The following is a 41,186-nucleotide window of genomic DNA, read 5'->3' as shown; positions in this document are numbered from 1 at the left end:
GACGCTGCGCCCGGTGGCCTCGGCCTCGGCGGCGGCCGCCGGCACGGTGTAGAGGCCGCCGTGGCACGTCGCCGGCCGGTAGCCCTCGTCGAGCTCGTCCCAGCCGCAGGCCGCGGCGTTGAGGGCTGCCGTGCGATCGCGCGGCCCTCGACCACCCAGGACCGTGGTCGCCTCCCCGGGCGAGCTGGGCGACGTGAACGCCCGGCCCAGCTCGACCACCTCGGGGTGCGTCGCGCCGACCACCATCGCCGCGAGGTCGTCCATCACGACCAGGGCGGCCTTGCTGCGCAGCCGCTCGTCGGCCAGCAGGGTCGCCGGGTCGACGGCGTCGATGCGCTCGACCAGTCGTTCCCGCCAGGCGTCCCAGCCCGCCGGCACCGCCGTCACGCGGGATCCGCCGCGGCCGCAGCCGTGCCCGCGAGCCGGCCGAGACCCACCGCGGTCAGCAGGCCGTTGCCCGAGGAGTAGCCGCGTCCGCCCTGCTGGCCGCTGACACCGGCCGCCACGCCGCCGACCGCGAACAGCCCGGGGACGACACCGTCGTCGCGCAGCACCCGACCGTCGCCGTCGACGTCGAGTCCGCCCTGGGTGTGGAACAGCCCCGGCGACACGCGCGACGCGACGTAGGGCGGCTCGAGGGGAGCCATGCCGAAGTCGGTGCGGCCGTGCTCGTCGGCCGACTCGCCGCGGGCCGCCGCGGCATACGCCTCGAGGGTCGAGCGCAGGGCGTCGACGTCCACCCCGACGACCCGCGCGAGGTCGTCGACGGTCGCGCACTCCTTGGCACCACCCATCTCGACCAGGTCGGCGAACTCGTCCTCGCGCAGCGTGATGTCGCGGATGCGGGCGTCGTAGACGGCGCAGATCGGAGCCGTTCCGCCCAGCACCTCGGTGGCGAAGCCCGAGTAGCCGACGATCTCGTCGCCGAGCCGCACCCCGCGGGCGTCGACCAGCACGCCGCCCTTCTCGACCGTCGTCCACGACAGGATCGAGCCGTGCGGGTACGCGACCGCGGCGTACCCCTGGAACGCGGCCTGGTTGCGCAGCCGTCCGCCCAGGTCGACGCCCCACTCGATCGCCTCGCCCGTCGAGCCGTGAGCACCGAAGTACTCCAGGCCCGCCAGCTCGGGAGCCCACCGCTGGACCAGCTCGCGGTTGGCCGCGAAGCCGTTGGCGGCCAGCACGACCGACCGCGCGCGGATGACGTACCGCTCGGTGCGCTCGCCCTCGACGACGACGCCGCGCACGACCCCGTCCTCGACCAGCAGCTCGGTGACGGGGTTGCCCGTGACGACGTCGACGCCGGCGCGACGGCACGCCGCGACCAGGTCGTTCGACAGGTCGATGCCGCGGCGCGACACCGGGGCGTGCAGGCGCGTGACCGAGTGGCCGACGTGCTTGTAGTCGGTGATGAGCGCCAGGCCGACCCCGTGGTCGTCGACGAGCCACTCGACCAACGACGCCGACGTCTCGGCCAGCCGGCGCGTCAGGTGCTCGGCCTCGTGAGGGCCGCTCTGCCGGATCAGGTCGGCGGTCATGCGATCGGGGTCGTCGTCGACGCCCGCCTCGCGCTGGAACCGCGAGCCGGCCGCCGGGATCGAGCCCGTCGACAGCGCCGTGTTGCCGCCCGGCGCGTCGAGCTTCTCGAGCACGACGACCGATGCGCCGGCGTCGGACGCCGCCAGGGCAGCCGCGAGTCCGCCGCCGCCCGCTCCGACGACCACGACGTCGACGTCGAACTCGTCGGCGCCCGCCGTGCGGTCGGGTGCTGTCGTGGACTGGGTGGGTGTCGAGCTCATGATGCTTCCTTCCGGCCGGCCGCGAGGCCGGCTCACACGATGTCAGGCGCGACGGGTGTGCCCGCCGCGAGGTCGGCGATCAGGCCGTCGGGACCTTGGCCATCAGGCCTCCGTCGACCAGGATCGAGGTGCCGGTGACGAACGAGGCGTCGTCGGAGGCCAGGAACGCGATGGCCCCGGCGATGTCGGCGGGGCTGCCCATGCGGCCCAGGGGTGCCGCCGCCCCGGCACCTGCCGCGGCGGCCGCGGGGTCGTCCTGGGCGTCGAAGTAGCCCTGCAGGTTGGGTGTCAGGATGAAGCCCGGGCACACCGCGTTGACGCGGATGCCGTGCGGGCCGCCGTCGAGCGCCATGGCCTTGGTCATCGCCAGGATCGCGCCCTTCGACGCGACGTAGGCGGCGTCCTGCGGGAACCCGGCGAACGACGCCGTCGAGCCGAGCGTCACGATCGAGCCGCCCCGCGGCACCATGGCGGGCCACAGGTGGCGGTTGAGCAGGAACAGGCTCGTCAGGTTGACGTCCATCTGGTGGTGCCACTCCTGCGGCGTCAGGGCGTCGAGGGCTCCCACGACCGTGATGCCCGCGGCGTGGACGACGACGTCGGGCGCGCCGTGCTCGGCCAGCAGGCCCGGGACGTGGGCGTCGACCTCGTCCTGCGAGGCGACGTCGAAGGCCGCCGTGACGGCGCGGGGGCCGGCCGCAGCGGCCGCCTCGGCGAGGCGGTCCTGGTCGCGCCCCAGCAGCAGCACCGTGGCGCCGTCGGCCGCCAGCCGCTCGGCGGCACCGCGGCCGATGCCCGAGCTGGCGCCCGAGACCCAGGCGAGCCGGCCGTCGAGCCGGCCGGTCATGCGCCGCCCATCGGCAGCGCGGGCTGGCCCGCGGTCCATCCGCCGTCGACGGCCATCACGACGCCGGTGACGGCCGACGCCCAGGACGACGCCAGGTACGCGATGGTCTGACCGATCTCCTCGGGCTCGAACATGCGGCCCAGCGGGACGCGCGCCGACACCGCGGCGTCGAGCTCGGGCGTCATCTGCTGCTTGGCCATCGGGGTGAGGGTGAAGCCGGGGCAGACCGCGTTGACGCGGATGTTGTCGGGGGCCCAGTCGATCGCCAGCGAGCGGGTCAGGGCCGCGACGGCACCCTTCGACGCCGAGTACGCCGACTGGTCGGGCAGGCTCACGAGCGCCGCCTGCGAGGCGACGTTGACGATCGCGCCCGCGCCGGACGCCTTGAGCGTCGCGTGGAGCGCCTTGCTGGTGTTGAACGTGCCGACGACGTTGACGTCGTACGTGCGGCGGAAGTCGTCGGGGTCGACGTCCTGCGCCGGCAGGTTGGCGGTGATGATGCCGGCGCAGTTGACCAGGATGTCGACCTGCCCGTGCTCGGCCACCGCGGCGTCGGCGGCGCGCTGCACCGAGGCGGAGTCGGTGATGTCGGTCCCGACGACGCCGGGGGCCTCGTTGAGGTCCCACGCGACGACGGTCGCGCCCGCTCCGCGCAGCACCTCGACCGTCGCCGCCCCGATGCCGGACGCGCCTCCGGTGACGACGGCCACCTTGCCTGAGAGATCGACCATGACGTGCCTTCCTTTCGTCAGCGCGCGGACGCGCTGGGGTAGTCGGTGTAGCCGGCGTCCCCGCCGGTGTAGAACGTGTCCTCGTCCCAGGCCGAGCGCTCGAGGCCGAGGCGCCACCGCTCGACCAGATCGGGGTTGGAGATGAACAGCCGCCCGACGCTGACGAGGTCGGCGACACCGTCCTCGACGATCGGGGCGACCTCGTCGAGCTCGCTGGAGCCCATGTAGCCCGTGTTGACGACGTACGTGGACGGCCAGCGTCGACGCAGCTCCTCGTGCAGGGTCGAGGTGCGCCCGCGCAGCGTGTGCAGGTAGGCGAAGCCGTCTGCGGCGAGCTCGTCGACCAGGGTCAGGTAGGTGTCCTCGTTGTCGCGGTCGCGCATGTCGTTGAACTGACCGCCGGGCGAGATGCGCAGGCCCACGCGGTCGGCGCCGATGGCGTCGGCGCAGGCCCGGGCGACCTCGACCAGGAACCGCGCACGGCCCTCGGGCGTCCCGCCGTACTCGTCGGTGCGCTCGTTGGTGCCCGGCGACAGGAACTGGTGGGGCAGGTAGCCGTTCGCGGCGTGGATCTCGATGCCGTCGGCGCCCGCGGCGACGGCACGAGCGGCGGCCGCGGCGTAGTCGGCGACGATCGTGGCGATCTCGTCGGTCGTCATGGCCCGCGGCTCGGGGCACGGCACGGTCTCGCCGTCGGCCGTCGTGACCTCGAGGTCGGCGCGCACGGCGCTCGGCGCCAGCACCTCGCACCCCTCGGGCAGCAGGCTGGGGTGGCCGATGCGACCGGTGTGCATCAGCTGGACGAACAGGCGCCCTCCCGCCTCGTGCACCGCGTCGGCGACGCGCGCCCACTGGGCCTGCTGCTCGTCGGTGTGCAGACCCGGGGTGCCGGGGTATCCCTGCCCCGCGGCGCTCGGCTGGGTCGCCTCGCTGACGATCAGACCGGCACCCGCGCGCTGGCGGTAGTAGTCGACGGCGCTGTCGGGGAGCACCCCGGCCACGTCCGCCCGGTTGCGGGTCATGGGGGCCATGACGACGCGGTTGGCCAGCTCGACGCGGCCGAGCTTCCAGGGCGTGAAGATCGTGTCAGGCACGGTGGGCTCCTTCGGAGGGCGCCTGCTCCGCGGCCCTCAGCATCTGCAGGGTGTTCTGCAGGGACGCCTGCAGGTGGGACTTCATGGACGTGCGGGCTCCCTCGCCGTCGCGGGACGTCAGGGAGCGGATGAGGTCGCGGTGCTCGCCGACGGCCTCCTGGGCGCGGTGCCCCGTGGCACCCGACCGCGACCGGGCGAGGCGCAGCTCGCCGTTGACCTGCGCGACGGCCTGCGCGAGACGGACGTTCCCGGCGTGGCGCACGATCAGGTCGTGCACGTCGAGGGTGTCGAAGACGCTGGGCTGCTGCCCCTGGATGACCTCCGAAACGGTGGCCTGCTGCAGCCGGTCGAGCTCGCGCAGCCCGTCGTCGCCGATGCGCACGGCGGCCAGCTCGGCCGCCTCGCACTCCAGCGCGATGCGCACCTCGAACAGCTCGTGCACCTCGTCGAGGTCGAGGCGGCGCACGAAGGCGCCCCGGTGCGACTCGAGGGTGACCAGGCCCAGGTGCGCGAGACGCTGGAGCGCCTCGCGCACCGGGCCGCGGCTGACGCCGAGATCAGCGGCGATCTCGACCTCGTTCAGCCGCGAGCCGGTCGGACGTTCGCCCTGCACGATCTGCTGCCGCACCCGCGCCTCGACCTTGTCGGCCAGGGTCAGGTTGCTGCGGTCGATCGGCAGGACGCCGTCCAGCCGGAAGGTGTCAGCCATCGATGTTGACGCACACCGTCTTGACGTCGGTGTAGTCGTGCATGACGTCGTGACCCATCTCGCGACCCCAGCCCGACTCCTTCATCCCGCCGAACGGCATCGACGGGTCGAAGACGCCGTACGAGTTGACCCACACGGTGCCGGCCTGGATGCGGGCCGCCATCTGGTGCGCCGTCGCGACGTTCTGCGTCCACACGCCCGACGCGAGGCCGTAGCGGGTGTCGTTGGCCATCGCGACGACCTGGTCGGTGTCGCTGAACCGGCTGGCCACGACGACGGGACCGAAGATCTCCTCCTTGACGATGCGCGAGTCCTGCGTCGCGCCGGCGAAGATCGTCGGCTCGATGAAGTAGCCGCGGTCGCCGATGCGCGCGCCGCCCGTGACGACCTCGCCCTCGCCCCTGCCGACGTCGAGGTAGCCGCTGACGCGCTCGAAGTGCTCGCGGCTGGCGACGGGCCCGATCTCGCTGGTCGGGTCGAAGCCGTCGCCGACCTTGATCTGGCGGGCCTTCTCGGCCATGCCCGCGATGACCTCGTCGTAGACGTCGTCGTGGACGTACAGGCGCGACGCAGCCGCGCACGCCTGTCCGGCGTTGAAGAAGATGCCGGCCGACGAGCCGGCGATCGCGGCCTCGATGTCGGCGTCCGGGAAGATGATGTTGGCGCTCTTGCCGCCGAGCTCGAGCGTGACGCGCTTGAGGTTGCCCTTCGCGGCGTCGAGGATCCGGCGACCCGTCGCGGTCGATCCCGTGAACGAGACCTTGTCGACGTCGGGGTGCTCGGCCAGGCGCTGGCCCACCGTCGAGCCGTAGCCGTTGACGACGTTGAAGACGCCGGGCGGGAAGCCCGCCTCGAGGGCCAGTCGGCCCAGACGCAGCGCCGACAGCGGCGTCGCCTCGGCCGGCTTCAGCACGACGGTGTTGCCCGCCGCGAGCGCCGGGGCCAGCTTCCACGCGCTGATCGTCAGCGGGAAGTTCCACGGCACGATCAGGCCGACCACGCCGAGCGCCTCGCGACGCGTGTACGTGTGGAAGTTGCCGGGGGCCGAGATCGGGATGGTCGAGCCCTCGAGCTTGGTGGCGAAGCCCGACATGTAGTGGAACAGGCCTGCCGCGGAGGGCACGTCTCCACCGGTCGCGAACGAGTACGGCTTGCCCTGGTCGAGGGTCTCGATGCGGCCGATCTCGGCGGCGTCCTCGAGGAGCAGGTCACCGAGGCGCCACAGGCACGCGGCGCGCTCGTTGGGCTTCATGCGCGACCACGGGCCGCGCTCGAACGCCTCGCGGGCGGCGGCGACGGCACGGTCGACGTCGGCCGCGCTGCCCTCCGACACCTGCGTGATGACCTCGCCGGTGGACGGGTTGACGGTGTCGAACACCTTGCCGTCGAGCGCGTCGACGAACTCGCCGCCGATCAGCAGCTGGGTGTGCTCGATCGGCGCGTGGGCGTCGACGGGGGTCTCTGTGACAGTCATGGGTGATCTCCTTCTGGGAGGGTGGGCTCGGACTCAGTGCTCGTGGACGACGACGCCGCGGATGTTGCGACCCGCGTGCATGTCGGCGACGGCCTCGTTGATCTGGTCGAGCGAGTAGCGGCGCGTCACGAGTTCGTCGAGCTTGAGGGTGCCGTCCTTGTACATCTTCAGCAGCTTCGGGATGTCGGCCGTGGGGTTGCAGTTGCCGTACATGACGCCCTGGAAGTGCTTGGCGAAGTTGGTGAAGTCCTGCGGGCTGATCGAGATGCCCTCGGCGGCCTGGCCGACCGACACCAGGACGCAGGTGCCGGCCTTGCCGACCGCGCGGAACGCGTCGCCGATGATGTCGCCGTCGACGCGGCCGACCGTGATGATCGCGACGTCGACGCCCTGGCCGTTGGTCAGGTGGTCGATCCGCGACTGCGCGTCGGGGATCGACGCGTACGCCTCGGTGGCACCGAAGACCTTGGCCTGGTCGTGCTTGGCCTCGACCGGCTCGATCACGATGACGTGGTCGGCACCGGCGTGCTTGGCGCCCTGGACCGCATTGGCGCCGACACCGCCGAGGCCGAGCACGAGCACGACGTCGCCGGGCTTGACGCCGCCGTTGACGGCCGCACCGAAGCCCGTCGCGACACCGCACGAGGCCAGGCAGGCCAGCTCGAACGGGATGTCCTCGGGCAGCTTCACGGTCTGCATCTCGTGGCACACCAGGTAGTTGGAGAAGGTGCCGAGGCGGGTGACGCCGCCGACGGCCCGGCCCTCGGCGTCGTGGAAGTGCGGGTTGCCGTCCATGCCCATGCCGGTCTCCATGCCGGCGCCGTTGTTGCAGATGTACTGCATGCCGCGGGCGCAGTACTCGCACTGGCCGCAGGCGGGGATGAACAGGGTCGCGACGTGGTCGCCGACCTGGACCTTGGTGACCTTGGAGCCGACGGCCTCGACGATGCCGGCGCCCTCGTGCCCGCCGACCATCGGCAGGTCGACGGCCAGGTCGCCGGTGACGAAGTGGTCGTCGGAGTGGCACAGGCCGCTGGCCATGACCTTGATGCGGACCTCGTTGTCGCCGGGCTCATTGAGGTCGAGCTCCTGGACCTTCCACTCCTCGCCGACGGCGTGGATGACAGCTGCGTTCGTCTTCATGATGGTGACCTTTCGAAGGGGGTTCGGGGAGGGGGCGGGACAGTGCTCAGGCCGGGACGTCCGGCCGGACCTCGGCCTGACGACGACGCTCGCCGCGCGTCTTGACGAGCTTGGACATGATCACGGCGACGACCAGCGCGCCACCGTAGAAGAGCTGCTGGACGTACTGCTGCGCGCCCATGAGCTGCAGGCCGGTGATGCCGGTGACCAGGAAGTACACGGCGATCAGCGTGCCCCACGGGTTGAAGCGACCGATCTTGAGGACCGTCGAGCCGAGGAAGCAGGCCGCGAACGCGGGCAGCAGGAACGCGGCACCGGACGTCGGGTCGGCGCTGGCCGTGGTGCCGGCGTAGATGACGCCGGCCACACCCGCGACACCGGCCGAGATGATCATCGACACCCAGCGCAGGCCCGAGACGTTCACGCCGTTGAGGCGGGCCACGTCGCGGCTCTGACCGGCGAACAGCAGCCGCTGGCCGAAGGCGGTGTGGTCGAAGACGTACCAGACCAGGACGCACAGGGCGATCGCGTAGTAGAAGTCGACGGGGATCGCGAGGAACGGCTGGGTCAGCATCGTGTCGGACAGCTTGCGGTCGACGCCGGTGATCGTCACCGAGTTCGAGATCTGGTAGATCAGGCCCTGCACGACCGTGCCGACGCCGAGCGTCACGATGAACGGGTCGATGTCGAAGCGGGTGATGATGAACCCGTTGACGACGCCCACGACCATGCTCACGAGGATCGCGGCGATCACCGCCGCCCAGATGTTCCAGCCCTGGTTGACGTTGAGCACCGCCACGACGACGGCCGACAGGTTCAGCGTCGACGCGACCGAGAGGTCGTAGTCGCCGGCCCGCAGGGGCACGATGAGTCCGAGCGCCAGCACCAGCAGCACGGCCTGGGAGCCGAGCATGTTGGAGATGTTCGCCGTGGTCGGGAACGTCTCGGGGACGATGAGGCTGAACACGAGGAACAGCACGGCCCACACGCCGAGCAGCGCGAAGCGCTCCGGCTCGGCCGGCCGCTTCGTCGTCCTGCGCGACGCCTTCGGGGTGGCGGTGGTCTTCACCGGATCAGTGGTGGTCATGACGCTTCCTCTGCATAGACGGCGGACGCGAGTGCGTCCTTGGTGATGTCGTCCCCGTGGATCTCGGTGCGGATGCGGCCCTCGTCGAGGACGATGACCCGGTCGGCCATCTCGACGAGCTGCTCGTAGTCGGAGGTCGCGCACAGGACCGACATGCCCTCGGCCACGGCGGCGCGGATGAGCTTGAAGATCTCCCGTCGGGCTCCGATGTCGACGCCCTGCGTCGGCTCGCTGAGCAGCATGACGCGCGGCGCGGTGTCGAGCCACTTGCCGAGCAGCGCCTTCTGCTGGTTGCCGCCGCTGAGGTGGCCGAACTGCGCGGCGGGCCGGGGCGGGACGACGTTGAGCCGGTCGCACGCCTCCTGCGCCTGCACCTGGATGGCCTTCCAGTCGATGCGGAAGCCGCGGGCCCGGCGGGTGAGGAACGGCAGCGACATGTTCTCCATGACCGTCAGGCCCAGCACGCCCCCCTGGCCCTTGCGGTCGGCGGGGATCAGGATGACGCCGCGCGCCATCGACGCCGCGGGGCGCAGGTCGGTGATCGTCGCGCCGTCCTGCACCACGGCCCCGGCGCGGGGCGCCTTGACGCCGTAGAGCAGCCCGGGCAGCTCCTCGAAGCCCGATCCGGCCAGACCGGTGATGCCGACGACCTCGCCGGCGTGCAGGTCGAGGTCGAGGTCGACGATACGGTCTCCGGTCAGCCCGCGAGCGGACAGCAGCGGCGGACGGTCGTCGCGCACGACGGCCGCCCCCTTGGCGACGTGCTCGTCGCGCGCGCCGAGGATCAGCTGCACGAGGTCGTCGCGGGTCGAGCCCGCGGTGTCGCGGGTCCCGGCGGTCTCGCCGTTGCGGAACACCGTGATGCGGTCGGTGACCTGCAGGATCTCGTCGAGGTCGTGGCTCACGAGCAGCACGGCGTCGCCGGCTGCGCGAAGACGGTCGAGGAGGGCGAACAGCATGCCGACCTCGTGGCGGGGCAGGAAGACCGTGGGCTCGTCGAGCACCAGGATCTGGCCACGGCGCTCGCCCCCGGCGATGCGCTCCTGACCCCCGACGGCGCGGACGACCGCGACCATCGCGCGCTGGACCGGCGTGAGCATGTCGATCGTCGCGTCGACGTCGACCTCGACCTCGAAGCGGTCGAGCAGCTCCCGGACGCGGGTGCGCTCGGCGGACCAGTCGACCCGCCTGAAGCCACTCGCGTGGCCGACGTTGTCGAGGGCCATGTGCTCCAGCACGGTGCCGGCCGGCGCGAGGCCGAGGTCCTGGTGCACGAAGCCCATACCCTCCTCGCGGAGGCCACGCGGACCGAAGGGGCTGCTGAGGTCGCGGCCGTGGATGCTGACCGTGCCGCTGTCGGCGTCGTGGAAGCCCGCGAGGACCTTGATGAGGGTCGACTTGCCGCTGCCGTTGGCACCCAGCAGGCCGTGCACCTCACCGGGGCGGACGTCGAGGTCGACGCCGCGCAGCGCGGGCACGCCGTTGAAGGACTTGTGGAGACCGGTGACCCGGAGCAGCGGGGCGGGCGTCGCCGCCCCGCTGCTCGCCACGGTCGTCGTGGGAACCGTCATGGACTACGCCAGGCCCCAGAGCTTGAGGAACGCCGACGGGTACTCGTCGCCGAAGCCCTTGCCGCTCTCCGGCGGGTTGCCGGTCTCGTCGACGTTGGAGGCGTCGATCAGGCGCAGCGGTCCGGTCTCGCCCTTGATCGGCGGCACGCCGAGCATGGCGCGGAACGCGACGTCGAGGTTGACGTACGAGACCCAGTCGGGGTTCTCGGCGACGTTGACGGCCACGGAGCCGTCCTTGACCATCTTCAGGATCGCCGGCGTGCCGTTGAACGAGTAGATCTTGACGTCGCGGTTGGGCGCGGCCTGCTTGATGCCGGGTGCGGCGTACAGCGCGATCGAGTCGTAGATCGGCAGGACCGCGTTGATCTTCGGGTCCTTCAGGAGGGCCGACTGCACGAGGCCCTGGACCTGGGTCGACCACTGGGCGACCGGGGCGTTGACGACCGTCGCCTTGGAGCCGGACGGCGCCTCGTTCTCGAGGGTGTCCTCGATCGTCTTGACCATGCCCTCGGACGGGCCGGTCTCGGAGACCTGGATGACGAGCGCGTGGACGGGCTCACCCTTCAGGTTGGCGATCGCGTACTGCGTGAACAGGCGGGCGGCCTGGTTGAACGGGGCGAAGGCCTCGTACTCGAGCCCCGGGGTGCCGTCGCCCTCGCTGTCGCTGAGGTGCAGGGGGATGACCGGGATGCCGGCCTTCTTGGCGGCGTCGATCTGGGGTCCGAGGGTCTCCGCGAGCGGACCGTTCAGCATGATGGCGCCGGCCTTGGCGTTGATCGCCTGCTGGATGCCCTGCTGGAACGAGGTCTGCGTGCCGTCGGACGGGAAGGTCACGAAGTTGACGCCCGCCTCGGCGGCGACCTTCTTCATCGCCTTCTCGCCGACCGAGTAGAACTCGGCCTTGCTGTCGATCGGGATCGAGTAGATGGTCTTGCCCTTGAGCGACGCGACGTCGATCGGGTCACCGAGGTCGTCGGTGCTCGGGATGGCCTTGGCCTCGTCCACGGCCTTCTGCGCTGCCGCTACCTCGGCCTTGCTGTCGCCGGACGACCCGGATCCGCCGTCCGAGGAGCTGCTGCCGCAGGCTCCCAGCATGAGCAGGGCGGCCGCGGTGACCGCGACTGCCGAGAACTTCTTGGTGATCATCAGTACTCCAAAGGGGGTGGGGGTGGGGGTGAGGCGGTGACGCTGCGTGCTCGCTCGGGTCTCGGATGGTCTGCTATCGGTTCGCGAGGCTGGGGTCTTCCATCAGGTCGTCGTAGATGACGGTGATCGACCGCCGCTGGAACATCTCGACGAGCGAGTCGGGGTAGCCGACGTAGTCGTCCGTGTCGACGTGGATGTTGTCCTCGAAGCGGATCTCGTCGCACGCCTGGTCGCGGTCGTGACCGGCGGCGATCGCCGCGGCCACCTCGGCCACGACCTCTCGGCCGAGCTGGCGGTAGTGGTCGACCACCGCGCGGTCGGCCACCTCCCCGTGACCGGGGACGAGGAACTCGAAGTCGTACTCGGCGACCGCGTCGATGGCGTCGAACCAGTTCGACAGGCGCGAGTCCTGGAACGACGGCAGGCCGGCCTCGCACACGATGTCGCCGGTGAAGATCACGGCGTCCTGCGGGAACCAGGCGAGGAGGCTGTTGGCCGTGTGGCCGGGACGGAACGTCAGCTCGAGGCTCGCCCCGCCGACGTGGACGTCGAGGCGGTCGCTGAACACGACGTTCGGGACGCGCACCGTGTAGTCGTCCACGAGCGCGACGGCGTCGGGGTCGATGCGCGAGAACAGGTCGCGCAGGTACTCGTCGGTGGGGGCGTCGGTCAGCAGGCGCTCACGGGTGCCGCGGTGCGAGACGACCTCGCCGCCCATCCAGAAGTTGCCGATCGTGTGGTCGGGGTGGTGGTCGGTGTTGACGACGAAGCGGGTCTCGCCGAACGCCGAGACGGTCTCGTTCCACCGCATGGCGTCGGTGGGACGGTGCGGCGAGTCGACCAGGACGAGTCCGTCGTCGCCGACGACGATCGAGTTGTTGCTGCCCAGGTGGGCGGTCTCGACGTGGACGCGCGAGGTGATCTGCTGGAGGGTCATGCGGTGGTCTCCTGCTTCGGCATGGACGGTCCGCCGAGGAAGCCGACGAGGTTCTCGATGCGCAGGGGCGCGAACACCTCGACGAACACGGCCTCGCCCTCGATGCTGTGGCCGCCGTGCACGGAGCCACGCGGCACGATGCAGACGTCGCCGGCGGTCAGCTCCAGCTCGGTGCCGTCGATCGTGAACGCGATGCGGCCGCTGAGCATGACGATGGCCTGCTCCGCGTCCTCGTGGGTGTGCGGCGGGAGCTCGGTCGGGTGCACCCAGCGGATCTGGTTGACGCCCATCTCGCGCCCCGCGACGGCGGTGCGGAAGTTGTTGGGCAGACCCTCGACCTCGGGGAGCTGGTCCCATGCGCTGGCGTACATGCATCTGCTTCCGGTCGGCGGACTATGACGCGAGTCACGCTAGTCGCGTCAACTGCAAACTGTCAACAGTTCTCAGTAAACGTTGTGTAACGGTCTCTCGCACCGTCCGGGCACGACGAAACGGCCGCCCCTCGGGAGGGGCGGCCGGGCGTCCGGCGACGTCAGGAGTCGACGCCGGCCAGGTGGTAGACGTGCGACTCGGCCGCGTCGTGGCGCAGGCCGATCACGGCCTGGTAGTCGGGCGAGTGGTAGAACTCCGTGACCCGGTCGAGGCTCTCGAACTGCACGATCACGAGGCGCTCGAACGTGCGTCCGCCCTCCTTCACGATCAGCTCGCCGGCTGCCGGGAAGGCGTGCGCCAGCAGCCGGGCGCCGTACTTCTCCAGCACGGGGCCGCTCCGCTCGACGTACTGGTCGTACGTCTCGGCGTCGTGCACCGTGACCTCGGCGACGATGTAGCCCGGCCCGGACGTCACCGGTCGCCGATCTCTCGCAGCGAGGCCAGCAGGTCGGCGGTCGTCGACACGTCGGCGTACTTCTGCCCCATGTCGAACAGGTTGACCTCGTGCACGAGCGGGCTGCGGTCGTAGACCGCGTCGGACGGCACCGCGACCTTGTAGTTGTACGAGAACGCGTCGACCGCGCTGCCGCGGACGCAGCCCGACGTCGAGCAGCCCGTCACGACGAGCGAGTCGATGCCGGCCTGCACCAGGTAGCTCAGCAGCGGCGTGCCGAAGAACGCGCTGGGATGACGCTTGGGCAGCAGGATCTCGCCCTCGAGCGGCGCGATGTCGGGGTGGAACTCGTACCCCTTGTCGGGGATGTCCATGATCCCCGGCACCTTCGCGCCCAGCGCTCCGGCGTCGAACGCCTTCTTGGGGGCGACGTACGGGTAGAGGACCGGCCAGCCCTTCTCGCGGAACAGCGCGAGCAGCTGGGCGATGTTGCCCACCGCGTCCCACGCGACCTCGCCGCAGCTCGTCGTGAACTCGCCGATGGCCTCGTCGAACGGCGCGGGAGCCGTGCCGGTCGTGCGGTACTGCACGTCGATGATGAGCAGTCCAGGGCGCTTGCCGAGCCCGACGGGACGACCGAAGCCGGCCGCGTCGTAGCGCTCACGCGTCAGGGGGTCGATGATCTCGGTCATGCGTCGGCATCCTTCTCTGCGGCGGCGAGGGCGTCGGCACCGCTGCGCTCGCGGCGCAGGTACCGTCCGGTCGTCTGGTCGGCCAGCTGACCGTCACGCACGGCGAACACCCCGCGGACGATCGTGTGCACCACGCTGAGGGGCACCTCGGTGCCCTCCCACGGCGTGTAGTCGGCGCCGGAGTGCTGCGTGGCGGCATTGATCGTGTAGCTGCCGTCGAGGTCGACGATCGCGAGGTCGGCGTCCGAGCCCACGCGGATCGTCCCCTTCTGGGGGTATATCCCGAACAGCTTGGCCGAGCGCGTCGACGTCGCGTCGACCAGGCGCTCGAGCGGCACCCCGCGCCGCAGACCCTCGGTGAGCGTCAGCGGCAGGACGCCGCCGGTGCCGGGGAAACCGGCCGATGCCGTCCACACGTCCTTCTCCTTGAACGAGCGGTGGCGTGCGTTGTGGTCGGATCCGACCGTGTCGACGCGCCCCTCGGCCAGGCCCGTCCAGAGGGCCTCGAGGTCGGCGCGCTCGCGGATCGGCGGGTTGACCTTGCCGTAGGTGCCGCACTGCGCGTCCGTCGTCAGGGTCAGGTACTGCGTGCAGGTCTCGACGAAGAGGTTCTCGTACGAGCGACGCTGACGCTCCATCGCCTCGAGCGCGAGCTGGCTGCTGGTGTGCACGGCGTACACCGAGGCCCCCGTGATCTGGGCCATGTAGGCGACGCGCTGCACCGCCTCGGCCTCGACGAACGAGGGACGCGACTGGTTCCACGCGCTGAGCGGTCCGCGCGACTCGTCGATCGGGCGGTTCTTGAGCTTCCAGACCAGCTCGATGTTCTCGGGGTGCGGGTTGATCATGGCGCCGTTGTCGGCGGCCATGCCGAGCACGTCGTACATGTATCCGTCGTCGTTGCCCGGCAGCCCGAGGTACTTGCCCTCGTCGCCCTTGAAGTTCATGAAGAACTTGAAGCTCGAGATGCCGAACTCGCGGATGTAGGCCGGGATGTCGTGCACGTGGTCGTCGGTGCCGACGCAGATGTGGAAGCCGAAGTCGACGTAGGAGTCCTGCTCCATGACGGCCTGGGCGCCCGGCACGACGGTCTCGTACGGCTCGCCGCTCATCAGGTAGACCAGCATCGACGTGATGCCGCCGGCCGCGGCGGACGCGGTCTCGAGCCGGGCGTCGTCGGGGGCGCGCGGGACGCGGATGTCCTTGCCCAGGTGCACGTGGGGGTCGATCGCGCCGGGCAGCACCAGCTTGCCGTCGAGCTGGACGGTCTCACGCGCCTCGGCATCGGAGTCGCGCGAGACGATGCCGGCGACCAGGCCGTCGGTGACCAGCAGGTCGACGTCGGCGGTCCCGGTGCCGTGCAGGTAGACGCGGCCCCCCGAGAGGCGCAGGTCGTGGATCGTCATGCGGTCACCCCCTGCGCGGGCAGGTCGGCGGCGTAGCGGCGGTCGAGCTCGTCGAACTCGGGCTTGCGCACGAGCGCCTGCCGGTCGGACCAGCTGATCATCAGGTCGGCCGCGGCGAGGGTGTCGCCGTGCACGCGCAGATGGTCCATGACCTGCCGCATGCCCGAGACCGCTCCCCGCATGGCGGCGTTGGCGTACAGGGCGATCGAGAAGCCGAGCTCGCCGAGCTCGTCGCGGGACGTCAACGGGGTGAGCCCGCCCTCGACCATGTTGGCCATGTGGATGCCGGGCACGGTGCGCACGATGTGCGCCATCTGCTCGGTCGTCGTGGGTGCCTCGATGAACAGGATGTCGGCGCCGGCCTCGGAGTAGGCCGCGGCACGCTCACAGGCGGCGTCGAGGCCCTCGGTCGACAGCGCGTCGGTGCGCGCGATGATCAGCAGGTCGTCGTCGAGGCGCGCGTCGACCGCGGCCTTGACCTTGCCGACCATCTCCTGCATCGAGACGACGTCCTTGCCGGCGAAGTGCCCGCACTTCTTCGGGCTGACCTGGTCCTCGAGCTGGATCGCCGAGGCGCCCGCCCGCTCGAGCTGGCGCACCGTCCGCTGCACGTTGAGCGCGTTGCCGAAGCCCGTGTCGGCGTCGACCACCAGCGGGATCGAGACCGACTCCGCCATCGCGGCGACGTGGCCGACCAGCTCGGTGACCGACATCAGCCCCAGGTCGGGCATGCCCAGGTACGTGTTGGTGACCCCGGCCCCGGAGACGTAGACGGCTCCGAATCCTGCCTGCTCGATGACGCGGGCCGTGAGCGCGTTCGGCGCTCCCGGCAACAGGATCGGTGAGGTGGCCTGCTCGATGAGCGCGCGGAGGCCGGGGGTTTCGGTCATGGGGTCTCATTCCCCTTTCGAGGATCGTCGGTGAAGCCGAGGGCGGCAAGGGCGCCGCTCCGGGCGTGCTCGAGGTGTTGCTGGACCAGGCGCACCGCGACGTCGGGCTCGCGGCTGCGCAGCGCGTCGACGATCGCCTGGTGCTCGTCGAGCGCGGCCTTGGCGCGGCTGGGCGCCTGGGCCGACATCGACCGGGCCAGCGATATCTGGGCCTGGGTGTCGAGGGCGGCGCGCTCGAGGGTCGTGTTGCCGGCCAGCGCCAGCAGGCGACGGTGGAAGTCGCGGTCGGCGGGGTAGCGGCCGTTCGAGTCGTCCATCGCGAGCCCCGTGTCGGTGACGAAGGCGGCCAGGTCGCCGAGCTGCTCGTCGTCCGCGCGCCGGCAGATCAGGCGCACCGCGTACATCTCGAACGCGCACCGCATGTCGTACAGCTCGTCGAGCTCGCGGGCCTCGAACGTCCGGACGAAGGCGCCTCGGTGACTGATCACCGTCAGCAGACCCTCACCGGCCAGTCGCTGGATCGCCTCGCGCAGCGGGCCGCGGCTGATGCCGAGCGCGGACGCGAGCGCGACCTCGTTCAGCCGCTCGCCCGGGGGGATCGTGCCGTCCAGGATCATGTCGCGGATCACGATCTCGGTGCGTCGGGAGAACGTGCCATCGCGCGTCAGGGCCGCGCCGGCTTCATCACTCACAGTTGCTCCTCACGGACCGTCCGGGGACGGCCGATGGCTGGGGGACATGTCGTTCGATTCTGCCCTCAAGCCGTGGCCACCGCGGTCTGGACATTCCCGCGCTCGTCCTATTGTGACGCCGATCTTTGTCAACTGTCAACAGTTGGACGGAGACGGTCCTAGGACCCCCGCACGCGCTCGGACGCCAGCCACGCCAGGGCCATGACCGGGGCGGCGGAGTTGCCCGACACCTGGTGGGGCAGCACCGACGCGTCGACGACCCGCAGGCCGCGGACGCCCCGCACCCGCAGGTCGGCGTCGACGACGGCGTCGTCGTCCGGGCCCATCGCGCACGATCCGACCGCGTGGTAGATGCCGCCGCCGTGGGCGCGGGCGTGCTCGACGACCTGCGCCGGCGACGAGACGTCCGGGCCCGGGAAGACCTCGCGCTCCACGACGTCGGCCAGGGCGGACGCCGCCACCACGGCCCGGGCGTGGGCCAGGATCCCGCCCGTCGTCGCCTGCTCGGCCGGGTCGAGCAGGTAGCGGGGAGCGATGGCGGGGCCCGCCGATCCCGCCGGCGCCAGGTGGATCGAGCTGGGCGTCGTCGGGCGGATCGCCCAGCCCGTGAAGAGCAGGCCCGAGTAGGGCGCCAGCTGCATGCGGTCTGACGTCTCGTCGAGGGCCATCGGCACCCAGACGCCCTGGGCGTCCGGGCGCTCGCTCCCCGGGTCGGACCGGAAGGCACTGACGACGTCGTAGCCGCTGGACGCGATGGGTCCGCGCCGCGTCGCGAGGTACGAGAGCGCCTCGCGTGCCAACCGCGGCCGGGTGTTGAGCCGCTCGGTGAGCCCGCGACGATCGGCGAACCTGACCTGCATGCTGACGGCCCGCTGCTCGATGACGCCCTCGCCCACCCGGGGCCGCTCGACCCGCAGGCGCACGCCGGCGTCGGCGAGCACCGCCGGGTCGCCGATGCCCGACCGCTCGAGCAGCAGGGGGCTCTCGATCGTCCCGGCGGCCAGGACGACCTCGCGACGCGCCCTCACCTCCTCGCGATGCGTGCCGCGGACGATCGACACCCCCACCGCGCGGTCGCCCTCCAGGAGGACGCGCTCGACGCGGGCGCCGGTCACGATCGTCAGGTTGGGACGCCCCCGCGCCACCGACAGGAAGGCCGTGGCCGCGCTGACCCGGCGGCCGCGCAGGATCGTGGCCGGTGCCCGGCCGATGCGCTCGTCGTCCGAGTCGTTGAAGTCGTCGACCTCGCGGAGCCCGACCGCCCGGGCGCCCGCCAGCACGGCGTCCGTCACGGTGTCGGGCACCAGCGGGACCGACACGTGCACCGGCCCGCCCGCGCCCCGCGTCGCCGACGCACCGAGGGCGTGGTCCTCGATGGCGCGGTACGCGCGCAGGAAGGCGTCCGGCCCCCACCCGGGACCGCCCGCCCGCTCGAGCGTCTCGAAGTCGGCGGGGGCGCCGCGCACCCACATCAGGCCGTTGATCGACGTCGACCCGCCCAGCCCGCGGCCCCGGGTCCAGGCCTCGGCGGGCACTCCCGCCGACGGCCCCGTCGGATACGTGCGCGTGTGGCGCGCCGACCGCAGCGTCACGGGGAACGCGCGCGGCACCGCGAGCAGCGGGTCGCGCGCGCGCCCGCCGTCCTCGACCAGCAGCACCCGCACCGACGGATCGGCCGAGAGCCGCTCGGCCAGCACGCAACCGGCCGCGCCCGCGCCCACCACGACGACGTCGTGGCTCATGACGGCCCCGCGCGCCGCGGCGACACCCGCCGCGGGGTGATCCACTGCGGCAGCAGGCAGCGCACGGACCGGTCGCGCGCCGCACCGCTCCACACGCCCGTGCCGTACGCGACGTCGTCGAGACGCCGGGCGAGCGCGAACCGGCCCACGTCGAGCGTGGTGTCGGCCCGGGCACGGGCGACGACGGCGTCCGCCGCCCCCGCGACCGCGACGAACCGGCGGGCCCGACGCGAGACGACGCACGCCGCAGCCGCCACGGGCCACCAGTGGCGCAGGGCCAGGGCCGCACCCTGGGCGGACGTGGTGCGCACCGACCCCGCGACGATCGCGACGCGCTCCGTCGGCGTGACGCCCCCGGGCGTCGTCGCGAGCATGCGCGCGACGACGCCCGCCGCGATAGCGGACGCCCAGCGGCGCTGCACCAGCGCGGCGCCGATCAGGGCGGCCGCTCCCGGCGTCAGCACCGCAGGGGTGACGAGCTCGCCGTGCCGACGCGACAACGACGCCGCGCTCGTCCCGTAGAACCACTTGCGTCCCAGCCAGCTCGGCAGCGTCGTGCGTCCGTGGTGCCACACCACGACGTCGGCCGCGTGCCGGACCCGGCGCCCCTCCCCCAGCAGCCGCCACACCAGGTCGACGTCCTCGCCGCTGGTCATCGCCTCGTCGAAACCCGCCCCCAGCGCGTCGACGCGCGCCAGCAGGCATGCGGTGGGCACGTAGGAGACGGCCGACCACGGCCTGACCGTCGCCGGCACGGGACCGAGGTCGAGCGATCCGTGCGCGTCCTCGTACCGCTCGAACCACCGTTGCCCGCCGCGCGAGCGCACGCGCGCCGAGACCGCGGCCAGGGCGGGATCGGCCGTGTGGGCCACGAGCCCCGCGACGGCGTCGGCCGTCACCTCCACGTCGGAGTCGACGAAGGCCACGAGCGGGGTCGACACGATCCGCAGGCCGGCGTTGCGTGCCGCGGACGGTCCGCGGTTGACGTCGAGCCGCAACAGCTCGGCGCCGTGGCGCTCGGCGACGTCCGCCAGCGCCCGGGCGTCGATCGAGCCGTCGTCGACCACGACGCAGCGCAGCGCCGGCCGCAGCGACGACAGCAGGCGGTCGACGCCCGCCGGACGGTCGCGCACCGGCACCACCACGGTCACCTGCGCCAGCAACGCGGCGACGTCATCCCCTACCTCGTCGAGGACGGGGACCGCCAGGTCGAGGTCGAGGAGCCGTCCGGCCAGCGCGGCGCTGCCGGCATCGGTCACCGTGACCGTGCCGCCCGACATCATCGCGAGGGCCGCGGGCGACATCCGCAGCACCCGCGTGCCGCGGCGTAGCACCGCACCCGGGACGACGTCGTCGTGCAGCCGGACCACGAACCCCACCGGGAGCTCGACGCCGCGCGGCTCGGGGCTCACGACGTCCGCTCGGCGAGCCCGATCCTGCCCCGGGCGTCGACGACACCGTCCGACAGTGCCTCGACCGTCTGGCGCACCATCGTCGCGAGGACGTCTGCGCCGCGCTCGGCGTCGGCACCGGTCGGGTCGCCGAGGACGCCGTTCGCCGAGACCGCGGCCACCCCGCCCTGCATCAGGGTCGGCAGGATCTCGCGCAGGGGTCGGGTGTCGCCCGGCTCCGCACGGTCGAGCCGCACCGACGCGGGCCGCAGGCACAGCATCAGAGAGGTCTCGGTGAGGCCGGCGTGCAGGTCGACGTCCTCGGTGGCGCACGGCAGCCACGAGACGTCGTGCCCCTCGTCGCGCAGCTGCACGACGGCGGTGGTCAGCGCCATCAGGTTGCCCCCGTGCGCGTTCACGAAGACGACCGGCCCCGCCCAGGTCGACAGCGACCGCACGAGCTCGACGACCACGTGGTGCAGCGCCTCGGTGCCGATCGAGCAGGTGCCGGCGAAGGCCTGGTGCTCGCCGCTCGACCCGTACGACAGTGCCGGCGCGACGAGCACGTCACCGCCCGCGGCGTCCGCCGCACCGCGCGCGACCGCCTCGGCGATCACGGTGTCGGTGTCGAGCGGCAGGTGCGGACCGTGCTGCTCGATCGAGCCGACCGGCACCAGGACCAGCGGACGCGCCGGGACCTCGGTCCACGTGGTGTCGGCGAGCCTCGTCATCTCAGGCCGTTGCCGTCGCCGCGACGTCGTCGGGCACGGCCGAGGTGACGGCAGCGCCCAGGTGGCGCTCGAAGCCCTGGGGGACGACGAGCATGTCGCGGTCGAGCTGGTCGATCGAGGACAGGCCCATGCCGAGCAGCGACGAGTCGATGCCGCCGCGCAGGATGTCCAGGACGTTGCCGACGCCGGCCTCGCCGTTGGCCGCGAGGCCCCACAGGTAGGCCCGGCCGATCATGACGGCGCGGGCGCCCATCGCGACGGCCTTGACGACGTCGCTGCCGCGGCGGATGCCGCCGTCGAGCAGCACCTCGATCTGGTCACCGACCGCGTCGGCGACCGCCGGCAGGGTGCGGATGGGGGCCGGGGTGCCGTCGAGGTTGTTGCCGCCGTGGTTCGACACCGAGATCGCGTCGACGCCGAGGTCGACGGCACGGCGGGCGTCGTCGACCCGGCACACGCCCTTGAGCATGAACGGCATGCCGCTGAGCTGGTACCACTGCTCGCGCATCCACTGCACGTCGTCCCACGTGGGCGGCGGGGTGCTCATCCACTCGTAGTAGGCGCCGAAGAACGTCGGGCCCTTGGCCTGGCCGGGTGCGGCGAGGTTGGGTGCCGTCAGGTCGGGCAGGTCGCTGGCGAACGACGCGAGCCAGCGCGGCTTGCGGATGACCTGGGGGGCGAACTTCAGCGCAGTCCTGAAGTCGACCTTCTCGGGGATCTCGGGGCTGCCCCAGTCGCGGCCCATCGAGAACGACCAGTCGAGCGTCGCGATCAGGCCGACGGCTCCGGCGGCGTGGGCGCGCTGCATGCGCTGGATCATGACGTCCCGGTCACCCGTCCAGTACATCTGGAAGAACGTCTGCGGGTTGGCGGCGACGACCTCCTCGACCGAGCGCGAGGCGAAGTTGCTCAGGCCGATGACGGTCCCCCGCGACGCCGCGGCCTTGGCGACGGCGACCTCACCGTCGGGGTGAACGGCCTGCACGCCGGTCGGCGACATGATGACGGGCAGCGAGATCGGCTGACCCATGACCGACGTGGCCATCGACCGCTCGGGCTGGTGCCCGGCCACGTGCGGGGCGAAGCCCAGCTCCATGAACGCGGCCTCGTTGTCCGCGGTCGACTGACCGCGCTCCGAACCGGCCACGAGCGCGCCGTACACCGACGACGGCAGACGCTTCTTCGCACGACGCTGGGCGACGGCGACGGACTCGAACCAGGGATTCTGGGCCCAGGGGTTCTTCGACATCAGGTTCTCGTTTCTGGTGCTAGAGGGTGAAGCCGGCGAGCGGGTTCTCGGCGCAGGCCGACACGGGAGGGCCGCTGCGCTGGATCTCCAGGGCGTCGTCGCGGCGCGACAGCGTCAGCATCACGGGCTGGTTGCGGGTGGGGTTCTTCTTCGAGTGGTCCTTGCCCTGCTCGGGCAGCACGCGGTCGCCCGAGGCGAGGGCGTCCTCGCCGAAGCCGCGGACGCACTCGGGGTCGGGGCCGTCCAGCGGCAGGCCGGTGAAGAACTTGGCGGCCATGCAGCCGCCGCGGCACGCGTCGAAGAACGCGCACGACGTGCACGCCCCGGACGTCTGGGGCGAGCGCAGCTCGTTGAACAGCTCGGACCGCTGCCAGACGGTCTCGAAGCCGCCGTCGGTCAGCACGTTGCCGGCCAGGAAGTTGTCGTGGATCGCGAAGGGGCACGCGTACACGTCGCCGATCGGGTCGATCAGGCACACGACACGGCCCGCGCCGCACAGGTTGAGCCCCGGCAGGGCTCCCCCGCCGTCGGCCACGCCGAACGCCGACAGGTGGAAGAACGAGTCGCCCGTCAGCACGTTCTCGCCGTTGGCGACCAGCCAGTCGTACAGCTCGCGCTGCTGCTCGGGCAGCGGGTGCAGCTCGTCCCACACGTCGGCGCCGCGACCCGACGGACGCAGGCGCGTCAGGCGCAGCGTCGCGCCGTACTGGTCGGCGATGGCCTTGAACTCGTCGAGCTGGCCGATGTTCTGACGGGTGCAGACGACCGAGATCTTGGCGTCCTCGAACCCCGCGTCCTGCAGGTTCTTCAACGCGGTGATGGCGGTGTCGTACGAGCCGGGGCCGCGGACGTAGTCGTTGACCTCGGGCGTCGCGCCGTCCAGCGAGATCTGCACGTCGACGTAGTCGGTCGAGGCCAGGAAGCGCGCCCGCTCGGGGTTGAGCCGCACGCCGTTGGTCGAGAACTTGACGCCCACGTCGTGCGAGACGGCGTAGTCGAGCAGCTCCCAGAAGTCGGGACGGATCGTCGGCTCGCCGCCACCGATGTTGACGTAGAAGACCTGCATGCGCTGGAGCTCGTCGATGACGGCCTTGCACTGCTCGGTGCTGAGCTCGCGCGGGTCGCGACGGCCCGACGACGAGAGGCAGTGCGCGCACTCCAGGTTGCACGCGTAGGTCAGCTCCCACGTCAGGCAGATGGGGGCGTCGAGGCCGAGCTCGAACTGCTCGATCAGGCTGCCGCCCTCGGGGCGGGCGGTGACGGGACGGGATTCCAGGATCGTCATGCGACGGCACCTTCACTGGTGGCGCCGGCCGGAGCCGGGCGGGGGCGGATCATGTCGGTGGCCGCGAGGCCGTGCAGGGCGGCGACGTACCCGGGCCACTGGGACTCGGGCACGTCGGCCGCCTGCAGCGTCGACCGGACGTCGGGGCACCCGGCGAGACCACGCACGACGTCGACCAGCTGCATCCGCTTGAGGAACGTCAGCTTGCGGTTGCCGAAGTGGTAGGCCATCGCGCCGAACGGCTCGGGGCGCAGCGCCACGGCGGGCGACAGCGCCCAGGCCTCGTCGAGCATCTCGATCGTCTCGGTCATGTCGGTCGGCGACTCAGTAGACGCCGCACATGCCGTCGATCGAGACCTCTTCGATCAGCGACTCGGCGGTGACGGTGGTGTCGGTCTGGACGGTCTCGGCGACCTCGGTCGCGGGGGTCTCGATGCTCATGCTCGCTCCTCGGTAGTGGTGTGCGACACACAGTAATGACACTCAGGGCCAAAAGTCGAGAGTTTCTACCAAAGAATTGCCAACTGTTGACATCTGATGGCGTGGACGCCGGATTGGTAGGTTGCCCCGGTGGACCAGCGACCGCGACCGACCCGAGGACGTCCGGTCGCGACGACCCACGAGGAGATCGAGGAGGCCGCGTTCCGACTGTTCGACGAGCGCGGATTCGCCGAGACGACGGTCGAGGCGATCGCCGAGTCGGTCGGCATCGGCCGTCGCACGCTGTTCCGGTACTTCGACTCCAAGAACGACATCCCGTGGGGCCGCTTCGCCGACAGCCTCGACCACTTCCGCGAGATCCTCGCCGACTCGCCGCCCGGGCTGCCCCTGCACGAGAGCGTGCACCAGGCGATGCTGCGGTTCAACGACTTCGGCCCGCAGGCCGCCCCCCAGCACCGCCGCCGCATGGGCCTGATCCTCTCGACGCCGGCCCTGCAGGCGCACTCGGTGCTGCGCTACGCGCAGTGGCGGGGCGTCATCGCCGACCACGTCGCGCAGCGCACGGGCCTGTCGCCCGGCGACCTGCTGCCCGTCACGGTCGGCCACGTCAGCCTGGCCCTGGCGCTGTCGGCGTACGAGTTCTGGCTCGCCCACGAGGAGTCCGACCTGCTCGACCTCCTCGACTCGGCGATGGCCGGTCTGCGCGACCACCTGGCGTGACCGCGTCGCGAACCCGATCGCGTCGTCACGACGTCGGGCCGTACGTGCGGACGAGGTCCCTGAACGCGTCGGCCGCACGCGCGCGCACGTCGACCAGCGGGGCCGGGGCGACGTCCCCGAATATCGCCAGCCCCCGCGTCAGCGCGTCCGCTACGTACGCCTTCAGCTCGGCCGGTGCCGCGCCGACCCCCATCTCGCGCGTCCGCGACTTCACCTCGACCAGCTCGTCGACCAGGCGGACCACCGCCTCCGTCGCGCCACTTTGCTCCAGGAGAACCTGCAGCTGCATGGGCGGGGTCGCCGCGGCGGGGTGCGCCTCGAGCCACCGCACGCACGCGGCCGGGCGCAGCGCGTAGAAGAGCCGCTTCAACGGCATCTCGGTCTCGTCGCCGTACCGCTCCCACTGGCCCCGGCACACGTGGGTGTAGTGACGTCCGACGGCCGAGCGGTCGACGATCTCGTCGGCCAGGTCGAGCATCGCGTCGCGGAAGCCCTCGTCGCCGCGGTAGACGTGAGGCGACCGCAGCCACTCCACGGCGACCGCGTTGCCGCGCGCCAGCAGCTCGACGGCCTTGCGCACGTCCCACCCGTTGACGTCGAAGACCTCGTCGAGGGGCGTCTCGATGACGCCCCTCGGCACCCACGGCGTGAGGTACGCGTCCTCGTCACGGACGTAGAAGAACCGGCAGTCGTAGTCGCTGTCCGGCGACGGGAAGCCCCACGCGCGACTCCCGCTCTCGATCGCCCACGGGATCCGTACACCGTGATCGGACTCGACTCCCGCGAGGCGCGCCCCGATCTCCGTCACGACGGACGCGTCGAAGGTGTCGGGGATCGCGCGCACCGGGCCACGGTAGCCGCACCGTGCGTGCTGATGCGGCTCACCCCGACCTGACGCACGATGGACGCATGAAGGTCGGAGACAAGGTCAGCTGGGACACGCCGCAGGGACGCACCCACGGGAAGATCGTCGAGAAGAAGACCAAGGACTTCCAGCTCGCGAAGCAGAAGTTCACGGCGTCCGACGACGAGCCGAAGTTCGTCGTCGAGAGCGACAAGACCGGCGCCAAGGCGGCCCACGCCGCCTCGGCGCTCAACGCGCTGAAGGGCTGACCCCTCAGGCGTCCAGCACGCTGGTCAGCACGAGCCGGGCCGCCTCGCCCCGCTCCACGACGACGACCGCGTTCTGCTCGTGCGCGACGGCCAGAGCGACGGCCTGCTCCTCGGGCAGGTCGAGCACGAAGAAGCCGTGCTCGGCCCGCCACGCCGGGTCCTCCCCGAAACCGGCGTGCGGCAGCGCGACCAGACCGTCGCTCGCGAGCGCCATCGCCATGCGGGCGTGGGCGTCGGCGTTGACGTCGTCGTGGGTCGGTTCGCTGCGGGGGTTCCAGGCCGTGATGAAGACGCCCGACCGGGCCCCGTGCGCGTCCAGCACCGCGTCGACCGCGGGCACGTGCCGGCCGATCAGCGCCTCGGCCACCGTGCCGCCGTCGGCACCGAGCACGGCGTAGCGCGTCCCGCGGTACGCCGCGATGAGGTCGTCGATCATCCGACAAGGTCGGTGACGAGGTCGCGCAGGATGCCGAACCCGTTCTGGGTCAGGATCGACTCGGCGTGGAACTGCACGCCGCGGTAGTGCGGGCCGGCCACCAGGTGGATGTCGCCGGTCGCCGGATCGGTCTCGACCGTGACGCCGTCGGGCAGGCCCGCGGCGGGCACGCGTGCCACGAACGTGTTGTAGAAGCCGACGGTCTCGGGCCGCTCGAGCACCGTCAGGCGGCTCTGCGTGCCCTGGAAGACGATGTCCTTGAACACCAGGTCGAGCCCGATCTGATGGCTCAGCGTCTGGTGGCCGAGGCACACCGCGAGGAACGGCCGCTCCGCATCGAGGAGCCCGCGCACGACGCCGTGCAGCGTCGCCATCTTCGGGTCGGCGAGGTCGCGGGGGTCACCCGGCCCGGGCCCCACGACGACCAGGTCGTAGCCGTCGAGCGCCCGGTCGCCACCCTGCTGGAGGGACGGCGCGTCGTGACGCACGATGTCGGTCGTCATGCCCAGCACGCCGAACACGTGCGACAGCATGTTGACGAAGTCGTCCTCGCCGTCGACGATCACGACCCGCTTGCCGACCAGCGACGGCACCGGCGCGGCGCCCGACTGGTCGGTCAGCCAGAACTGGCTGAGCCGCTGGTTGCGCGACCCCAGCGCGATGATGACCTCGTCCTCGCGCGTGAACGCGTCGAAGCCGTCGACCGGCTCGGGAGCCGACTCGACCAGGCCGAAGGCGCTGAGGATGCCACCCGCCTTGGCCCACGTCTCGGTCGTCTCGTAGGCCGCGTCGGAGTCGCGCACGAGCGTCGCACCCGCCGTGACCTTGAGGTTGCCGTCGAGGTCGACGTCGGCCGTGCGGATCAGGATCGGCGCGTCGGCGCGCTGCTCGCCCTGCTCGTCGCGGCCGATCAGCGCCGCGACCGACGCGTAGTAGCCGCGGCCCTCCGGCTCGTACTGCTTGATCAGGCGGCAGGCGTTCTCGACCGGGCTGCCCGTCACGGTCGCGGCGAACATCGAGTCGCGCAGCACCTCGCGGACGTCGCGGTGCGTGCGGCCGGCCAGCAGGTACTCGGTGTGCACGAGGTGCGTCATCGGCTTGAGGTACGGGCCGAGCACGAGACCGCCCTCGTGGCAGATGTCGCACATCATCTTGAGCTCTTCGTCGACGACCATGAAGAGCTCGTAGATCTCCTTCTCGTCCTGCAGGAACGACAGCAGCTCGCGCTTGCGGTCGGCGTGCGTCTCGAGCCCGCGCATGCGGAACGTCCCGCTGATGGGGTTCATCCGCACCTGGCCCGCCTCGAGGCTGACGTGGCGCTCGGGGCTCGCCCCGATCAGGTAGCGGTCGCCCGTGAAGATCAGGAACGTCCAGAAGGCGCCGCGCTCGCGCTCGAGCAGCCGGCGGAACACCGTGAGGGCCGCGTCGTGCCCCCAGTCGGCGACCTGCGCCCGGTAGTGGCGCCCGATGACGAGGTTGGCGCCCTCGCCCTGGCCGATCTCGTCGTCGATGATGTGGCGGACGATGCCGGCGTACTCGTCGTCGGACGTCTCGAAGCCGCCACGGTCGGTGAACTCGACGGGCACGTCGGGCAGCAGCTCGAGCAGCTCGGTCAGCGGCACCTCGGCGCTGTGCCGGATCTCGATCGCCGACAGCGGCGTCCCGTCCTGGTGCGCCTCGAAGCCGCGCTCGCGGGCCTGCGCGTACGGCACCAGCACGAGGTGGTCCCACGCGCGCTCGGCGCCGGTCCCGACGGGGATGTCGGCCAGGACGTCGAGATCGGTGCGGGGCCCGCCGACCAGCGTGACGGTGTCGGACTCGCGCACCCGGATCAGCGCGAACGCGGGCTGGGCGAGGGTCTCGTCGAGGGCGGTCATGTCAGGTCCTTCGGTTCATGCCCCGGCCGGACGAGGAGCGTCGTGAGACAACGATGCCCAGAGCCGGCGCGAGGCGGTCTGGGCGTTGGGTCGACAGGCCACCGTTACAGGTGGCGCCACCACGTGAGGTGCTGGGTCGACATGACAGGAGCCTAGCGCAGCACCGCACCCCCACCGCTGACGAGACCCTTGTCGCCCCTCGACGAGAGGGTTGCGGCCCTTGCGCAGGGGCCGCAACCCTCTCCCCGCAGGGCGGTAACCCCCTCGTCGGCGGCGGTGCCAGACTGGCCGCATGGACATCGACGTCGACCTGATCAGGCGCGACCTGGCCCAGCTCGTCAACATCCCCAGCACCGGCGGCTCGGACGCCGAGGTGGCCGCCCAGCGGTGGTGCGCCGCGACCCTGACGGGCCTGGGCCTCGACGTCGACCAGTGGCGGCTCGACCTCGACGCCCTGCGCGCCGATCCCGACTACCCCGGCGAGGAGGTCGAGCGCGAGGAGGCGTGGGGCGTCGTCGGCACGTCCGGCCCCGGCACGCCGGCACTGATCCTCAACGGCCACGTCGACGTCGTCCCGCCGGGTGAGCCCGACTCGTGGACGAACTCCGACCCGTGGCACGTCCGCGAGGTCGACGACCGCTGGTTCGGCCGCGGCGTGTGCGACATGAAGGGCGGTGTCATCGCGATCATCGCGGCGGCCCGGGCCGTCAGCGGTCTCGAGCTGTCGAGGCCGTTCGCGGTGCACACGGTCGTCGGCGAGGAGGACGGCGGCATCGGCACGTTCGGCACCCTGCGCCGCGGCCACACCGGTGACGCCTGCATCATCGCGGAGCCGACCGCCGGCCAGGTCGTGGCGGCCAACGCCGGCTCCCTGACGTTCCGCCTGCAGGTGCAGGGCCGCTCGACCCACGGATCGATGCGCGCGACGGGTCACAGCGCGATCAGCGCCTTCGAGCTGGTGCACCGCGCGCTCGCCGAGCTCGAGGACGTCCGCAACACCGCCCCGCCCGAGCCGTTCGGCATGCTGCCGTGGCCCATCAGCGTCGGCATCGTGCGCGCGGGCGACTGGGCCAGCACGGTGCCCGACCAGCTCGTGGCCGAGGGACGCTACGGCGTCATGCCGGGCGAGACGTTCGCCGACGCCAAGACCGTGTTCGAGAAGGCCGTGCAGCGCGTCGCGCAGACCGATGCGTGGCTCGCCGAGAACCCGCCCGTCGTCACGTGGCCGGGCGGCCACTTCGCCGCCGGGCGCCTGCCCGCCGGCGACCCGTTCGGCGACCAGGTCGCGACGGCCGTCGTCGCGGCGGGGCAGCCCCTGCCCGAGCTCGTCGGCGCCCCGTACGGCTCCGACCTGCGCCAGTACGCGGCCGCGGGGGTCCCAACCGTCCAGTACGGTCCGGGCGACATCGCCGACGCCCACGCCGTCGACGAGGCCGTCAGCATCGCCGAGGTCGTCGCCTGCGCGACGGCCTACGCCGAGCTGATCATCGCCCGCTGCACCTGACCGCACCGACCCGTCAGGGGGTGGTGGGGAGCTGCTCGGGCTGGGCCGTCTCGTCGGCGCTGGGGTCCTCGACCGGATCGGGGGCGGCCTGCTCGGCACCCGCGGACGGCAGCGGGAGCGTCGTGTAGTCGCCGACGTCGATCGTCTTGGACGGGTTGAACGACACGACCTGCAGCCCCACGGGCACGCCGTCGGCGTCGAACGTCACGATCGACACCTGCGCCTGGCGCCGCAGGCTGCTGCCGAGCGCGATCGGCAGCACCGCACCGCCCGTCGAGCCCGTCGTCAGCCGGGTCGTGGTCGTCGCGCCCGGGCCGTCGATCGCCTTCGGGCCCACCTGGTAGTGCAGGTGGCCGGTCAGGACGAGGTCGACGCACCCGCTGGCCGCGACCTCGCTGCCCGACGACCACGAGTGGACGGCCAGCACGCCGACGCGCTCGCCCGCCTCGTCGGCCGCGCACGCCGCGTCGCGCAGGGCGGTGTCCTGCTCGGCCAGACCACCGTTGCGGGTCTTGGCGTCCTCGGTGTAGCCCGTGAGCTTCGTGCCCCGGGGATCGCTGGCGCCGAGGAAGCGCACACCGCCGACCTCGACGGGCTCGCCGTCGAGCACCGTGAAGCCCTTGTCGGCCATCTGCTCGGCGACGGAGTCGGTGTCGTGGTTGCCGGCGACCGCGACGGTGTCGAAGCCCTCGAACTCCCGGGCCAGCGAGTTGATGCTGAACGACTCCCACGACGCGCCCTGACCCGTGTCGTCGCCGAGGTCGATCAGCAGACGCGCCCGCGCCTGGTCGGCGATCGTCCGGACCACGGGGTCCATGCCGATGTTGTCGTGGCGGTCGGTGACGACGAGCGCGGTGGTCTGCCCCTCCTCGGGCGTGCGCACCACGGCCTGCTGCGCCCTCTCGTCGAGCGCCTCGTAGAAGCTGACGGAGTCGCGGTACAGGTAGAGGGCGCCCTCGACGAGCGCACGGCTCGAGCTCGTGGCCGACCCCTCCGCGAGCTGGATCGTCTTCAGCCCGGCGTTGTCGGCGGGCAGCTCGGGGAAGGCCTCGGTCAGCGACACCCACCGCCGCGTCGGCTGGCCGTCGTCGCCCGGCACGATGACGAGCACCAGCGACCCCACCACGACCAGCGCCGTCGCCGAGGCGATCAGCACCTGCGAGCGGGCCGGACGCGTCAGGCGCGACCCGAGCTCGTCGCGACGGCGGGATCCGACGGCGACCCAGGCCAGGACCGTCACGGTCCCCGCCAGCAGGCCGACGCCGAGCCCCCGCAGGGCCGCGGACGTCGCCATCGAGACCATCGCGGCGCGCACCGCGCGGATCTCGCCGTCGGGCTGGCTGGCGATCACGGCGTCGCGCGCGAGCATCTCCTCGAGCCCCGCGCCCTGGCTGTCGCCCAGGTCGATCGACACGCCGAGGTCGCCGGGGACGTCGACCGGCACCCTGACCTGGGGCAGGAGGGCGCCGAAGTCGAGTGTCGCGTGCCCGTCCGTGGCCGGACGGACGGTCGCCTCGTGCGCCCCCAGCACGAGGTACCGGTCGCTCTGCAGGAAGAGGGTCCACGCCGTGGGGGCGGCGACCACGAGCACGACGGCGAGGACGCCGGCGATCTTGACGAGCGTCCTCACGAGATGCGCTCCCTCCAGCGCTCCGTCGTGCCGACCGTCGTGAGCAGCTGCGTGGCGCGGGTCAGCACGACGTACAGCGTCCGCCAGCCCGCACTCGACTCGTCGGTGATGCCGTCGGGCTCGACGACGACGACGCCGTCGAACTCGAGGCCCTTGGTGTCGAGCCCGTCGAGCACCTTGAGCCGGTCGGGGTGCTCGGCGACGAGCGTCGCGAGATCGGCGCGCAGCCCCTCGAGCGAGCTGCGCGGTGCGACGACCGCGACGGTGCCCTCGACCCGGTCGAGGACGTCACGGGCGCTGCGCCTCACGGCCTCGACCAGCGCGGGGCCGTCGACCACGAGGTGCTGGGGCTCCTCGCCCGTGCGGCGCACCGCGTCGGCGAGGTCGGGGTCGGGGACGCCGATCGCGGCGACCTTGGCGGCGAGCTCGTAGATCTCGGCGGAGTTGCGGTAGTTGGTCGACAGCCGGAACGCGTGCTCGGGCTTGCCGTCGAGCGCCGCCTTGCGGGCCGCCGCCGACTCGCGCGGGTGCGGCCACGACGACTGGGCCTCGTCGCCCACGATCGTCCAGCTGGCGTGACGGCCTCGGCGTCCGAGCATGCGCCACTGCATCGGCGAGAGATCCTGCGCCTCGTCGACCAGCACGTGGGCGAACCCGTCGTCCTCGATGCTCTGCGTCGAGCGGAACCGGTCGACGCGCTCGTCGCGCTCGCGCCGCTCGAAGCTCATGAGCTGCTTGGGGGCGTCGTCATCGTCGTCCGAGACCTCGGGCAGCTCGCCGATGACGTAGCGCAGCTCGTCGACGAGGGGGACGTCCTGGATGCTCGGCTCGCCCGCGGCCCACGACGCCTTCAGCGCCGCGACCTCGACCCGGCTGAACGTGCCCTGCGACAGGCGGTCGATGACGTCGGGGAGGGTCCGCCAGATCTCGACGGGCTCGACCGGCGGCCACCACTGCTCGACGAAGTCGACGAAGCGGTCGTCGGTCGTGACGATCTCGACGAAGTCCTCGCGGCCCTTCTCGAGGGCGCGCTCGCCCCGCACCTGACGCCACAGCGCCTCGACCAGCACCGCGGGCGCCTGGGCGTAGGCCCGGTTGCGCTTGGCGTTGGACAGCAGCTGGCGACGCAGCTTGTCGAGCTGTGCCGCGTCGAGGCGCAGGACGTCGTCCTTGAAGAAGTAGCGGAACTCCGTCGGGGTGCCCGGCATCGGCGCCGCCGCGGCCTTGGCCAGGAACCCGACCATGCGCGACGAGCCCTTGGCCGCCGCCGCGACCGACTCGTCGTGCCGACCCGCGCGGATGCCGTCGACGACCTCGCCGAGCGACCGCAGGGTCACGCTGGTCTCGCCGAGGCTCGGCAGGACCCGCTCGATGTAGTTCATGAAGACGTTGGACGGCCCGACGACCAGCACGCCGCCTGACTCGAACCGCCGGCGGTCGGTGTAGAGCAGGTAGGCCGCGCGGTGCAGCGCGACGACGGTCTTGCCGGTGCCCGGACCGCCGCCGATCGTCGTGGCGCCGCGGCTGGGGGCGCGGATCGCCTCGTCCTGCTCCTTCTGGATCGTCGCGACGACCGAGTGCATCGTCGTGTCGCGCGCCCGGGTCAGGCTCGCCAGCAGCGCACCCTCACCGATGACGACCATGTCGTCGGGCGCGTTGTCGCCGTCGAGCAGGTCGTCCTCGACGCCGATCACGGTGTCGTTGGCGCACCGCAGCACACGGCGTCGGACGACTCCGGCGGGCTCCTGCGCCGTCGCCTGGTAGAACGTCGCGGCCGCGGGGGCGCGCCAGTCGATCAGGAGGATCTCGCGATCGGCGTCGCGCACGCCGATGCGTCCGATGTAGCGCGACTGGCCGTCGATCATCGAGAGGCGACCGAACACGAGCCCGTCGTGCGCCGCGTTCAGGGCCGACAGCCGGCGCTGCGCCTGGAACACCATGGCGTCGCGCTCGACGAGACCGCCCTCGTTGCCGACGTGGCCGCGGGCCATGCCCTCGACCACGAGGGACTGGGCGACCTTGGCGGATGCGTCGAGTCGTTCGTAGACCGTGTCGACATATGCCTGCTCGGCCTCGATCTCGCGCTGTTCCGCGTTGTGTGAGCTCACCCCACTCCTTCACTGATGGAGAACGCACCATTCTATGGCGTGGCGGAATCGCGGCGCAGGCGGATGCTCGCTCCGCGGACGTCGCCCCGATCACAGGTCGGCTGGCCGACCCGGCACGGGCGACGTACCGTCGAGACAGGACTTTCGACCTATGGGGGACACATGCGCAAGATCCTGATCGCCATCGCCACCGCGGCCCTGGTCGCCGCACCGATGACCGCCGCCGAGGCCGCGTCGTCGTACCGCGTCTCGGCCAGCAGCAGCGACAACAAGCTCGACCTGACCTCGCACGACGGCAGCAACCGCAGCACCGTCATCAAGGGCAAGGTGCGCGGCGGCAAGGTCAAGGGTCAGAAGGTCTACCTCTACGCGAGCAACACCAGCGCCCGCAACCAGAGCTACCGCTACATCGGCTCGGACCGCCTGTCGTCGTCCGGGCGCTTCGCCAAGAAGTGGAAGCCGAAGGACGGCGGCCTGTACCGCGTCAAGGTCGTCAAGCGGGCCGGCAAGGGCAAGCGCACCGGGCAGGACGTCACCAAGGTCTACGTGTACCGGTTCACCAATCTCGCCCGGTTCTTCGCCGGCGGTGCCGGTGTGACCCGCCCCGACAAGGCCGCCTCGGCCGGCGGTGGGTACTGGTCGACGGCCTACGAGATCCCCGCCGGGTCGTCGGCGACCTTCGCCACGCAGGGCTACGCGTGCTTCCGCATCAACTTCAAGATCGGCGTCTCGGACCGCACCGGCGGATCGGGCTCGTACCGCGTGAGCCAGGGCGGCCGCACCATCAAGGCCGGCAGCCTCAGCCGCGGCGACCGGTTCGTCGAGCCCACCAAGACCGAGACCAAGCGGATGCGCGCCAACGACCCGGTCGTCGTGACCGCCACCGGCACGACGATGGTGCTCGGCAACCCCAAGGCCGCGTGCACCTACCCGGCGAAGTCCGCCGCGGTGCGCTGACGGGCGATCTCTCCCGAAAGCGTGCCGCGCGCCGGCGAGCGCCGTAGTCTACGAGGACCTTAGTCCTGTCGTGGAGAGTGCCTGCCGTGCGAAAAGTCCTGGTCCTGCTCATCGCCGTCGTGGTGTCGAGCGCTCTGCTCAGTCCTGCCGAGGCCGCCCGCTCGCGGTCGTTCTCGATCGCGGCGTCGGTCGACAACCGCAAGATGGACCTCGACTCGTCCACGGGCGGCAACCGCACGACGCTGGTCAAGGGACGGGTGAAGGCCGGCTCGTCGCGGCTGACGGGCAGGAAGGTCCGCATCTACGTCACGAACGTCCACACCCGCGCCCAGGTCCGCCGGTCCCTCGGCACCGCCCGGCTCGACCGCAAGGGACGCTTCTCGAAGCGGTTCGCGCCGTCCGAGGGCGGCACGTACCGGGTCGAGATCGTCAAGTCCGCCGGCAACGGCCGCCGGACGACGACGCGCACGGTCACGGCGCACGCGTACGAGTGGCCCCTGCTGGACCGGTTCCACGACGCCGCGGCCAGCAACCCCGATCCGTCGGCCCCGCTCGTCGTCCGCTCCGACAAGGAGCAGACGGGCAACGGGCGCGACGCCACGGCCCGCTGGTCGCTGTCGTACGCGATCTCGAGCGGCGGCAGCGCCGTCTTCGGCATCGCGGGATACAACTGCTGGCGCTTCAACATGAAGCTCGCCGTGTCGCAGTCGTCGCGCGCCGCCAGCGGCACCGTCACGGTCTCGCAGGGCGCGCGGGTGCTGGCCCGCGAGACGCTGCAGCGTGGCGGGGGCTACTGGGAGCCGTCCCGCGGGCTGTCGGAGAGCCTCGACCCGAACCTGCCGGTCGTCGTGTCGGTTCCGCCCGCCGATGTCGCGTCGGGCGAGCCCGTCGCCCGCATCGTGCTCGGCAACCCCAAGGCGTCCTGCACCTACCCGGGCAGGAGCACGCCGTACCTCTGACGTCCGGGGATCAACCCGGGTCGAGGATGCGCTGCAGGAACTGCCGGGTGCGCTCCTGCGTCGGGTCGCCGATGACCTGCGCGCTGGAGCCGCGCTCGACGATGACGCCCTCGTCGAGGAACAGCACCTGGTCGGCGACCTGCTCGGCGAAGCGGATCTCGTGCGTCACGATGACCGTCGTCCACCCCTGCGTCGCGAGGTCCTTGATGACGGCCAGCACCTCGCCGACCAGCTCGGGGTCGAGCGCCGACGTCGGCTCGTCGAACAGGACGACCTTGGGCCGCAGGGCCAGGGCCCGCGCGATGCCCACGCGCTGCTGCTGACCACCGGACAGCTCGAAGGGGTGCTGGTCGGCCTTCTCGGCCAGGCCCACCTGCTCGAGCAGCTCGCGCGCGTCGGCGACGGCCTCGTCGTTCGGCCGGCCCTGCACCTGGACCGGACCCTCGATCACGTTCTCGAGAACGGTCTTGTGCGGGAACAGGTTGTGCGACTGGAAGACCATGCCGCTCTGCGCCCGCAGACGTGCCGTCCGCTCGCGGACGTCCCTCCGTCGCTGCGGCAGCGAGCCGAAGTCGACCTCGACGTCACCGATGCGGACGACGCCGGCGTCGGGCGTCTCGAGCACGTTGAGGGAGCGCAGCACCGTCGTCTTGCCCGAGCCCGACGGGCCGAGCAGCACCGTCGTGGTGCCGCGGTCGACCGCGAAGTCGACGCCTCGCAGCACGTGGTTGTCGCCGAAGGCCTTGGCGAGGCCACGGACGTCGACGAGGGGTGCGGTGGGATCGGTCATCGTGCCACGAACCTGTTCAGTCGGGTCTCGATCCTGCCCTGCCCGGCCGCGAGCGCGGCGCAGACGACCCAGTAGTAGAGGGCGGCCAGGAGGTACAGCGGGAAGAACACCTGAGCGGCCGACGCCGCGATCTGCGCCTGCCGGAACAGCTCCGTCACGAGGACGACCGACAGCAGCGACGTGTCCTTCAGCAGCGAGATCAGGGTGTTCGACAACGGCGGGACGGCCGTGCGGGCCGCCTGCGGGAAGACGATGCGCCGCAGGCTCTGCCAGTAGCCCATGCCGATCGTCGCGGCCGCCTCGAACTGTCCCTTCGGCACCGAGAGGATCGCCGACCGGACGATCTCGGCGGCGTACCCGCCGACGTTGAGACTCAGGGCGAGGATCGCCGACGGCCACGGCGGCAGGTCGATGCCGATCTCGGGCAGGCCGTAGAAGACGATGAACAGCTGCACCAGCAGCGGCGTGCCGCGGATGATCGAGATGTAGGTGCGGGCGATGCCGCGCAGCACCCGGCTGCCGGAGATGTTCGCGAGCGCCGCCGCGACCGCCAGCACCAGGCCGAGCGCGAAGCTGACGACCGTGATGGGGATCGTCGCGATCAACAGCTTCTGGAGCATCGGCCAGGCGGCGTCCTTGACGATGTCGGCGTCGCTGCGGACCGCGCGCCCGCCCGACAGGTCGGCCTCGCCGCTGTTCTCCGTGCTGACGTCGATCTTGAAGTACTTCTCGGAGATCTTCGCCAACGTGCCGTCGGCCTTGAGCGCCGCGAGCGCCTCGTTCGCCTGCTGCAGCAGGGCCGTGTCGTCCTTGCGGAACGCGAGCTTCTGCTGGCTGACCTCGTCGCCGGCGTCGCCGGAGATCTCGATCGCGTCCGACCCGGTGGTGTTGAGGTAGTCGAGCGCCGCGAGGTTGTCGTTGATCAGCGCGTCGACGCGGCCCTGCACGACCAGCGCGGCCGCCTGGGCGAACCCCTCGACGCCCTCGACCTTCGCACCGGCCTCGCGCGCCAGCTCGGCGTAGTTCGTGGTCAGCGACTGCGCCGTGGTCTTGCCCTCGAGGTCGGCGAGCGACGTGATGCCCGTCGTGCCCTTCTTGACCACGATGACGCCGCGCGAGTACGTGTACGTGTCCGACAGCCCGTAGCGGGCCTGCCGCTCGGGGTTGTCGGTGACCTGGTTGGCGACGACGTCGATGCGGTCGGCGTCGAGGGCCGCGAAGATCGCGTCGAACGTCGTCTCGACGAACTGCAGCCGCCAGCCGGCCTTCTCGGCGACGGCCTTGATGACCTCGACGTCGTAGCCCGTCAGGTCGTCGGTGTCGGAGTCGTGGAACGAGAACGGCGGGTAGGTGCCCTCGGTGCCGACCCGCACGACCGGCCGGTCGTCGGTCGCCGCGCCCGCCGAGCCGGCCCCGGCCAGCGGCGCGACGACCAGCGCCACCAGCAGCAGCGCGAGCACTCTCAGTACGTGCCGCATGTCGTCCCCTCGTCGGCGTGTGTGCTCCGACCGTACGGTGCCACCGCCCGACGTGCACGCGGCCATCACCCGGGCGCCCGTCCGCTACCCCCGGACGCGGACCGTCTTGGCGGTCGTGCCGAGGTTCTTCGAGCCGTCGAAGACGATCGTCAGCCGGTGCCGGCCCCGCTTCAGGCCCGTGACCTTGACCGAGGACGTGCCGGCCCTGACCGAGGCCCGCTTCAGCGTCCGCCCGTTCTCGAGCACGATGATCTTGCCCTTCGACCGCTTCGACGCCCTTGGCGACACCGCGACCTTGATCGTCACGGTGCGCTTGCGGACGCTGGTGCGCGCGGAGACCTTGCCCTTCCGCTTGGCGCGGTACGAGGGACCGGCCTGACCCACGACCGTGGTGTAGCCGGGACGGCTGTAGGTGACGGTGGCCGTGATCCGCTTCTTGTAGTCGGCCTTCGCGACGCGGTACGTGCGGGCGGTCCTGCCGGTGATCGCACGGCCGTCACGGAACCACTGGTAGCTCACGGCGGCGCCGGGCGTGAGCGCGCCGGGGGACGCCGACAGGGTGCGGCCGATGATCGGCAGACCGCTGACCGTCGGGGTGGCGCTGAACGAGAAGGCACCGGCCCGAACGGCACCGCCGTCGGGGAAGGCCGGGGTGTAGTACATCGCCGCCTCGGGCGAGTACACCCTGAGCTCGACGTAGACCGCCTTGCCGATGTCGGCGATGGTCGGGACGTAGGTGGGGCCCGTCGCGCCAGGTACGCGGGACACACCGACGAACCACTGGTAGGTAATCGACGAGACGGCCTGCGCGTAGACCCCAGACGTCGCGGTCAGCGGGACGTCGAGCTGCGGCGTCCCGATGATCCTCGGCAGCACCCGAGGGCACACCTGGGGCGACGGGTCCGGGTTTGGCTCTGATTCCGTGAACCGGGGGGTGATGCTCTGCTGGACGTCGGCGGCCACAATGACGTTCTGGACGAAGAAGTCCTTCAGCACGTTGCAGTCATCGTTCACCCCCACCGTGTAGGTGCCCGCCGGGACGGTCACCGCGAACGTGCCGTTGTCGTCGGTGGGCACGATTTGGCTGTTGATCGTGACGAACGTCCTCGCCACCGGCGCACCGTTCGTGTCGAGAACCGTGCCGGTCAGGACTCCCGTCGTGCCCGCGCTCGCCGACGTGCTCGTGGCGCCGAGGGTGCCGGCCGCCAGGGCGAGGGTCGCCACGAGCGCCCCGGCCCGACGGAGGGGAGTGATCTTCATGGCTCGAGCTCCTGGGTGAGGGTGACGTGGTCGTGCGCAGACGACCTGACGCTAACCCACGATCCGGCTCCGCGCCCAGCACCGCGGCGGCGCGGCCACCCGGCCACGGGCCGTCCTACTTCCTGGACGGCTTCTTGAACCTGACCCACACCGCGTCGCGGGCGCCGTAGACGCTCTCGTCACCGAAGAAGTAGGCGTCGTAGCGCACCTTGGTCTTCGGCAGCTTCGAGAACCGGAAGACGGCGCGGCCGTTGCGGACCGCGGCGGTCCTGACGATCTTGCCGCGCAGGCGCAGCTGCACCGTGCCGGTGTTCGGCACGGGTCCGTGCGAGGTGACCTTGACCGTGACGGTGGCCTTCTTGCGCCCGGGACGCGACGTCGCGTCGATCTTGGTGTGCCAGCGGATGGGCCCGACCGGGTCGCTCGTGACCGATGCGGAGTTCATCGACGGCGCGTACGCCGTGACCTGCACGGAGAGCGAGGCGCCGAGGTCGGCGGCCGTGACCCGGTAGCGGGCATCCGTGGCGCCGGGGATCGGCGTCCCGTTGCGCAGCCACTGGCGGGAGAAGACCGCCGGGTAGTACGACCACGTGCCGTCGACCGACGTCATGACGGTGTTGACGGCCGCGTACCCCTCGGCGCGCGGCTTCGAGAAGTTCTGGATCGTCCGGTAGGTCGGCGGCGTGACGGGCATGGGCGTGAGCACGGCGTCGATGCCGGTGACGCCCCGGGCGCCGACGACGACGTCCTTGGCGCCGGCGATCGACGGGGCGTCGTCCCAGTACTCCGCGCGGTAGTCGTCGTCCTCGTCGAAGAACCCGATCCGGTACGTCCCCGGCTCGACCGGCATCGAGTAGGTGCCGTCGGGCTCGACCTCGGCGACGTGCTCGCTGTCCCACCCGGTCGTGGCATCGCCCGTGATGGCCATGACGTAGGAGTACGGCACGGGAGCACCCGACGGCGTGCGGACGGACCCCTCGATCGTCGGCAGCAGCTCGAGCTCCACGGTGTCGAGCCGGACCGGCGCGTCGGACACCACGACCGACGTGGCGTACTTCAGCCGCGTGGCGTCGTTGTAGTACTCCGACACGTACCGCTCGTCGGCGAAGACGCCGAACCGGTACGTCCCCGGCTCGAGGTCGAGGGCGTAACGACCGCGAGCATCCGTCTCGGTACCGACGAAGTCGGGCACGAACGCGCCCTCGTCCTCGTCCTTGACCCACACCGCGATGCTGGCGTCGGCCACCGGCTGACCGGCGGTGTCGACGACGACACCCGTGACGGACAGGTCGGCGGCCTGTGCGGGCGTGGACGACAGGGGTCCGCAGACCAGCGCGACACCGGCGAGCACCGAGACGAGCGCCGAGCGGCGGGGGAAGCGTGGACGCACGAGATCTCCATGGGAAGAGAAGGGGGGAAGAGAGCCCCCGACCCTAACCGGGCACGCCGTCACCGCGTGGCCGAATGCGAGATCCCGTCTACCTCCTGCGCTGCAGGAACGCCGTCATGGCCGCGCGGGCCTCGTCGCTGCCGAACAGCTCGCCCGAGAGGGCCGCGAGGTCGTCGCCCAGCGCGTCGATGCGGGCCACGAGGTCGTGGTTGAGCAGCGTCTTGGTCTCGCGCAGGCCCTGCGGGTAGCCCTTCACGACGTCGGCGAGCGACCGCGCCACCTCGGCCTGCAGCTCGGCGTCGGGCACCGCCCGGGTGACCAGGCCGTGGTGGACGGCCTCGGTGGCGTCGAACGTCCGCGCCGTGAGGAACAGGTCGGAGGCGGCGCGCGACGTCAGGCGGGGCAGCAGGCTGAGCGAGATCACCGCGGGGGCCAGCGCGAGCCGCACCTCGGTGAGCGCGAACGTCACCGACTCGGCCGCGACGACGATGTCGGCGGCCCCCACGACGCCGAGACCGCCCGCGCGCACCGCGCCGGCCAGCTCGACCACGACGGGCTTGCCCAGCGTCGCGATCCGGCGCTGCAGGGTGATGAGCGCCCTCGCGCCCTCGACCATGCCGCCCTCGGCGGCCTCGGACAGGTCGGCACCCGAGCAGAACACCGTGCCGGACGACCGGACGAGGACGGCGCGGGCCGACTCGTCGGCGTCCGCCGCCGCGAGGTGCGCCATCAGCTCGGACACCAGCTGACGGCTCAGCGCGTTGCGGTTGCGCTCGCTGTCGAGCGTGATGGTCGCGACGTCGTCGGCGACGTCGAGGTGGACGAGCTCGGTCATGGTGGCTCCTAGTACGACTTGGGCAGGCCGAGGCTGAACTGGGCCACGAAGTTCAGCGCCATCTCGCGGCTCACCGGGGCGATGCGCGACAGGCGTGACCCCGCCAGCATCTGCACGAGACCGTACTCGGTGGCCAGGCCGTTGCCGCCGTGCGTCTGGATCGCCCGGTCGACCGCGTTGCACACCGCCTCGCCGGCGGCGTACTTGGCCATGTTGGCGGCCTCCGCCGCCCGCATCACGTCGCCC

At 71.7% G+C, this 41,186-nt stretch carries 41 protein-coding genes; 5 read left to right on the top strand and 36 right to left on the bottom strand.

Translation table 11 applies throughout. From position 1 onward, the window contains the following. From IFT73_RS19165 to mftA, 25 genes are all read right to left on the bottom strand, one after another. On the bottom strand, positions 1-387 hold a 387-nt coding region (locus tag IFT73_RS19165; RefSeq protein ID WP_192168874.1), incomplete at its 3' end, for an MmgE/PrpD family protein. Beyond that, complete coding sequence (locus tag IFT73_RS18340; RefSeq protein ID WP_192168873.1) at positions 384-1,799, bottom strand: FAD-dependent oxidoreductase; 1,416 nt, start codon at positions 1,797-1,799, stop codon at positions 384-386. The genes IFT73_RS18340 and IFT73_RS19165, both read right to left, overlap by 4 nt. A 79-nt stretch (positions 1,800-1,878) precedes the next feature. Beyond that, a complete protein-coding gene (locus IFT73_RS18335) occupies positions 1,879-2,646 on the bottom strand; it encodes an SDR family NAD(P)-dependent oxidoreductase (RefSeq protein ID WP_056603716.1) in 768 nt (255 codons plus the stop codon). Further along, a complete protein-coding gene (locus IFT73_RS18330; RefSeq protein ID WP_192168872.1) occupies positions 2,643-3,377 on the bottom strand; it encodes an SDR family NAD(P)-dependent oxidoreductase in 735 nt (244 codons plus the stop codon). The genes IFT73_RS18335 and IFT73_RS18330 overlap by 4 nt, the downstream gene beginning before the upstream one ends. Positions 3,378-3,394: 17 nt before the next feature. Continuing rightward, positions 3,395-4,471, bottom strand: a complete 1,077-nt coding sequence (locus IFT73_RS18325) for an alkene reductase (protein WP_192168871.1) — start codon at positions 4,469-4,471, stop codon at positions 3,395-3,397. Further along, positions 4,464-5,180: a GntR family transcriptional regulator gene (locus IFT73_RS18320; protein ID WP_192168870.1), complete on the bottom strand. Its 717-nt coding sequence runs from the start codon at positions 5,178-5,180 to the stop codon at positions 4,464-4,466. The genes IFT73_RS18325 and IFT73_RS18320 overlap by 8 nt, the downstream gene beginning before the upstream one ends. Continuing rightward, complete coding sequence (locus IFT73_RS18315; protein WP_056603727.1) at positions 5,173-6,654, bottom strand: aldehyde dehydrogenase family protein; 1,482 nt, start codon at positions 6,652-6,654, stop codon at positions 5,173-5,175. Before IFT73_RS18315 ends, IFT73_RS18320 begins: the two co-directional genes overlap by 8 nt. Before the next feature lie 33 nt (positions 6,655-6,687). Beyond that, positions 6,688-7,797 (bottom strand): Zn-dependent alcohol dehydrogenase, encoded by a 1,110-nt coding sequence (locus tag IFT73_RS18310; RefSeq protein ID WP_192168869.1) that lies wholly within the window; start codon positions 7,795-7,797, stop codon positions 6,688-6,690. A gap of 46 nt (positions 7,798-7,843) precedes the next feature. Beyond that, positions 7,844-8,884, bottom strand: a complete 1,041-nt coding sequence (locus IFT73_RS18305) for an ABC transporter permease (RefSeq protein ID WP_056603733.1) — start codon at positions 8,882-8,884, stop codon at positions 7,844-7,846. Next, positions 8,881-10,455, bottom strand: coding sequence for a sugar ABC transporter ATP-binding protein (locus IFT73_RS18300; protein WP_192168868.1), 1,575 nt, complete (start codon positions 10,453-10,455; stop codon positions 8,881-8,883). Before IFT73_RS18300 ends, IFT73_RS18305 begins: the two co-directional genes overlap by 4 nt. 3 nt (positions 10,456-10,458) lie before the next feature. Continuing rightward, the gene (locus IFT73_RS18295) at positions 10,459-11,601 is read right to left on the bottom strand and encodes a sugar ABC transporter substrate-binding protein (RefSeq protein ID WP_192168867.1); all 1,143 of its coding nucleotides are present in this window, start codon (positions 11,599-11,601) and stop codon (positions 10,459-10,461) included. A gap of 73 nt (positions 11,602-11,674) precedes the next feature. Next, positions 11,675-12,538 (bottom strand): MBL fold metallo-hydrolase, encoded by an 864-nt coding sequence (locus IFT73_RS18290; protein WP_192168866.1) that lies wholly within the window; start codon positions 12,536-12,538, stop codon positions 11,675-11,677. Next, positions 12,535-12,909, bottom strand: a complete 375-nt coding sequence (locus tag IFT73_RS18285; RefSeq protein WP_192168865.1) for a cupin domain-containing protein — start codon at positions 12,907-12,909, stop codon at positions 12,535-12,537. The genes IFT73_RS18290 and IFT73_RS18285 overlap by 4 nt, the downstream gene beginning before the upstream one ends. A gap of 161 nt (positions 12,910-13,070) precedes the next feature. Beyond that, positions 13,071-13,385, bottom strand: a complete 315-nt coding sequence (locus IFT73_RS18280) for a DUF1330 domain-containing protein (RefSeq protein ID WP_192168864.1) — start codon at positions 13,383-13,385, stop codon at positions 13,071-13,073. Next, positions 13,382-14,056, bottom strand: a complete 675-nt coding sequence (locus IFT73_RS18275) for an isochorismatase family protein (RefSeq protein ID WP_192168863.1) — start codon at positions 14,054-14,056, stop codon at positions 13,382-13,384. Before IFT73_RS18275 ends, IFT73_RS18280 begins: the two co-directional genes overlap by 4 nt. After that, a complete protein-coding gene (locus tag IFT73_RS18270; RefSeq protein ID WP_192168862.1) occupies positions 14,053-15,462 on the bottom strand; it encodes a dihydroorotase family protein in 1,410 nt (469 codons plus the stop codon). Before IFT73_RS18270 ends, IFT73_RS18275 begins: the two co-directional genes overlap by 4 nt. Then, complete coding sequence (locus tag IFT73_RS18265; protein WP_192168861.1) at positions 15,459-16,352, bottom strand: oxaloacetate decarboxylase; 894 nt, start codon at positions 16,350-16,352, stop codon at positions 15,459-15,461. Before IFT73_RS18265 ends, IFT73_RS18270 begins: the two co-directional genes overlap by 4 nt. Beyond that, positions 16,349-17,044, bottom strand: coding sequence for a GntR family transcriptional regulator (locus IFT73_RS18260; RefSeq protein WP_192168860.1), 696 nt, complete (start codon positions 17,042-17,044; stop codon positions 16,349-16,351). The genes IFT73_RS18265 and IFT73_RS18260 overlap by 4 nt, the downstream gene beginning before the upstream one ends. 158 nt (positions 17,045-17,202) lie before the next feature. Then, positions 17,203-18,831 (bottom strand): GMC family oxidoreductase N-terminal domain-containing protein, encoded by a 1,629-nt coding sequence (locus IFT73_RS18255; protein WP_197984370.1) that lies wholly within the window; start codon positions 18,829-18,831, stop codon positions 17,203-17,205. Next, positions 18,783-20,198: a mycofactocin biosynthesis glycosyltransferase MftF gene (gene mftF / locus IFT73_RS18250; RefSeq protein ID WP_371811325.1), complete on the bottom strand. Its 1,416-nt coding sequence runs from the start codon at positions 20,196-20,198 to the stop codon at positions 18,783-18,785. Before mftF ends, IFT73_RS18255 begins: the two co-directional genes overlap by 49 nt. Next, complete coding sequence (mftE, locus tag IFT73_RS18245; RefSeq protein ID WP_192168859.1) at positions 20,195-20,908, bottom strand: mycofactocin biosynthesis peptidyl-dipeptidase MftE; 714 nt, start codon at positions 20,906-20,908, stop codon at positions 20,195-20,197. The genes mftF and mftE overlap by 4 nt, the downstream gene beginning before the upstream one ends. Position 20,909: 1 nt before the next feature. Continuing rightward, positions 20,910-22,157, bottom strand: coding sequence for a pre-mycofactocin synthase MftD (gene mftD, locus IFT73_RS18240; RefSeq protein WP_192168858.1), 1,248 nt, complete (start codon positions 22,155-22,157; stop codon positions 20,910-20,912). A gap of 19 nt (positions 22,158-22,176) precedes the next feature. Continuing rightward, positions 22,177-23,442, bottom strand: a complete 1,266-nt coding sequence (gene mftC, locus IFT73_RS18235) for a mycofactocin radical SAM maturase (protein WP_192168857.1) — start codon at positions 23,440-23,442, stop codon at positions 22,177-22,179. Continuing rightward, on the bottom strand, positions 23,439-23,753 hold the full coding sequence (gene mftB / locus IFT73_RS18230) for a mycofactocin biosynthesis chaperone MftB (protein ID WP_192168856.1): 315 nt from the start codon (positions 23,751-23,753) through the stop codon (positions 23,439-23,441). The genes mftC and mftB overlap by 4 nt, the downstream gene beginning before the upstream one ends. A gap of 13 nt (positions 23,754-23,766) precedes the next feature. After that, positions 23,767-23,883, bottom strand: coding sequence for a mycofactocin precursor MftA (gene mftA / locus IFT73_RS18730; protein ID WP_192168855.1), 117 nt, complete (start codon positions 23,881-23,883; stop codon positions 23,767-23,769). Positions 23,884-24,012: 129 nt separating this feature from the next. Here mftA and mftR point away from each other — a divergent pair, with 129 nt between their 5' ends. Continuing rightward, positions 24,013-24,603 (top strand): mycofactocin system transcriptional regulator, encoded by a 591-nt coding sequence (gene mftR / locus IFT73_RS18220; protein ID WP_192168854.1) that lies wholly within the window; start codon positions 24,013-24,015, stop codon positions 24,601-24,603. 25 nt (positions 24,604-24,628) lie between these two features. On the opposite strand, the gene IFT73_RS18215 is transcribed toward mftR, so the two are convergent. After that, positions 24,629-25,447 carry a DNA polymerase beta superfamily protein gene (locus IFT73_RS18215; protein ID WP_192168853.1) on the bottom strand — a complete coding sequence of 273 codons (819 nt, stop codon included), beginning with the start codon at positions 25,445-25,447 and terminating at the stop codon, positions 24,629-24,631. Positions 25,448-25,512: 65 nt separating this feature from the next. Between IFT73_RS18215 and IFT73_RS18210 the strand changes: the two genes are divergently transcribed. Continuing rightward, positions 25,513-25,716, top strand: coding sequence for a DUF2945 domain-containing protein (locus IFT73_RS18210; protein WP_056603784.1), 204 nt, complete (start codon positions 25,513-25,515; stop codon positions 25,714-25,716). Positions 25,717-25,720: 4 nt separating this feature from the next. Here IFT73_RS18210 and IFT73_RS18205 read toward each other — a convergent pair whose 3' ends face one another. Continuing rightward, complete coding sequence (locus tag IFT73_RS18205) at positions 25,721-26,152, bottom strand: DUF3293 domain-containing protein (protein ID WP_056603787.1); 432 nt, start codon at positions 26,150-26,152, stop codon at positions 25,721-25,723. Further along, positions 26,149-28,029: an anthranilate synthase family protein gene (locus IFT73_RS18200; protein ID WP_192168852.1), complete on the bottom strand. Its 1,881-nt coding sequence runs from the start codon at positions 28,027-28,029 to the stop codon at positions 26,149-26,151. The genes IFT73_RS18205 and IFT73_RS18200 overlap by 4 nt, the downstream gene beginning before the upstream one ends. A 292-nt stretch (positions 28,030-28,321) precedes the next feature. Between IFT73_RS18200 and IFT73_RS18195 the strand changes: the two genes are divergently transcribed. Beyond that, positions 28,322-29,533, top strand: a complete 1,212-nt coding sequence (locus IFT73_RS18195) for an ArgE/DapE family deacylase (protein ID WP_192168851.1) — start codon at positions 28,322-28,324, stop codon at positions 29,531-29,533. A gap of 13 nt (positions 29,534-29,546) precedes the next feature. Here the strand turns inward: IFT73_RS18195 and IFT73_RS18190 are convergent, their stop codons facing one another. After that, the gene (locus tag IFT73_RS18190) at positions 29,547-31,163 is read right to left on the bottom strand and encodes a metallophosphoesterase (protein ID WP_192168850.1); all 1,617 of its coding nucleotides are present in this window, start codon (positions 31,161-31,163) and stop codon (positions 29,547-29,549) included. Further along, positions 31,160-33,271, bottom strand: coding sequence for a UvrD-helicase domain-containing protein (locus IFT73_RS18185; protein WP_192168849.1), 2,112 nt, complete (start codon positions 33,269-33,271; stop codon positions 31,160-31,162). The genes IFT73_RS18190 and IFT73_RS18185 overlap by 4 nt, the downstream gene beginning before the upstream one ends. Before the next feature lie 162 nt (positions 33,272-33,433). On the opposite strand from IFT73_RS18185, the gene IFT73_RS18180 reads away from it, so the two are divergent. Together IFT73_RS18180 and IFT73_RS18175 are read left to right on the top strand one after the other, a co-directional pair. Beyond that, positions 33,434-34,228 carry a hypothetical protein gene (locus tag IFT73_RS18180; protein ID WP_192168848.1) on the top strand — a complete coding sequence of 265 codons (795 nt, stop codon included), beginning with the start codon at positions 33,434-33,436 and terminating at the stop codon, positions 34,226-34,228. A gap of 86 nt (positions 34,229-34,314) precedes the next feature. Continuing rightward, positions 34,315-35,187 (top strand): hypothetical protein, encoded by an 873-nt coding sequence (locus IFT73_RS18175; protein ID WP_192168847.1) that lies wholly within the window; start codon positions 34,315-34,317, stop codon positions 35,185-35,187. A gap of 10 nt (positions 35,188-35,197) precedes the next feature. Here IFT73_RS18175 and IFT73_RS18170 read toward each other — a convergent pair whose 3' ends face one another. From IFT73_RS18170 to IFT73_RS18145, 6 genes are all read right to left on the bottom strand, one after another. Continuing rightward, complete coding sequence (locus tag IFT73_RS18170) at positions 35,198-35,977, bottom strand: amino acid ABC transporter ATP-binding protein (protein WP_192168846.1); 780 nt, start codon at positions 35,975-35,977, stop codon at positions 35,198-35,200. Further along, positions 35,974-37,455, bottom strand: coding sequence for an ABC transporter substrate-binding protein/permease (locus IFT73_RS18165; protein WP_192168845.1), 1,482 nt, complete (start codon positions 37,453-37,455; stop codon positions 35,974-35,976). Before IFT73_RS18165 ends, IFT73_RS18170 begins: the two co-directional genes overlap by 4 nt. 84 nt (positions 37,456-37,539) lie before the next feature. Beyond that, the gene (locus IFT73_RS18160; protein ID WP_192168844.1) at positions 37,540-38,715 is read right to left on the bottom strand and encodes a carboxypeptidase-like regulatory domain-containing protein; all 1,176 of its coding nucleotides are present in this window, start codon (positions 38,713-38,715) and stop codon (positions 37,540-37,542) included. 115 nt (positions 38,716-38,830) lie between these two features. After that, complete coding sequence (locus IFT73_RS18155; RefSeq protein ID WP_192168843.1) at positions 38,831-40,105, bottom strand: carboxypeptidase regulatory-like domain-containing protein; 1,275 nt, start codon at positions 40,103-40,105, stop codon at positions 38,831-38,833. Between the two features lie 88 nt (positions 40,106-40,193). Then, on the bottom strand, positions 40,194-40,940 hold the full coding sequence (locus tag IFT73_RS18150) for an enoyl-CoA hydratase-related protein (protein WP_192168842.1): 747 nt from the start codon (positions 40,938-40,940) through the stop codon (positions 40,194-40,196). Positions 40,941-40,948: 8 nt separating this feature from the next. Then, on the bottom strand, positions 40,949-41,186 hold a 238-nt coding region (locus tag IFT73_RS18145; protein WP_256435567.1), incomplete at its 5' end, for an acyl-CoA dehydrogenase family protein.

Origin of the sequence: Aeromicrobium sp. CFBP 8757 (genome assembly GCF_014841755.1) — a bacterium.
GTDB lineage: Bacteria > Actinomycetota > Actinomycetes > Propionibacteriales > Nocardioidaceae > Aeromicrobium.
Note: the sequence above shows the minus strand (reverse complement) of the source record. Positions and strands in the feature narration are given on the sequence as shown.

Bases quoted from the DNA above. Each gene is read 5' to 3' on its own strand.
- IFT73_RS18165 (WP_192168845.1), bottom strand. From the start codon at position 37,455: ATGCGGCACGTACTGAGAGTGCTCGCGCTGCTGCTGGTGGCGCTGGTC.
- IFT73_RS18290 (WP_192168866.1), bottom strand. From the start codon at position 12,538: ATGACCCTCCAGCAGATCACCTCGCGCGTCCACGTCGAGACCGCCCAC.
- IFT73_RS18330 (WP_192168872.1), bottom strand. From the start codon at position 3,377: ATGGTCGATCTCTCAGGCAAGGTGGCCGTCGTCACCGGAGGCGCGTCC.
- IFT73_RS18200 (WP_192168852.1), bottom strand. From the start codon at position 28,029: ATGACCGCCCTCGACGAGACCCTCGCCCAGCCCGCGTTCGCGCTGATC.
- IFT73_RS18180 (WP_192168848.1), top strand. From the start codon at position 33,434: ATGCGCAAGATCCTGATCGCCATCGCCACCGCGGCCCTGGTCGCCGCA.
- IFT73_RS18270 (WP_192168862.1), bottom strand. From the start codon at position 15,462: ATGACGATCCACGACCTGCGCCTCTCGGGGGGCCGCGTCTACCTGCAC.
- IFT73_RS18150 (WP_192168842.1), bottom strand. From the start codon at position 40,940: ATGACCGAGCTCGTCCACCTCGACGTCGCCGACGACGTCGCGACCATC.
- IFT73_RS18310 (WP_192168869.1), bottom strand. From the start codon at position 7,797: ATGAAGACGAACGCAGCTGTCATCCACGCCGTCGGCGAGGAGTGGAAG.
- IFT73_RS18275 (WP_192168863.1), bottom strand. From the start codon at position 14,056: ATGACCGAGATCATCGACCCCCTGACGCGTGAGCGCTACGACGCGGCC.
- IFT73_RS18160 (WP_192168844.1), bottom strand. From the start codon at position 38,715: ATGAAGATCACTCCCCTCCGTCGGGCCGGGGCGCTCGTGGCGACCCTC.
- IFT73_RS18210 (WP_056603784.1), top strand. From the start codon at position 25,513: ATGAAGGTCGGAGACAAGGTCAGCTGGGACACGCCGCAGGGACGCACC.
- IFT73_RS18285 (WP_192168865.1), bottom strand. From the start codon at position 12,909: ATGTACGCCAGCGCATGGGACCAGCTCCCCGAGGTCGAGGGTCTGCCC.
- IFT73_RS18320 (WP_192168870.1), bottom strand. From the start codon at position 5,180: ATGGCTGACACCTTCCGGCTGGACGGCGTCCTGCCGATCGACCGCAGC.
- IFT73_RS18170 (WP_192168846.1), bottom strand. From the start codon at position 35,977: ATGACCGATCCCACCGCACCCCTCGTCGACGTCCGTGGCCTCGCCAAG.
- IFT73_RS18265 (WP_192168861.1), bottom strand. From the start codon at position 16,352: ATGACCGAAACCCCCGGCCTCCGCGCGCTCATCGAGCAGGCCACCTCA.
- IFT73_RS18315 (WP_056603727.1), bottom strand. From the start codon at position 6,654: ATGACTGTCACAGAGACCCCCGTCGACGCCCACGCGCCGATCGAGCAC.
- mftA (WP_192168855.1), bottom strand. From the start codon at position 23,883: ATGAGCATCGAGACCCCCGCGACCGAGGTCGCCGAGACCGTCCAGACC.
- IFT73_RS18205 (WP_056603787.1), bottom strand. From the start codon at position 26,152: ATGATCGACGACCTCATCGCGGCGTACCGCGGGACGCGCTACGCCGTG.
- mftD (WP_192168858.1), bottom strand. From the start codon at position 22,157: ATGTCGAAGAACCCCTGGGCCCAGAATCCCTGGTTCGAGTCCGTCGCC.
- mftE (WP_192168859.1), bottom strand. From the start codon at position 20,908: ATGACGAGGCTCGCCGACACCACGTGGACCGAGGTCCCGGCGCGTCCG.
- IFT73_RS18335 (WP_056603716.1), bottom strand. From the start codon at position 2,646: ATGACCGGCCGGCTCGACGGCCGGCTCGCCTGGGTCTCGGGCGCCAGC.
- IFT73_RS18300 (WP_192168868.1), bottom strand. From the start codon at position 10,455: ATGACGGTTCCCACGACGACCGTGGCGAGCAGCGGGGCGGCGACGCCC.
- mftB (WP_192168856.1), bottom strand. From the start codon at position 23,753: ATGACCGAGACGATCGAGATGCTCGACGAGGCCTGGGCGCTGTCGCCC.
- IFT73_RS18195 (WP_192168851.1), top strand. From the start codon at position 28,322: ATGGACATCGACGTCGACCTGATCAGGCGCGACCTGGCCCAGCTCGTC.
- IFT73_RS18295 (WP_192168867.1), bottom strand. From the start codon at position 11,601: ATGATCACCAAGAAGTTCTCGGCAGTCGCGGTCACCGCGGCCGCCCTG.
- IFT73_RS18305 (WP_056603733.1), bottom strand. From the start codon at position 8,884: ATGACCACCACTGATCCGGTGAAGACCACCGCCACCCCGAAGGCGTCG.
- IFT73_RS18340 (WP_192168873.1), bottom strand. From the start codon at position 1,799: ATGAGCTCGACACCCACCCAGTCCACGACAGCACCCGACCGCACGGCG.
- mftC (WP_192168857.1), bottom strand. From the start codon at position 23,442: ATGACGATCCTGGAATCCCGTCCCGTCACCGCCCGCCCCGAGGGCGGC.